Here is a 51,760-nt window from a genome sequence, read left to right on the forward strand (position 1 = left end):
CCGCCCCCCCCCCCCCCCCCCCCCCCGCCCCCCCCCCCCCCCCCCCCCCCCCCCCCCCCCCCCCCCCCGCGGTCGTAATGAGCAAGGTGGCCGGCATGACCGAAGATCAGATCCGTTTCGGACCTATTCAGATCGGACAGCGCGTCGGCTGCCTCAGGGGCAAGATCGGCCGGCTCCGTAGCGCCAAGCTGTGCGGCCAATGCCATGATCAGACGTTCCACAAGAAATTCGTAAGGCTCATCAGACACGCGGCGAGTGTACTGAGCGGACCGAGAACTGGCGTGGAGGGGAAACCTCACTGACTCCGATCATCACCTGCCGGCTCTCGGGGTGGCGTCTGCGCGGAGCACGTCCTCGACTTGTTCGAAGCCGTCCGGCCCGGGGACCCACGACCACGCCGGGCCATCGAGCACGTCCGCGCCTGGACCCGAGGTGAGGTCAAGATGATGCAGGCAACCGGAGACCGAGCGCGACGAGGCCGGGCGGCGTGAGTGCCGATGGCAGCGCGACCAGCTTCCCGAGCCGATCCGTGAACTGGCTTCTTGTTGGTGCGCCCGGTAGGAATCGAACCTACGACCAAGAGATTAGAAGGCTCCTGCTCTATCCGCTGAGCTACGGGCGCGCGACGTGCCGCGCCAGCAGATTACCGCCGCGACCCGTGGACCGGGCTGCTGCGGACATATCGCTGGCACGCACATCTTAGGTTTTTCCGCGTACGGCTGCGAGTGCCGTCCGCCGCTTGTCCAGCGGCCGGGCCACCCGACCGCGTACGGGCAGGTCAGGCCTGTCGGGGGAGCGGGACCTCCGCGCGGTCCGGGTCGGGGGCGGTCGGGGCGGGCAGGAAGGCGTCGATCCAGCGGCCAGCCTCGGTGAAGACCTGCTCGCGCACCTCCGGGCCGGAGAGCGTCAGGTCGTGCATGCCACCGTCGAAGCGGACCAGGGTGACGTGCCGGCCGAGCCGGGGTGCCCAGCGCACCATGTGCTCGACGTCGAGGATCGCGTCGCCCAGTGACGCGCCCTGCTCCCAGCGTTTGCCGCGGAACGTCCGGGTCGAGCAGGCCAGCAACACCGGCACGTCGATGTCCAGCCCCGCCCGCAGCCGGCCCTGCCCGCGCCGGATCGCCGCCAGCCAGCCGGCGCGTACCGGGAAACCGGCCAGCGGCTTCCACGTCAGGTCGTAGCGCCACTCGCCGCGGTGGTCGGCGTGCAGGCTCTGGCCGTACACGTCCGAAATCCCGAACGGGATGATCCGGTACGGCGAGCGGCGCCCCAGCCGCGACACCGCCCCGGCCAGCGGCCGGCGCACCACCCAGGGGGCGTTGAAGTCGAAGAAGGGGCTGTTGAGGAAGAGACCATCGACGAGTCCGGCGTCGCGCCGTTCGTGCGCCCAGAGCGCGGTGATCAGGCCGCCGGTGGAGTGCCCCATCACCAGGACGGTCCGGGCCCCGTCCTCGCCCCGGATGATCTCCATCGCGGCGTCGAGTTCGGGGTGGTAGTCGCTGACGTCGAGGCAGAAGTTCGGCGTCTGGTGTGCGAGCAGGCTGCGGCCGTACTTGCGCAGGTCCAGGGCGTAGAAGTCGAACCCCCGGCCGGTGAAGAAGTCGGCCAGGTGGGTCTGGAAGAAGTAGTCGACGAAGCCGTGCACGTAGAGCACCGCCCGGCCGCTGCGGTGCTCGGCGAACCGGCGGACCAGGGTGGCGACCACCGGGCCTTCGTCGTCACTTGCCAGGTCGATCGTCCGCCGTTCGTACGGCTGCCCGAGAACGTCCGGTTCCATGACAACGTCCGGTTCCATGACGCGGACGCTACGCGCTGGCGTCGGCGCGGGGAACCCCGCCGTTTCCGGCGCCGGCCGGTGCTCCCCGGCGGTGGGCGTAGCAGGCAACGGCTTGATCAGGTCTTTTTCCACAGGGGCGCGCGTTGTCCACAACGTCGGCGACAGCCGGTGCTCAGGAGGGGGGCGGTCGGCGCAGGCTCGGCGCTATGAACCGACGAATCCCCATGGAGGGACCATGTTCGATACCAATGTGACGATCGTGGGCAACGTGCTGACCGCCCCGCAGTGGCGGCGGACGGCCCAGAGCAACGCCCTGGTCGCCAACTTCAAGGTCGCCTCGACCGCCCGCCGGCTCGACCGCGAGACCGGCCGCTGGGTGGACGGCAACTCGCTGCGCGTGCGGGTCAACTGCTGGCGCAAGCTCGCCGAGGGCGTCGCCTCCTCGGTGATGGTCGGCGACCCGGTGGTGGTCGTCGGTCGCCTCTACACCCGCGACTGGACCGACGACGAGGGCAACCACCGCACCGTCTACGAGCTCGAGGCGGTCGCCGTCGGTCACGACCTTGCCCGCGGCCGGGCTCGCTTCATGCGCAACCGGCCCGCCCCGACGACCAGCACCGTCGAGGACGCCGAGACCGAGAACCGGGTGCACGGCGAGGCCACCGTCGCGGTGCCGGCGGCCCAGGCTCCGGCGGGGGAGGGGCACGCCTTCGACGCCGAGTTCGACTTCGCTGCCGAGAGCACGGCGGGCGCCGGCTCCCGCTACGACGCGGGTCCGCAGCCGATGCCGGGTGGCAGTGACGACGAGCTGAGCGAGTACCCGGAGCACGAGACCGAGCCCGGTGACGACGGCGACGACGACCGCACCGGCGATGTCGACGACGACGAGCAGACCGGCGCCGCGAGCTGCGGCGACGCGGACGGCTCGCCCTTCGGGGAGCACGTCGCCCCGGGGGACGGCTCGCCCTTCGGGGAGCACGTCGCCCCCGAGCCGGAGGCCGGGCCCGGGGCCGGGTCGCCGAAGACGGGTACGCGGGCACGGCGTGGCCGTCCCCGTACACCGGTGCCGGCCTGAGCTGCCTCGACCGCTGCGGCCGGCCGGCCGGCGGCCGACGGCGAGGCAGTGGCAGGACCGGCGTAGACCTGTCATTGCGGCCGGCGGGTGACAGGTTCACCGGCCGGCAAGGCGAAAGCGGTCACTAGGCTGTCGACGGGGGGTGGCGCGGATGCAGAGCACGGTGGCGACGGCGGCCGGAATGGCCGCCGGTTATGTCCTCGACGCCCTGTTCGGCGATCCGCGTCGCCGACGACTGCCGACCCGGATCCGGTTGCGCCCCGGCAAGGGCGGACCGGGCAGCGGCGAGCACGACACCCGGCCCCGCCAGGGGAAGAGCGGGCCGGGTGCCGGCGCACCCGAGGCCGAGGCGGGCGCGGTCCCGACCGCGCTGACCGTGGCCGCGCCGGTGCTGCTCGCCGCTGCCACCGCCGCCGTCACCGTCGCCACCCGCCGTCAACCGGCAGCCCGCGCCGCCGTCACCGCCCTGGGAGTCTGGGCCGCCGTACGGGCGCGTGAGGTCAGCCGGGACGTCGCGGGTCGCGGCCCCGGCGATTGCGCGCAGGGCGTGGTGCCGGCCGAGGCCGCGATCTCCGATCGCAGTCACCGGGCCCGGGCGTCGGTCGAGACGCTCGCGCTGCGCACCTGCGGCCAGGTCGTCGCCCCGCTCTTCTGGACGGGCGTGGCGGGGCTGCCCGGTCTGACCGCGCAACACCTGATCAGATCGGCGCACCGCCGGGCCCTGCGCAGCGGGGAGCCGGCCCTGGTGCGGGTCACCGGCGGCGCTGTCTCGCTCGTCGACGCCGTGCCGGCCCGGCTGACGGGACTGCTGACAGTCGCCGCCGCGTCGCTGGCCGGTGGCAGTACCGCCGAGGCGTGGCGCATCTGGCGGCGGGACCGACACGACCACCCGGTGGCGGGCGCAGGGCAGAGCCAGGCGGCGCTCGCCGGTGCGTTGCGCGTCCGCCTCGGCGGTCCGAGCGACAGCGACGCCGCCGAAGCGTCCCGGCCCTTCATCGGCGACGGGCCCCGGCCGCAGGAGCAGCACCTGCGGCGCGCCGCGCGGTTGGCCCGGGTGGTCGGACTCGGCGCGCTCGCCGTCTCCGCCGGGCTCTGCGTCGCCCGAGGCGTGCTGATCACCGGCATCGCGGCTCGCAGAACCGCACCGGCCGCGGCGGCGAGGGCCGCACACCTGCCACACCGCTTCGGCGGACCAGCCTCGTGACGCCGCAGATGCCTCCACACCCCGCAGCTTCCGCTGAGCAGACCCGGGTCGAGACGTACGAGCAGCTCGCGGGGGAGGTGCTGACGGTGCCCGCCCGGCTCGGGCGTACCCGGCTGGTCGCCGTCGACGGGCCCAGCGGGGCCGGCAAGAGCCTCTTCGCCGCGCACCTCGCCGACGCCCTCGCCGCCGCCACCGGGCAGCGGCCACCCCTGGTGCACACCGACGACCTGCTCGACGGCTGGGCCGACCAGCTCACCTTCTGGCCCCGGCTGGAGAACGACGTCCTCGCCCCGCTGCGCCACGGCAGACCCGGCGCCTACCGGCGCTACGACTGGCGCCGGGAAGCCTTCGACCCGCGACCCGTGCCGGTGCCGGTCGCCCCGGTGCTGATCCTCGAAGGAGTCACCGCCGCCCGCGCCGCCGTCCGGCCCGAACTCAGCCTCGCGGTCTTCGTCACCGCCCCGCCCGCGCTGCGGCTGGCCCGCGCACTGCGCCGCGACGGCGAGCAGATCCTGCCCGAACTGCGCCGCTGGCACGGCATCGAGCAGGAACACCACCGCACCGACGGCACCCGGGCCGCCGCCGACGTCGTCGTCGACGGAGCGGCGGTCGAACCGGACCCGGGCGGGGCGGGACCGGCCTTCGACCCTCGGCTGCATTTTCTGCGGTTGCCCTGAAATGGGGACGAAAGCCCGCAGGCGGTCGATCAAGGCCGGGAAGGTGATGGACGGCACACACCAGACTGCGGCACGATGCCAGGCAAGCGGCGCTATGGAGGAACACCTATGACTGCGGCGGAGGTCCCGGCTCGGCGCCGGGTGACGTTGACCGGCATCAGCTCCCGGGCCTGGGAACACCCGGCCGACCGCGGGGCCCTGGTCGCGCTCCGGGAGCTGCGCGGATTCGACGACGTCGTCCGCTCCTTCTTCGGCATGTGGAACGAACGCGCCTTCCGCCTCTCCGCGCTCTCCAGCGCCATCCGCGTCGACCACCGGCAGTACCCGCGAGTGCACAAGATCTACGCCGAAGCCGCCGCGACCCTCGACATGCCGACCCTGCCCGAGCTCTACGTCGCCCAGTCGCCGCACCTAAACGCCCAGGCGGTCGGGCTCGACAAGCCCTTCATCGTTGTCAACTCCGCCTGCGTGCAGCAACTCGACGACGCCGAACTGCGCTGCCTGCTCGGTCACGAACTCGGCCACGTCGGCAGCGGCCACGCCCTCTACAGGACCATCCTGATCATCGTCAGCGGCTGGGCGGCGAACCTGAGCTGGCTGCCCGTCGGCGCCCTCGCCCTGCGCGGCATCATCGCCGCGATGATGGAGTGGTGGCGCAAGGCCGAACTCTCGGCCGACCGGGCGGGCCTGCTCGCCGGGCAGGACCCCGCAGCCTCACTGCGGCTGCTGATGAAGCTCGCCGGCGGCGGCGACCTCAGCCAGATCGACACCGCCGCCTTCCTCGAACAGGCCGCCGAGTACGCCGGCGGTGGCGACCTGCGCGACAGCCTGCACAAGCTGCGGATGACCGCCGGCAGCAGCCACCCCGTGCCCGTGGCCCGCGCCGCCGACCTGCGCCGCTGGATCGACTCCGGCGGGTACGCCACGATCATCGCCGGCGAGTACCCGCGGCGCGACACCGACGCCGACGCCTCCGTCACCGAAGAGGTCAAAGCCGCGGCCCAGTCCTACCGGGAGGCGTTCAGCAACTCCACCGACCCGCTCGTCGGACTGCTGCGCCGCCTCGGTGACGGTGCCACCGACCTTGGCGCCTGGGCCGGAGAAGGGGCCGCGCGGGCGCGTACCTGGGTATCGGGGGCTACCGGTAAGGGCCGACGCCCCGGAGCCGGCAACTAGAGCGCATACGATCGCGGTCATGACCAAGACGATGACCGAAGCCCAGCTGCGTGCCGCCGTCGAGCGGGAAATGCCTGGCGTCCGCGCCGACCTGGAACGACTCGTCCGGATCCCCGGCGTCGCCTTCGACGGATTCGACCACTCCCACGTCGTACGCTCCGCCGAGGCCGTCGCCGAACTGCTGCGCGGCTGCGGGCTGGACACCAGGATCGTGAGCTCCGGCGGGCAGCCCGCGGTGATCGGCCGCAAGCCGGCCCCCGACGGGGCCCCCACCGTCCTCCTCTACGCCCACCACGATGTGCAGCCCGTCGGCGACCGCAGCCTCTGGGAGAGCGAGCCCTTCGAGCCCGTCGAGCGCGACGGACGGCTCTACGGCCGCGGCGCCGCCGACGACAAGGCCGGGGTCATGGCCCACATCGCCGCCCTGCGCGCCTTCGGCGACGACCTGCCCGTCGGCGTGGCGCTCTTCATCGAAGGCGAAGAGGAGTACGGCTCCGACTCGCTGGAACGTCTCCTCGCCGAGCACCGCGACGAGATCGCCGCCGACGTCATCGTCATCGCCGACTCGGTCAACTGGGACATCGGTGTCCCGGCGCTGACCACTTCGCTGCGCGGCATCATCAACTGCTTCGTCGCGGTCCGTACCCTCGAACACCCGGTGCACAGCGGCATGTACGGCGGAGTCGTGCCCGACGCGCTGACCACCCTCGCCAAGCTCCTCGCCACCCTGCACGACGACGCCGGAGACGTCGCCGTCGCCGGGCTCGCCGGCCGCACCGGCGCCGAAGTCGACTACCCGGCCGACCGGCTGCGCGCCGAAGCCGGCCTCGCCGAAGGCGTCTCCTTCATCGGCACCGGGCGGCTCACCGACCGGATCTGGACCAAGCCGGCCCTGGCGGTGCTCGGCATCGACGCCCCGACCACCGCCGAAGCGCCGAACGCCCTGGTGCCGGCCGCCAAGGCCAAGCTCAGCCTCCGCCTCGCTCCCGGCGACGACGCCACCACCGCGTACGCGGCGCTCGTGGCGCACCTGGAGAAGCACGCGCCCTGGGGCGCGCAGGTGGCCGTCACGCTCGAACACGACGGGCAGCCCTGCGTCATCGACACCACCGGCCCCATGTACGACGCGGCCCGCGCCGCGTTCCAGGCAGCCTGGGACGGCACCGCGCCCGTCGAGGTCGGCATCGGCGGCTCGATCCCGTTCATCGCCACCTTCCAGGAGATGTTCCCCGGCGCGGCGATCCTCGTCACCGGCGTCGAGGACCCCGACTCGCGGGCACACGGGCCCAACGAGAGCCTGCACCTGGGAGAGTTCGCCCGGGTCTGCCTCGCCGAGACCCTGCTGCTGGCCGAGGTCGCGCGCGCCGGCCGGACCGCAGGCTGAACCCGCCACGCCGAGAAGAAAATCGGGCGAAAGTGGGGGTAGACGCCCGTCGTTTCCGCTAGGCTTTCGAACATGAGTACGAACGAGGCAGTCGAGCGGCTCAACGCCGTGGTCAGTGCTCTGGGGGACGTCGACGTCTCCGCGTGGTCCGAGGCCACGCTCAAGGATCAGCTCGGTGAGCTCTCCACCGCCCTCTGCGCCCTCGACGCGTCACTGGCCCGCATCGCGGACGACGTTCGCGCCCGAGGCCTGCGAATCGAGGAACCGGCGGCCGCGTGAACCCGGTGCCGGCGTCGTGCCCCTACGGGCGCGGCGCCGGCGGCGCGCCCAGCCGCGATCAGCTCTGCGATAGGTGGGCGGGCTCCCGCCACTGGATCAGCTCTGCGGCAGGTGGCGGGCTCCCGCCGCCGGATCAGCTCTGCTGGTGGGCGGGGGTCGGTTCGGCGGCCCGGTCCAGCGGTTCCGGCTTCTTGCCGGTGATGCCGTGCGCCTCCCGTCGCGCCGCCCAGCCGTAGGCGAAGAGCGTCATCGCCGCGAAGAGCCACCACTGCACCACGTAGCCGAGGTTCTGCCAGTTGTTCTCGTGACGGATCTGCACCGCCTGGAAAACCGGATCGGCGGCCGGGATCTGCTCGTCCAGCAGAATGTAGGCCCCGTAGACCGGATACGGCAGCTCGGCGGCGAGCCGCGCCACGTCCACCCGGCGGGTCTCCAGCTTCCCGTTACGGCGGCTCACCTCGCCCGGCCGGCTCTCGGTCAGGTGCACCCGCCCGTTGGCGGTCACCTCACCGCCGGCGATCGGCGGCACCTGCGGCTGGGCCAGCGCATCACCGCCGGAGGCGGGCGGGATCCAACCCAGGTCGACCAGTACCGCGGTGCCGTCGTCGAGCAGCAGTGGGACGACCAGTTCGAAACCGACCGTGCCGTTGACCGTACGGCCGCGGACCAGGATCAGGTTCTCGGTGTCGTACCGGCCGGTGGCCGTGACCCGGCTCCAGGCCGCGTCCTCGGCGGGCCCCGTCCCGGCCGTGCCGGCCGCGCCGGTCGGCGCCGGCACCTGCCGGTCCAGCGGCACCGGTACGGCGCCCGTCGCCGCGTCGATGCGGTTGTTGATCGCCGACCGTTCCTCGTACCGGCTCAGCTGCCAGTTGCCGAGGAAGACCATGACCACCGCCGCGGTCACGGCGAGCGCGAGGAAGCCCAGCCAGCGGGCAGTGAACAGGAACCGGTACACGCCACGAGGCTACCGCCCGGCACTCACGGATCCGCGCCCGAGCCCTGCGCCCGTGGTGCCGGGCGGCGCCGTGGTCAGCCGGCGAGCCGGCCCGACGGGGCTTTGAAGTTCTTCACCGGTTGATCCTTGAGCGCGTCGCGCAGCGTCTCGGCGACCGAGTTCACCGGTTTCTGCGACTGGGCGTCACCGACGGCGTTGAACGGGTTGTCCGGGTCGGAGATGAAACTCGCCGCAGCCAGCTCCGGTGTGTAGCCGACGAACCAGGCCGAACGGGTGCTGTCGGTCGTACCGGTCTTGCCGGCCACCGGCCGTCCGGTGGTGCCGCGGACGCTGTCGGCGGTCGACCAGCCACCGCAGGAGCCCTTCGCCGGTTTGTCCCCGACCGGGCAGCGCGCCGCGTCGGTGGCGGCCCGTGCCGCCTCCTGGTTCAGGACCTGGCGGCAGCTCGGCTTGGCCACCTCATGGCTGATCCCACTGGTGGTGGTGAAGGTCGCCGGTTGTTCGTCCGGGCGGGTCACCGAGACGACCGGGGTGGCGTCGCAGTAGCGGCCGTCGGCGGCGATCGCCGCGTACGCGTTCGCCATCTCCAGCGGCGTGGCGTCGGACACGCCGAGGGTGAACGCCCCCCACTTGTTGGCCTTCTCCGGGGAGGCCTGGTCCCGGTCGACGTCGGTGCGCCAGCGCAGCCCCAGTTGCTCGGCGAGGCGGACCACCTTCTCCGCGCCGACCCGCTCCTCCAGTTGCACGAAGTAGGTGTTGACGGACTTGCCGAAACCGGACCACATGGTCTGCCGGCCGGTCATCGCACCGCTGGCGTTCGACGGCGCCCAGCCCGAATAGACCCGGGACTGGTAGCGATGCGGTGAGTCGATCGCGGTGTCCAGCGGCATGCCGGCCTGGAGGGCGGCGAGCATGGTGAACATCTTGAAGGTCGACCCTGCCTGATAGCCGGGCAGGTCACCGCCGCCGAGCAGCGGAGTCACCGTGTTCGGATAGTTGCCCTTCATGTCCTGGCGGCGCAGCGCCGGGTTGGAGTTCGGGGCATTGCCGGCCAGGTCCAGCGAGTAGACCCGGTTGACCGCCATCGCCTTCACCCGGCCGGTGCCCGGTTCCACCAGCACCAGACCGTGGGCGAATGGGCTGCGGTCGCCCTCCTTGGCGCGGACCCGGTTCTCCGCGACCTCCTGCATCTTCGGGTCGAGGCTGGTCACGATCCGGTATCCGCCACGGCGCAGGTTGTCCTCCCGTTGCAGGGAGTTGTCCCCGAACGCCGGCTGGCTCATCCACCAGTTCTTGAGGTAGTCGCAGAAGAAGCCCCAGTTGTTCTTGGACTTCGGCACCGAGACGCACTCGTTCGGGGGGTTGGTGAGCTTGAGCCGGATCGGCTCGCTCTGGGCCTGGGCGGTCTCCCCCGGGGCGAGGTAGCCCATCTCCGACATCCGCCCCAGCACCCAGTTGCGCCGGTCCCGGGCCTCCTTCTGGTCGGAGCTCGCCGGATCGTACTCGGAGGGGGACTTCACCAGCCCGGCGAGAGTGGCGGCCTCGACGACGGTCAGGTCCTTCGGCGCCTTCGAGAAGAAGATCTCCGCGGCGGCGTAGACGCCGTACGCCCGGTGGCCGAAGTACGCCGCGTTGAGGTACTTCTCCAGGATCTCCGGCTTGCTCATCACCTTTTCCAGGTTGAGCGCGGTCTGCATTTCGCGGACCTTGCGCGCGGTTGTCTGCTCGGTCGCCTGCTGTGCCTCCAGCGGGGTCTTGGCGCTGTCGCGCAGCGCCAGCCGGGTGTACTGCATGGTCAGCGTGGAGGCGCCCTGGGAGACACCGCCGGACTGGGAGTTGGCGACGAAGGCCCGCGCGATGCCCTTGGCGTCCACCCCGGGGTGCTGGAAGAAGCGGGTGTCCTCGGCAGCCACGATCGCCTGCTGCAGGTGCGGGGACATGTCGTCGAGTCTGGTGTAGCGGCGGTGCTCCTCGTAGAACATGGTCAGCAGCGTCTTGCCGTCGCTGGCGTAGACGTACGAGGTCTGGGCCGGCACGACGTTGCGCAGTTCTTCGCTGCGGTTCTCGAACTTGCCGGTGCCGCTCTTGATGCCGAGCCCGGCCACGGCGGCGAGCGGCAGGAGTAGGGCCGCGATGACGACACCGACGATGATGCCGGCGCGGAAGACCGCGACGAACCAGTTGGCTCCGGTGTCCAGGGGGCGTTGTCTCACCCCTTCGAAGCTAGGCGAAATCGCGGAAAATCATGACATGTATTCATCAGGTTCAGGGTGGTGACGCGGCCCACGTACGCGCCGCGTTGTCCGGCGTCCGCGCCGACCGGCAGGATCGCGGGCATGGCGTACCCGCAGACCCCGCACGACCCTCAGCCCTACCCGCTCGGACTGCGGCTGGCCGGCCGGCGGGTCCTCGTCGTCGGTGGCGGCACCGTCGCCGCCCGCCGGGTGCCGGCGCTGCTCGACGCCGGGGCCGCCGTGGCGCTGGTCGCGCCCGAGGTCACCCCGGCCCTGCACGGCCACATCGCCGCCGGCCGGCTCAGCTGGTCGCCGCGCGCCTTCCGCCCGGACGACCTCGACGACACCTGGCTGGTGCAGGTCGCCATCGACGACCCGGCCGCCGCCGCGCAGATCAGCGCCGCCGCCGAGGAGCGCCGCATCTTCTGCGTACGCGCCGACGACCGGCAGGCCGCCTCGGCCTGGACCCCCGCGGTCACCCGCAGCGGACCGGTCACCGTGGCCGTGCTCGGTGGAGGTGACCCGCGCCGGGCGATGGCCGTCCGCGACGCCGTCCGCGCGCTGCTCGCCGACGCCGGCAGCCGTCGGCAGCCCGCCGGCGCGCCGGTGCCCGCGGCGGGGGAGCCGGCCGAGGGTGGCAGCGTGGCGCTGGTCGGCTCCGGCCCCGGCGACCCCGAGCTAATCACCGTCAAGGGGCGGCGGCTGCTCGCCGAGGCGGACGTGGTGGTCGCCGACCGGCTCGTACCGGGCCTGCTCCTGGACGAGTTGCGCGCCGACGTCGAACTCGTCGACGCCTCCAAGATCCCGTACGGCCCGTCCCGGACCCAGGAGGAGATCAACCGCATCATCGTCGAGCGGGCCCTGGCCGGCGCGACCGTGGTGCGGCTCAAGGGCGGCGACCCGTACGTCTTCGGCCGCGGCGGCGAGGAGCTGCTCGCCTGCGCCGCGGCCGGGGTGCCGGTGAGCGTGGTGCCCGGCGTCACCAGCGCCGTCTCGGTGCCCGCCGCCGCCGGGGTGCCGGTGACCCACCGCCAGGTGGCGCACGAGTTCACGGTGGTCTCCGGGCACCTGCCGCCCGGCCACCCCGACTCGCTGGTGAACTGGCCGGCGCTGGCGGCGCTGCGCGGGACCCTGGTGCTGCTGATGGGGCTGAAGAACCTGCCCGCCATCACCGCCGCCCTGCTGGCCGGCGGTCGGGACGCCGGCGTGGCGGTGGCGGTCGTGCAGGAGGGGACCACCGGCGACCAGCGGACGCTGCGCGCCACGCTCGGCACCGTCGCCGACGCCGCGGCCGAGGCCGGGATCCGGCCTCCCGCCATCGTGGTTATCGGCGACGTGGTCACCGCCCTCGACGCGGCCTGAGCACCGGATCAACGCCGGGGCGGGAGCACCCGCGGACGGCGTCCCTGCGCCTGGATGCGCACGACGCCCGTATCCGCCGCGCCCTTGATAGCGCGGCGGATACGGGCGCCGGAGCCCGATGTCAGGCGGACGGGGTGAGCACTCCGCCGTCGCTGGGGGTGATCATGCCGTCGAGCATCAGGGCGCAGCGGATCAGACCCAGGTGGCTGTAGGCCTGCGGGTGGTTGCCCAGGCCCCGTTCGGCCATCGGGTCGTACTGCTCCGGCAGCAGCCCCGTCGGGCCGGCGGTGTCGATCATCTGCCGGAACAGCTCCTCGGCGTCGGCGCGCCGGCCGGTGCGCAGGTACGCCTCGATCAGCCACGCCGTGCAGATGTGGAAGCCGCCCTCGCGGCCGGGCAGGCCGTCGTCCCAGTGGTAGCGGTAGACGACCGGGCCGCTGCGCAGGTCCGCCTCGATCTGCAGCACCGTGGAGAGGAAGCGCGGATCGTCGTCCGGCAGCAGCCCCGACAGGCCGATCCAGAGCGACGATGCGTCCATCTCCGGATCGCCGTAGGCGACGCTGTACGCCTCGGCCTCCGGGTGCCAGCCGTACTCCAGGACGTTCTCGCCGATGCGGTCGCGCAGCTCCACCCACTCGGGCCGGTCCTCGCCACCGTGGCGGCGGACGACCTGCAGAGCCCGGTCGACGGTCATCCAGCACATCACCTTGGAGAAGACGTGGTGCCGGGGTGGCAGGCGCGCCTCCCACAGGCCGTGGTCCGGTTCGTGCCAGCGCCGCCGGACCGCCTCGACCATCGCCTCCAGGACGCGCCACTCGCTGTCGCGTACCGAGCCGCGCCGGTCGGCGACCGCCGCCAGCAGGTCGGCGATCGGGCCGAAGACGTCGAGCTGGAGCTGGTGGTTGGCGAGGTTGCCGACCCGCACCGGGCGGGAGCCGGCGTAGCCGGGGAGGGTGTCGATGACCGCCTCGGCGCCGAGTTCGTGCCCCTCGACGGTGTAGAGGGGGTGCAGCCGCTCCGGGTGCCCGCCGGTGCGTTCGACGATGCCGTCCACCCAGCGCAGGAACGCTTCGGCCTCGGCCAGTGAACCGAGGTCGACCAGGGCGCGGGCGGTCATCGCCGCGTCGCGCAGCCAGCAGTAGCGGTAGTCCCAGTTGCGCACCCCCCCGAGCTCTTCCGGCAGGGAGGTGGTGGCGGCGGCGAGGATGGAGCCGGTCGGCTGGTGGCAGAGTCCGCGCAGCGTCAGCGCGCTGCGCGCGACGAGGTCCCGGGCGCTGGTGGGCAGCTCGAGGTCGGCCACCCAGTCCCGCCAGGGCCGCTCGGCGCGGCTCTGCCGTTCCAGCACCGGCAGCCGCGGGTGGTCGAGGCTGTGCGAACCGAAGCGCAGCTCCAGGGTGAGCGAGCCGCCGAGCGCGGCGAGATCGACGGTGGCCCGGGCGGTCTGGAAGCCGCCGTCGCTGTCGACCTGCCACTGCACGCCGGGGGAGTAGAGCGAGACCGGTTCGCTGGAGCCGAGCACCAGCAGGCCGTCGCCGAGTGGCTGCAGCTGCACGGTGATCTGCCCGAACTCCGGGCGCGGCGCGAACTCCAACCGGACCGGGGCGTGCCCGGTGAGCATCCGGACCAGCACCGAGTCGCCGACGCCGGGGGAGTCCGTGTCGGCGGTGTCGATGGTCGGCAGGTCCAGCCAGTCGGTGACGGTCAGCCCGGACCAGCGGGTCTCCACGGTCATCGTGTTGCGCCGGTAGCGCTGCCCGAGGGGGATACCGCCGCGCAGCGGGGTGACGCTGAAGTGCCCGGCCGGGTTGCCGCCGACCAGGTCGGCGAAGATCGCCGCCGAGTCGGGCTTCGGGTGGCAGAGCCAGGTCACCCGGGCGTCGGGGGTCAGCAGCGCCACCGTACGCCCGTTGGCGAGCATCGAGTGCCGCTCGATCGGCACGGCGCGCTCGCCGAAGAGCCAGTTGCGGCGGGTCTCCAGCAGCAGGCCGAGGGCGCGGGCGGCCTCGATCGGCTCGGCGACCCGGTAGCCGGCGCGGGTCTCGCCCGGTCCGATCTTGATGCCGATGTCGGGGCCGTGCAGGTTGCCGAAGGCGTTCTCGTCGGTGACGTCGTCGCCGATGAAGAGCACCGCGCTGGCCGAGAGCTGGGTGCGCAGCTGATCCAGGGCGGTGCCCTTGTGGGTGGTGACCACCGACAGCTCGACGACGGCCTTGCCCCGGGTGACGGTGATGCCGTCCCAGGTCGCCGGCCCGGCCAGGATCGCCTCGATCACCTCGTCGGCGAGCTGCGGGTCGGCGCCGCGGGTGTGCACCGCCATGCTGGCGGGCTTGCGTTCCATCCGGATGCCCGGCTTGCCGGCGGTGAGCTCGCGCAGTTCGTTGCGCAGCCGGGTGCGCAGCGCGATCAGGTCCGGCGGCAGCCGTTCCACGAAGCCGATGTCGAACTCGGAGCCGTGGCTGCCCACCAGGTGGACCTCGCCGGGGAGGCGGGAGAGCGCCGCCAGGTCGCGCAGCGCCCGGCCGGAGACCACCGCGACGGTCGTCTGCGGCAGCGCGGCGAGCGCGCGGACGGCGGCGACCGACTCGCGCAGCGGCACCGCCCGGCTCGGGTCCTCGACGATCGGGGCGAGGGTGCCGTCGTAGTCGCAGGCGACCAGGAGCTGCGGCACCCGGGCGATGCGGCCGATGGCCGCCCGCAGCTCCGGGTCCAGGTCGTCGGCGGAAGCCGGCGACTCGTCGGTGGCGGTCTGGCTCACGCCGTCTCCTCGGTGTCCGGAACTCCCAGCTCGGTCAGGAACGACCGGGCCCAGTGGCCGACGTCGTGGCTGCGCAGATGCCGCTGCATCAGCCGCATCCGGCGCCGGGCCTCGGTGCGGTCCACGTGGACCGCGCGCAGCAGTGCGTCCTTGACCCCGTCCGGGTCGTGCGGGTTGCACAGGAATGCCTGCCGCAGCTCCGTCGCGGCCCCCGCGAACTCGCTGAGCACCAGCGCGCCGCCGTTGTTGGCGCGCGACGCCACGTATTCCTTCGCCACCAGGTTCATTCCGTCTCGCAGCGGGGTCACCATCATCACGTCGGCGGCACAATACAACGCCGCGAGTTCGGTGCGGCTGTAGGACTGGTGCAGGTAGTGCACGGCCGGCACGCCGACGCGGCCGTACTCGCCGTTGATGCGCCCGACCTCGCGTTCGACCTTCACCCGCAGCGTCTGGTAGTGCTCCACCCGCTCGCGGCTGGGGGTGGCGACCTGGATCATCACCGCCTCGGGAACTGTCAGCTTTCCGTCGGAGAGCAGCTCCCGGAACGCCTTGAGGCGCTGCTCGATGCCCTTGGTGTAGTCGAGCCGGTCGACGCCGAGGATGACAGTCTCCGGGTTGCCCAGCTCGGCGCGGATCTCCTTGGCCCGGGCCTGCACGGCGGGGTCGGCGGCCATCCGCTCCATCTCGGCCACGTCGATGGAGATCGGGAACGCGCCGGCCTTCACCTGCCGGCCGTCGACCTGGATCATCTGCCCCTCGTAGCGCAGACCGAGCAGGTGCCGGGCGAGGCGGACGAAGTTCTGCGCCGCGAGCCGCTGCTGGAAGCCGACCAGGTCGGCGCCGAGCAGGCCGCGCAGCACCTCGGCGCGCAGCGGCATCTGCATGAACAGCTCGATCGGCGGGAACGGGATGTGCAGGAAGAACCCGATCCGCAGGTCCGGCCGCAGCTCCCGCAGCATCGCCGGGACCAGCTGCAGCTGGTAGTCCTGCACCCAGACCGTGGCGCCCTCGCCGGCGACGTCCGCCGCGGCCTCGGCGAACCGGGCGTTGACCAGCCGGTACGCCTCCCGCCAGCGGCGCTTGTAGGCCGGGGTCTCCACCGCGTCGTGGTACAGCGGCCAGATGGTGGCGTTGGACTGCCCCTCGTAGTAGCGCTCGAGCTCCTCGGCGCTCAGCGGCACCGGGTGCAGCCGGATGCCCTCCAGCTCGAACGGTTCGGGGGCGGCGCCGGTGCCGCCGGCCCAGCCGACCCAGGTTCCCTGGTGCTCGGCGAGCACCGGATGCAGCGCGGTGACGAGTCCGCCGGGACTGCGGCGCCACTGCCGCCCCTGCGGCGTGTTCACCTCGTCCACGGGAAGACGGTTCGCCACGACGACAAATTGGCTTCGGACCGTCACAATCGCCACCTCCGGTGATTACGGGTTCGGCCGCTGGACATACCGACAGTAGCTGCGGGGCCGCGTACCCGTTTGTTGCTTGTTGCCCGGGCTTCCTTGAGGGTAAGGCTCCTGGTGATCATGCCAACAAAGTGCCCCGATTGCCGGGAATCTCGCGGCGCGCCTCGCCGCCGGCGGGCCGGACCAGGGGTGAAGTTGGCGGCACACCCGTCACCTGCCAGGATTGACGCGGCTCGGCGGCAGCAGTCCCACCGCCCAATGGAATTACTACGGAGGTAGGCGCACATCGTGGCCCAGTACATCTATGTCCTGGAAAAGGCTCGTAAGGCCCACGGCGACAAGGTCGTGCTGGACAACGTGACCTTGAGCTTCCTGCCGGGCGCGAAGATCGGCGTGGTCGGTCCGAACGGCGCCGGTAAGTCGAGCCTGCTCAAGATCATGGCGGGGATGGACCGCCCCAGCAACGGCGAGGCCAGGCTGATGCCCGGCTACACCGTCGGCATGCTGTCGCAGGAGCCGCCGCTGAACGAGGAGAAGACGGTCCTCGGCAACATCGAGGAGGCCGTCGCCGAGACCAAGGCCAAGCTCGACCGGTTCAACGCCATCGCCGAGGAGATGGCGACCAACTACACCGACGAGCTGATGGAGGAGATGGGGCGCCTGCAGGAGGAGCTGGACCACGCCGACGCGTGGGACATCGACTCCAAGCTGGAGCTGGCGATGGACGCGCTGCGCTGCCCGGCGCCGGACGCCGACGTCACCAAGCTCTCCGGTGGTGAGCGCCGCCGTGTGGCCCTCTGCAAGCTGCTGCTGGAGGCGCCGGACCTGCTCCTGCTCGACGAGCCCACCAACCACCTGGACGCCGAGAGCGTGCAGTGGCTGGAGCAGCACCTGGCCAAGTACGCCGGCACCGTCATCGCCATCACCCACGACCGGTACTTCCTCGACAACGTGGCCGGCTGGATCCTGGAACTCGACCGCGGCCGGGCCGTGGGCTACGAGGGCAACTACTCCACCTACCTGGAGAAGAAGGCCGCCCGCCTGGCGATCGAGGGGCGCAAGGACGCCAAGATGAAGAAGCGTCTCGCCGACGAGCTGGACTGGGTCCGCTCCAACGCCAAGGCGCGCCAGACCAAGTCCAAGGCCCGTCTCGACCGGTACGAGGAGATGGCAGCCGAGGCGGAGAAGACCCGCAAGCTGGACTTCGAGGAGATCCAGATTCCGCCGGGTCCGCGCCTGGGCAACACGGTGATCGAGGCGCACGAGCTGACCAAGGGCTTCGGCGACCGGGTGCTGATCGACAACCTGAGCTTCTCGCTGCCGCGCAACGGCATCGTCGGCATCATCGGCCCGAACGGTGTCGGCAAGACCACGCTCTTCAAGACCATCGTCGGGCTGGAGCAGCCGACGTCGGGTTCGGTGAAGATCGGTGAGACCGTCCAGCTGTCCTACGTCGACCAGAACCGTGAGGGTCTCGACGGGGACAAGACGGTCTGGGAGATCGTCTCCGACGGGCTCGACCACCTGATGGTCGGCAAGGTCGAGATGCCGTCGCGGGCGTACGTGGCGGCCTTCGGGTTCAAGGGCCCGGACCAGCAGAAGCCGACCAAGGTCCTCTCCGGCGGTGAGCGCAACCGGCTGAACCTGGCGCTGACGCTGAAGATCGGCGGCAACGTGATCCTGCTCGACGAGCCGACCAACGACCTCGACGTCGAGACCCTCTCCAGCCTGGAGAACGCGCTGCTGGACTTCCCCGGCTGCGCCGTGGTGATCTCCCACGACCGGATGTTCCTGGACCGGGTCGCCACCCACATCCTGGCCTGGGAGGGCGACGACCAGAACCCGGCGAAGTGGTTCTGGTTCGAGGGCAACTTCGACGCGTACGAGAAGAACAAGATCGACCGGATGGGGGCGGAGGCCGCTCGTCCGCACCGGATCACCTACCGGAAGCTGACCCGTGACTGAGCCCGTCGTCGAGCCGCGGCGCTTCGTCCACCAGGTCGCACTGCGCTGGTCGGACCTGGACGCCTACGGGCACCTGAACAACTCGCGCTTCCTCACCCTCTACGAGGAGGCGCGGGTGGCGCTGATCTGCATGGCCGGTCAGGAGGCGGGGGCCGATTCGTTCGCCGACGGCATGGTGATCCGCCGCAACGAGGTGGATTATCTGCGCCCGGTCGGCTACGACTTCGGCCAGTTCGCCACCGGCGCCCCGCCGTCGGTGCGCATCGAGCTCTGGATCGAGGAGCTGCGCCCGTCGCGGGTCACCCTCGCCTATGAGCTGTACAGCGGTGACGTGCTGGCGAGCCGGGCCCGTTCGGTGCTGGTCCCCTTCGACCTGCGCAGCCAGTCGCCCCGGCGGCTGACGGAGCGGGAGTGGCAGTTCATGACGCCGTACGCCCCGCCGCAGCTGATCTCCGGGGCCCAGGCGTGACGTGGCGCCGGTGCCGGCGATGAGTCCGGCGCCGGGGCACGGGCTGACCGGCATCGGGGACGCCGGGGCCTTCCTGGCCCGGCTGACCCGGCTGGAGCCGGCCGCCCCGGTGCGGCTGCGGTCGCTGCCCGACGGTGCGCGAACGACGCTGGCGGCCCGGCTGCCGTGGGGTGTGCTCGTCACCCGCACGGTCGCCGGGGCCGGTCCCGGCGACGTGACGGTGGCCGCGGCGCAGCTGCTCGCCGTGCTCGCCGCCGGTGGTGCCGAGCTGCCGGCGCGCCGCGACGAGCAGTGGCGCTGGCCGTTGCCGCCGGCGGCGGCGCAGGCGGTGGAGAGCATTCCGGTGGAGCAGGTACGCCGGCTTGCGGCCGCTGCAGCGGGGACGTTGCGGACGGCGGAGCGGGAGGGGGTCGCCGGCCGGGCGGTGGGTCAGCGGGCGCTGCGGGAGGCGCTGCTGGACCACGTCGCGCTGGTGGTGACCGGCGCCGACGGGCCGGAGCGGGTCGAGGTCTCCCAGCGGTTGGTGCAGGCGGTCGTCCGGATGAGGTTCACCGGTCCGGTGGAGGCGACCGGCGTGGCGCAGGTGCGAATCGCCGGGCGATGGACCGGCCTTTGCGCACCCTTCGGCGCGGCATGGTGGCAGAGCGTCAACAACCTGACCATTCGACCGATGGGCAGCTAGCCGTTCGGAGGATGCCTCCTCGGCTGTCCAGTTTGGTGCGGCCGTTGGGGGGCTGCTTTGAACCGGCTGTACGGGTACCGTCGTCCCGCGGATCCAATCAACGCATCGTAGGCAACCGGATCCGCTCGGGAGTGAGGTGCGCAGATGATGCCTTGGTGGTCTTGGCGCCCGGGTCATGGCGGCGGGGATTCGGATACCCGCAGCCGGACCGTGCAGGAGGCGGCCGTCCGCATCGGAGCCCCCGCCCAGCGGGAGTCCGAGGAGGGCTGCCTCGGCGCCGACCGGGCCGAGATGCGGAGCCTGCCGGCGGTGGTCGCGCCCGTGACGCTGCAGCGCATCGGCGCGGTGCTGGACCTGCTCGACGTGCGCTACCTCAGCGACGGCGCCGGTAACCTGATGGCGATGTGGGAGCGGCACGCGGTGCTGTTCGCCCTGGAGGGCCCTGACGACGAGATCCTGGTCATGCGGGCACGTCCACACGCGACCGTCCCGCCGGACTGGGCCGACCGCGCCTACCGGGTTGTCAACGAGTGGAACCACACCCGGCGCTTCTGCAAGGCGTACATGGGAGACCCCACCGAGCGCGGTCAGCTGCCCATCTACGCCGAGGTCCAGGTGCCCCTCGGCGCCGGGGTGCACGAGGCGCTCCTGATGGAGCTGCTCACCACCGGCGCCGCCGCTTCATCGGGCTTCGTCGACTGGCTCTACGACGAGGGCGGCCTGCTCTAACCGCCGGCTGCCGGCCGTGGCCGGCGCCCGGCGCTCAGCCCGCCTCGTCGGTGTTGACCAGGAAGTTGGCGGCCCGCTCCAGGTACTCCCAGAGCGCCTGCTCGTGCTCGGCGGGCAGCTCCAACTGGTCGACCGCGTGGCGCATGTGACGCAGCCACGCGTCCCGCTCGGCGAGCCCGACCCGGTAGTCGGCGTGCCGCATCCGCAGCCGGGGATGTCCCCGGCGCTGCGAGTAGGTGTGCGGCCCGCCCCAGTACTGCATCAGGAAGAGCGCGAGCCGGTCCGCCGCCGGGCCGAGGTCCTCCTCGGGGTACATCGGCCGCAGCAGCGGATCACCCGCCACCCCGATGTAGAACTCGCCGACCAGCCGACGGAAGGTCGGCTCGCCGCCGATCGCCTCGAACATCGTCTGCGGCTCGGCCGTCGATTCCCGGCTCTGCTCGCGCTCGCTTGAAGCAGTCACACCTCAATCCTGCCAGGTGCCGTCCGGGCGGGCCGCCGCGCGGCGGGTGTGGCGGCCCACACCGGCACCGCCGTCAGGTCGGGCCGGCGGTCTCGTTGCCGGCCGGGGTGGCGGGGCGCGGCAGCATCCGGCCCACCGCGAGCTGCTGGGTGATGCCGGAGTTCTCCAGGGCGTCGGCCAGCCGGCGGCGCAGCTCCCGGGCGACCGCGCCCTGCCCCTCCGAGGTGGTCTTGACGGTGGTCCGGATCGTGGCGCCGTCGACGGTCATCTGTTCGATGCCGAGCACGTCAGGGCCTTCGACGATGAGCGAGGAGAGCTCCGGATCCAGCGCCACCGAAGCGGCCGCGGTACGCAGCACGGCGTTCGCCTCCTCCACGCCGGCGAAGCCGATCGGCAGGTCGACCACGACCAGGGCCCAGCCCTGGCTCTTGTTCCCGACCCGGGTGATCTCGCCGTTGCGGATGTACCAGAGCACGCCCCGGCCGTCGCGCACCGTGGTGGTGCGCAACCCGACCGACTCCACCACACCGGTCGCCTCGCCGAGGTCGACGGTGTCGCCGACGCCGTACTGGTCCTCCAGGAGCATGAACAGGCCGGTTATCAGGTCCTTGACCAGGGTCTGCGCGCCGAAGCCGATCGCCACGCCGGCGATGCCGGCGCTGGCCAGCAGCGGCGCCAGGTTGAAGTTCAGCTCGGAGAGCACCAGCAGGACCGCCACCGAGAAGACGATCGCTGTCACCCCGCTGCGCAGCACCGACCCGATCGCGGCGGCGCGCTGGCGGCGTCGCTCGGGCACGAAGGTGGCCGGATCGCGGACCGCGGCGGTGGGGGTGCGCTCCCGCAGCGGCTTGAGCAGAGCCGGGACGGTGGTGTCGGAGGTGGTGCGGACCAGCCGGCTGATCGCCCGTTGCAGCAGGTAGCGCAGGAGCGCGGCGATGGCGATGATCATCAGGATGCGCAGTGGCTTGATCACGACCCAGTAGCTGCTCTCGGCCAGCCAGGCCACGCCGGTCAGGTCGTAGAGCCACTGGCAGGACGGGTCGTCGAGGCAGAGGGTGCTCGGTGACTCGGAGGGCACCGGAACGGCGCTGGGGGCGAGCGAAGGGCTCGGGGTCGGATCAGTCAAGGCGCTCACTGTGTCTTCGTACCGCATCTCGCCGGATGCCCGGCGCTCACCCCGGCACCGGGTGGGGCGTGTCCCGTCGCCCGACTGCCGTCGGACACAGAGAATTGGCGTGATTACCGCGTGCAATGCGCCCCTCGATCGGGGACGATTGACGCACCTGTGCGGGTGACCGCACCGGTGTCGGCCGGCGCCGGATCCCACATCAGCCGGTCGTCGACGAAGGGGATCCACGGGAAGCGGACAACGCGGCGTGAAGGGTGCGAGCGATGCCTGACATACGACCCGGACGGGGCTCTGCGGCGCTGGTCCTCAACGCCACCTACGAGCCGCTCTGTGTCGTGTCGGTACGCCGCGCCGCGATCCTCGTCCTCACCGCCAAAGCGGTCTGTGTCGCCGACGGCGACGGATACCTGCACAGCGCCCACGACGCGCTGCCCGTCCCCTCGGTGGTCCGCCTGACCCGCTTCGTCCGGGTTCCCTACCGCACCCACGTGGGGCTCTCCCGGCGGGCGATCTTCGCCCGCGACGGCTGGCGCTGCGCCTACTGCCAGGGGCCCGCCGAGACCATCGACCACGTCATGCCGCGCAGCCGCGGCGGCCCGCACAGCTGGGAGAACGTCGTCGCCGCCTGTGCCCGCTGCAACCACAGCAAGGGCGACCGGACCACCGCCGAGCTGGGCTGGCGCCTGGCGGTCCCGCCGGCCGCCCCCAAGGGTGCCGCCTGGCGGGTGCTCGGCCACCGCCCCGCGGACCCGCGCTGGTCGTACTGGCTGGACCCGCGCGAGCCGGAGCCGGTCTGAGCCGCCGCGCTCACCGCGACCGCACCAGGGTGGCGAAGACCACCACGTTGTCGCTGTAGCCGGTCTGCCCGCCGACCCACCGGCCGCCACAGGTGATCAGGCGCAGGTTGGGGCGGCTGAAGTCGCCGTAGACCTCGTCGGGTGGGATGCGTTCCTTGTCGTAGCGCTTCACCGCGTCCACGGCGAAGACCGCCGTCGAGCCGTCGGCCCGCGAGACGTCCACCTCGTCCCCGGCGCGCAGCTCCTTGAGCCCGTGGAAGACCGCCGGGCCGGACCGGTTGTCGACGTGCCCGACGATCACCGACGGGCCGTACTGGCCGGGGGTCGGGCTCTGTTCGTACCAGGCGGCCTCGTGCGCCTGGTCCTCGCCGGGCACGCCAATGCTGCCGTCGGCGGCCAGTCCGACCGGATGGATCTGCGCGTTCAGGTCGATGCGCTTCGCCGCGATCGACACCGGTGGGCTCGCCGGCAGCACCGGGAACTTCTTCGGCGGCGGCCGCAGGCCCGCGGTCAGCCCGCTGGGCAGCAGTGTCACCCCGGCCACCCGTTCGATGGCCAGCGCCGAGACGATCAGCACCATCACCGTGATGATCGCGACGACCGCCGCGCCCGGCCGGGGCCGGTGGATCAGCCGCCGGCTGCGCCCCCCGCCGCCGATCGGCCGCGGTGGTGGCGGTGCCGGCTGCACGACGCTGGCGGCCGAGGCCTGCCGGAGAATGCGCCCGCCGCGGGTCAGCGACCCGCGCAGCGCCGACCGGATCGGCCGCGCGCGGTGCCGCCCGCCGCGCGCCCGCTGCGGTCCCATCGGCCGCGCGATCAGCCGTCCGTACGACGGCGCTGCGCCCGGTACGCGCCGAAGGCGACAACCAGCGCGGTGGCGGTGATCCCCCCGGCGAGCAGGAGCGTGTTGCTGCCGTCGGCGGTGCCCCCGCCGCCGGTGGCGGGGCCCTTCGCGGGCTGGCTCATGGTCACCACGGTGAGGGTGGTGCTGGCGGTGTTGTTGTTCTGGCAGGTCAGGTTGACCGGGTAGTCACCGGCGGCCTTGCTGCCGGGAATGGTGACCGAACCGGTCAGGAAGCCGTTGTCCGGGCGCAACATCATCCGGCCGAAGGCCTCGGACTGCACGTCGGCCTGGCGGTTGTTGTTGTCGCCGCAACTGGCGCGCAGGTTCACCCGGCTGCCGGCCTGCGCGGTGCTCGGGTTCACCTCCACGAAGGTGTCGGCGGCGAGCGCGGGCCCGGCCGTGAGCACGCAGAGCGCCCCGGTCATGGTGGCCGCGGCGGCGGCACCGCCGAGGCGGCGCGGCAGAGCTGAACAGCGAGACATCACGATCTCCTCCCCGTACCCGGTGCGATCTCGGCACCGGGTGCGGGGACTGCTTTCCCGCTGGTCCGGTGGCAAACCGCGCCCGCGACCTGTCCACCGGCGCGGCGGCGGCGCGCCGCCCACCGGCGCGGCGGCCAGGGGCACCGCCCCACCCGCCGGGCTCACGATGTGGCCGGCCGGGGGCGGCAGGTTCAGCGGCGGCGGCCGGGGGCCGGCGGGTCGTGCGGCAGCGGGGTGATCGGACGCCAGCTCAGCGGCGTGGAGAGGACCATCGTGCTGGAGGGCTGCCCGTACGGCGCGAGCCGGTCGATGACCCGTTCGAATCCGGTGATCGACTCGGCGGCCACCTTGAGCATGCTGCAGGCGTCTCCGGTGATCCGGTGGATCTCCAGGATCTCGGGCCACTGCGGCACCTCGGTGTCGTGCAGGATGCAGCGCGGGCCGTAGCAGGACATCCGGATCAGCGCGATCACCGCCCGGTCGGCGCGGGTCAGGTCCACGTGGGCGTGGTAGCCGGAGATGACGCCCGACTCCTCCAGCCGCCGGACCCGTTCGGCGACGGCCGGCGGCGAGAGGTGCACCCGGCGGGAGAGTTCGCTGTACGACAGCCGCGCGTCGGCCTGGAGTTCGCGCAGCAGCGCCCAGTCCATCTCGTCCACGGGCTCACCTTTTCTTTGTTAAGTGATTTCCGCAAAGAGCTACATGTTCGGCATGCGGTCGGCCCGTCTGCCGTCGGTGCGGCATTCCGTCGGGCCCCGTCACCACGGGATCATGACGTTACCCGGATCGAGGACGGAGACGAACAGGTGGAGAGCATGGACCTGCAGACGCCCACCCAGGCCGTGGTGCGCCCGGTCAGCGCCCGCGAGCGTGCGGCCACGGCCGCGCGGACCGGGGGCAAGCCGGCCCTGGAGTTCACCGAGCGGGTGCCCTACGACACCTACGTGCGGGCCAGCACCCTGCACCAGCTCCAGCAGCCGCTGAGCGACGACCCCGGCGAGATGTCGTTCCTGGTGGTCAGCCAGATCATGGAGCTCTACTTCAACCTCACCTGCTTCGAGCTGCGCAACGCGCAGCGGCTGCTGCGCGCCGACGACGTCTGGGGCGCGCTCGCCCCGCTGCGCCGCGCCGGCCTGCACATGGAAGGGCTCAACGCCGCCTGGCGCGGGCTGCGCTGGATGACCCCGGCGGACTTCAACCGCTTCCGGGACCTGCTCGGTGAGGGCTCGGGCTTCCAGTCGGCGATGTACCGGCACATGGAGTTCCTCTTCGGACCCCGCGACGCCGCGCTGATCCGGCCGTTCCGCCGGCAGCCGGAGGTCCACGCCGAGCTGCGCGCCACCCTGGCCGCACCGAGCCTCTGGGACGACGTGCTCGCGCTGCTGGCCCGCCGGGGCTTCCGCATCCCGGACGAGATCCTGCATCGTGACTTCAGCGAGGAGCACACCCCGTCGGCCGAGGTGGAGCAGGCCTGGATCCGCATCTACGCAGATCCGGGCCCGGCCAACCAGCTCTGGCTGCTCGGGGAGTCGCTGACCGAGCTCTCCGAGCAGTTCGGTGACTGGCGTCACCACCATCTCAAGGCGGTGCAGCGCACGATGGGGGCCAAGGTCGGCAGTGGCGGCTCCGCCGGGCTGGCCTGGCTGCAACGCGCCATGGCCCGGGTGGTCTTCCCGGAGCTCTGGTCCGCCCGTACGAGCATGTGACGAAGAAGCGAGAGAACATGAACGCGCCCGAAGCCGAGGCCCGCCGGCTCGACGAAGCCGACCCCGGCCACCGCCGGCTCTTCCACGTCCCGCCCGCCGACGGCGGCCGTCACCCCGAGGCGGCCTACCTGGCCGGCAACTCCCTCGGCCTGGCGCCGCGGGCCACCCGCGACGAACTCCTCGCCGACCTCGACGCCTGGCACACCCGGGCCGTCGAGGGGCACGTCGAGGGGGAGCGCCCGTGGCTGCCGTACCACGAACTGCTCACCGCCCCGGCCGCCCGCCTGGTCGGCGCCGAGCCGGCCGAGACGGTGGTGATGAACTCCCTGACGGTCAACCTGCACCTGCTGATGGTGTCGTTCTACCGGCCGCACGGCGAGCGCACCCGGATCCTCATCGAGGACAGCGCCTTCCCGTCGGACAGTTACGCCGTCCGCAGCCAGGTCCGCTTCCACGGCCTGGACCCGGAGACCACCGTCGTCCGGATGCGGCCCCGCTCCGGCGAGGAGAACCTGCGCACCGCCGACGTGCTGGACTACCTCGCCCGCGAGGGCGACAAGGTGGCCCTGGTGCTCTTCGGCGGGGTCAACTACCTCACCGGCGAGCTGATGGACATTCCGACGATCACCGCCGCCGGCCGGGCCGCCGGCGCGGTCGTCGGCTGGGATCTGGCGCACGCGGCGGGGAACGTGCCGCTGCGGTTGCACGACTGGGACGTCGACTTCGCCGCCTGGTGCTCCTACAAGTACCTCAACTCCGGGCCGGGCGCGCTCGCCGGCGTCTTCGTCCACAGCCGCCACCTCGGCCGCGCCGACCTGCCCCGCTTCGAGGGATGGTGGAGCACCGAAGCGCAGACCCGCTTCGAGATGGCGCCGGTCTCCCGGCCGCCGGCCACCGCCGAGGCCTGGCAGATCTCCAACCCGCCGATCTTCGCGATGGGACCGGTCCGCACCTCACTGGAACTCTTCGACTCGGTCGGCATGGAGACGCTGCGGGCCCGCAGTCTGCGGCTGACCGCCTACCTGGAGCGGCTGCTCGACGAGGTCACCGAGTCCCGGCCGCTGACCGTGGTGACCCCGCGCGACCCGCAGCGGCGCGGCTGCCAGCTCTCGGTGCGCGTCGGCACCGGCAGCGCATCGACGCTGGCCAAGCGGCTGCGCCACGACTACGGGGTGATCGCCGACGCCCGGGAGCCGGACATCATCCGGCTGGCGCCGGTTCCGCTCTACTCGTCGTACCACGACTGCTGGCGGGCCGCCGAGGCGCTCGCCGCGACCATCAACGAGGAGCTCCGGTGAGTATCGAGCGGATCGAGCAGACCGACGGCGAGATCGCCGTTGTCGGCGCGGGCCTGGCGGGTTGCCTGCTCGCCTGTTTCCTGGCCCGGCGCGGTCACCGGGTGGCGCTCTACGAGCGTCGCCCCGACCCGCGTACGGCCACCGTGGAGCGCGGGCGTTCGATCAACCTGGCGCTCTCCGAGCGGGGGCTGGACGCGCTGCGCCGCATCGACCTGGAGAAGCGGGTGATGGCCGAGGCGCTGCCGATGCGGGGCCGGATGATCCACCCGGTCGACGGGGAGACCGAGTTCCAGGCGTACAGCGCCACCGCCGACCGGGCGATCAACTCGATCAGCCGGGGTGCGCTCAACAACGCCCTGCTCGACGCCGCCGCCGACGAGCCGCGGATCCGGATCGCCTTCTCCCACCGGTTGACCGGGCTGGACCCGTTCACCGGCCGGATGCGCTTCGAGACCCCCGACGGCGAGGTCGCCGCGGAGGCGGCCGTGGTGCTCGGCGCCGACGGCGCCGGGTCGGCGGTCCGCGCGCAGCTGCTGGCCCGGGGCGAGGTGAACGAGCACGTCGACCGCCTCGACTACGGCTACAAGGAGCTGACCGTTCCGGCGCGTGACGGCGAGTTCGCGCTGGACCCGCAGGCGCTGCACATCTGGCCCCGCGGCACCTCCATGATGATCGCCCTGCCGAACCCGGACCGCTCCTTCACCTGCACCCTCTTCTGGCCGCTGGCCGGCGCGGGCAGCTTCGATGCGCTGGACAACCCGCACGCCATAGCCGCGCACTTCGCCGCCGTCTACCCGGACCTGCCGCCGCTCGCCCCGGAGCTGGTCCGCGAGTACCAGGAGAACCCGGTCGGCGTGCTCGGCACCGTCCACTGCGACCCGTGGCAGGCGTACGGGCGGGTGGCGCTGCTCGGCGACGCGGCGCACGCGATCGTCCCCTTCTACGGCCAGGGCGCCAACTGCGCCTTCGAGGACGTCGTCGAACTCGACCGTTGCCTGGACGAGTGCGACGACGACTTCGCCGTGGCGCTGCCGCTGTACCAGCGGCGCCGGCAGGCCAACGCCGAGGCGATCGCCGAGATGGCGCTGGCGAACTTCGTCGAGATGCGTGACAAGGTCGCCTCGCCGCTCTTCCAGGCCGGCAAGAAGATCGAGCACGCCCTGGAGCGGGCGCTGCCCGGGCGCTACGTCTCCCGCTACGAGCTGGTCTCGTTCACCACCACCCCGTACGCGCAGGTCCGTCAGCGGGTGCGCCGTCAGCACCAGGTGCTCGCGGCGACGGCCGCCGGCGTCGCCACGCTCGCGGTGGCCGGGGTGGCGGCCCTGGTACGGCGGGCGCGGCGATGACCGCCTGGGACCCGGCACTGATGTCCGGGCACGCCCCGGGTGGCCCGCCGCTGCTGCGCAACTTCGTCGACGGGGAGTTCGTCGAGGGCGCCGGCCACTTCGTCAAGTCCAGCCCGGTCACCGGCGAGGCGGTCTTCACCGTCGCCGAGGCCGACCGCGCCACCGTCGACGCCGCCGTCGGCGCGGCCCGGGCGGCGCGGCGCGGACCGTGGGGGCGGATGTCCGAGCGGGACCGTGCCGACGTGCTGCTGCGGGTCGCCGCCGAACTGGAGCGCCGCTTCGACGACCTGGTCACCGCCGAGGTCGCCGACACCGGCAAGTCGATCTCGCAGGCCCGGAGCCTGGACATTCCGCGCGGGGCGGCGAACTTCCGCGCCTTCGCCGAGATCGTGGCCACCGCGCCGACGGAGTCCTTCACCACGGTGACCCCGGCCGGCGGGCGGGCGCTGAACTACGCGCTGCGCAAGCCGGTCGGCGTGGTGGCGATCGTGGTGCCGTGGAACCTGCCGCTGCTGCTGCTCACCTGGAAGGTCGCCCCGGCGCTGGCCTGCGGCAACACGGTGGTGGTCAAGCCGAGCGAGGAGACACCCGCCTCGGCGACCCTGCTGGCCGAGGTGATGGCCGCCGCCGGTGTGCCCGCCGGGGTCTTCAACCTGGTGCACGGCTTCGGCCCGGACTCCGCCGGGGAGTTCCTCACCCGGCACCCGGACGTCGACGCGATCACCTTCACCGGCGAGTCGGCGACCGGCAGCACCATCATGAAGGCCGCCGCGGACGGGGTGAAGGCGGTCAGCTTCGAACTCGGCGGCAAGAACGCCGGGCTGGTCTTCGCCGACGCTGACCTGGACGCCGCGGTGGCCGGCTCCGTGCGGTCGAGCTTCACCAACGGCGGTCAGGTCTGCCTCTGCACCGAGCGCCTCTACGTGCAGCGCCCGGTCTTCGACGAGTTCGCGGCGCGGCTGGCGAGCGCGGCCGGGGAGCTGGCGTACGGCTGGCCCTCGGACCCGGCGACGGCGAACATGCCGCTGATCTCCGCCGGGCACCGCGACAAGGTGCTCGGCTACTACGACCTGGCCCGCACCGAGGGGGCACAGGTGCTCGCCGGCGGCGGGGTGCCGTCCTTCGGTGACGCCCGCGACGGCGGCGCGTACGTCCAGCCGACGGTCCTGGCCGGCCTCGGGCCCGACGCCCGGACCAACCGGGAGGAGATCTTCGGCCCGGTGGTCCACCTCGCCCCCTTCGACGACGAGGAGGAGGCGTTCGCGCTCGCCAACGACAGCGACTACGGGCTGGCGGCGACAGTCTGGACCCGCGACGTGGGGCGGGCGCACCGGGCCGGCGCGCGGCTGGACACCGGCATCGTCTGGGTCAACACCTGGTTCCTGCGGGACCTGCGCACCCCCTTCGGCGGCGTGAAGGCCTCCGGCATCGGCCGCGAGGGCGGGCTGCACTCGCTGCACTTCTACTCCGAACTCACCAACGTCTGTGTGGATCTGACATGACCGACATCGAACGCGCGGCCAAGACGCTGCGCACCGCGTACGACAGCGGCAAGCCGGTGCCGCCGCTCGCCGGTGATCTGCTGCCGGTCGGGGACACCGACGCCGCGTACGAGGTGCAGCGCACCCAGGTGCGGTGGTGGGTCAAGCAGGGACGGCGCCGGGTGGGCGCGAAGATCGGGCTGACCTCGCGGGCGGTGCAGGAGAGCTTCGGCGTCTTCCAGCCGGACTTCGGGGTGCTCTTCGCCGACATGGCCGTCGCCGACGGCGCCGAGGTCGACCTCGAGCTGCTCAGCCAGCCCCGGGTGGAGGCCGAGGTGGCCTTCGTCCTCGGCGCGGACCTGCCGCAGGAGCAGGTGACAACCGTCGACGTGATCCGGGCGACCGATCACCTGCTGCCGGCGATCGAGATCGTCGACTCGCGGATCGCCGATTGGCAGATCTCGATCGTCGACACCATCGCCGACAACGCCTCCAGCGGTCTCTATGTGCTGGGCAACAGCCCGCGCCGGCTGGCCGACGTGGACCTGCGGCTCTGCGGCATGGTGCTGGAGTCCGGCGGCGAGCCGGTGTCGGTGGGTGCGGGAGCGGCCTGTCTGGGCAACCCGCTGCACGCGGTGGCCTGGCTGGCGCAGACCATGGCCCGTGCCGGCGACCCGCTGCGCGCCGGGGACGTGGTGCTCTCCGGGGCGCTCGGACCGATGGTCCCGGTCACTCCGGGCGCGGCGTACGAGGCGCGGATCGCCGGGCTCGGCTCGGTCCGCACCGCCTTCTCGAACCCGGGGGTACGCGCATGAGCGGCACACGGACCGGTGTGGCGGTGATCGGCTCCGGCAACATCGGCACCGACCTCATGATCAAGGTGCTGCGCCTGTCGGAGCGGCTGGAGATGGTGGCGATGGCCGGCATCGACCCCGACTCCGACGGCCTGGCGCGGGCTGCCCGCCTCGGCGTGGCGACCACCTCCGACGGGGTCGAGGGGCTGGTGGCGATGCCGGAGTTCGGCCGGGTCGAGGTGGTCTTCGACGCCACGTCCGCCGGGGCGCACCGGCACAACGACGCGGTCCTGCGCGCCCGCGGCCGTACGGTGATCGACCTGACTCCGGCGGCGGTCGGGCCGTACGTCGTCCCGCCGGTCAACCTCGACGCGCACCTGCACGAGCGCAACGTCAACATGGTCACCTGCGGTGGGCAGGCGACCGTGCCGATCGTCGCCGCGGTCGGCGCGGTCACCCCGGTGGCGTACGGCGAGATCGTCGCCTCGATCGCGTCGCGGTCGGCCGGTCCGGGCACCCGCGCCAACATCGACGAGTTCACCGAGACCACGGCCCGCGCGATCGAGCAGGTCGGCGGGGCCGGGCACGGCAAGGCGATCATCGTGCTGAATCCGGCCGAGCCGCCGCTGCTGATGCGCGACACCGTCTACTGCCTCTGCCCCGATCCCGACGCCGACACCGTCGCGATCGCCGCCTCGGTGGCGGCGATGGTGGCGCGGGTGCAGGAGTACGTCCCCGGCTACCGGCTCAAGCAGGACGTGCAGTTCACCCGGGTACGGGCGTACGTGCCGGCGCTCGGCGGCGACTTCGACGGCCTGCAGGTCTCGGTTTTCCTGGAGGTCGCCGGCGCCGGGCACTACCTGCCCGCGTACGCCGGCAATCTCGACATCATGACCTCGGCGGCGCTGCGGACCGCCGAGCGGCTGGTGGCCCGCCGGGGCGCCGCGCTGCCCGCGCAGCCCGGCGCCCCCGAGGACGCGGAGGTGTCGGCATGACCCGGCTCTATGTCCAGGACGTCACTCTGCGCGACGGCATGCACGCCATCGCCCACCGGTACACCGTGGACCAGGTGCGGCGCATCGCCGCGGCGCTGGACGCCGCCGGGGTGGCCGCCATCGAGGTGGCGCACGGCGATGGGCTCGCCGGTTCCAGCGTCAACTACGGCCACGGCGCGGCGAGCGACGCGGAGTGGATCGCCGCCGCCGCGGAGGTCGTCACCACCGCCCGGCTGACCACGCTGCTGCTGCCGGGCATCGGCACCATCGCCGACCTGAAGGCCGCCCGGGACCTCGGGGTGACCAGCGTGCGCATCGCCACGCACTGCACCGAGGCCGACATCTCCGCCCAGCACATCGCCTGGGCGCGGGAGCAGGGCATGGACGTCTCCGGCTTCCTGATGATGTCGCACATGGCCGATCCGGCCCGGCTGGCCAAGCAGGCGAAGCTGATGGAGTCCTACGGCGCGCACTGCGTCTACGTCACCGACTCGGGCGGCCGGCTGCTGATGGCCGACGTCGCCGAGCGGGTCGACGCCTACCGGCAGGTGCTGGAGCCGACCACCGAGATCGGCATCCACGCCCACCACAACCTCTCCCTCGGTGTTGCCAACAGCGTCGTCGCCGTCGAACACGGGCGGCTGGCCGGTCCGGGGCCCCGTGACGCGGACGTGCCGCACGAGCGGGTGGTCCGGGTGGACGCCTCGCTGGCCGGGCAGGGCGCCGGGGCCGGCAACGCCCCACTGGAGGTCTTCGCCGCGGTCGCCGAGCTGCAGGGCTGGGCGCACGGCTGCGACGTCTTCGCGTTGATGGACGCCGCCGATGACCTGGTCCGGCCGTTGCAGGACCGGCCGGTACGCGTCGACCGGGAGACGCTCGCGCTCGGTTTCGCCGGGGTCTACTCCAGCTTCCTGCGCCACGCCGAGCGGGCGGCCGAGCGGTACGGCGTGGACGTGCGCTCGATCCTGGTGGAGCTGGGGGAGCGCCGGATGGTCGGCGGCCAGGAGGACATGATCGTTGACGTCGCGCTGGATCTGGCGCGGCGGCGTGAGGAGGCGGCCCGATGACGGCGGTGGAGGCGTCGGCGCTGGCCGACCGGTTGGACACGGCGGTGCGGCAGCGCCGGGCGATCCCGCAGCTCGCCGCCGAGGCGGGGCTGGACGCCGAGGCCGCGTACGGCGTGCAGGCCGAGGTGCTGCGGCGGCGGCTGGACCGCGGTGAGCGGCTGGTCGGGCTCAAGATGGGGCTGACCAGCCGGGCCAAGATGGCGCAGATGGGCGTCGACGAGGTGATCTGGGGTCGGCTCACCGACGCGATGTGGATCGCCGACGGTGCCACGGTCGACGCCGGCGCCTACATCCATCCCCGGGTCGAGCCGGAGGTGGCGTTCCTGGTGGACCGGGTTCCGGAGCCGGGGGCGACGGTCGCCGACTTCGCCGCTTCGGTGCGGGCGGTCGCCCCGGCGATCGAGCTGATCGACTCCCGGTACGCGGACTTCAGCTTCTCGCTGCCCGATGTGATCGCCGACAACACCTCGGCCGCCGGTTTCGTCGTGGGCGCCTGGTCGCCGGTGCCGGCGGGGCTGGCGAACCTCGGGGTGCTGCTGGAGATCGACGGCCGGGTGGCCCAGGTCGGTTCGACGGCGGCGATCCTCGGTGACCCGCGGCGGGCGTTCACCGAGGGGGTCCGGCTCGCCGGACGGCACGGGGTGCGTCTCGCCGAGGGCTGGGTCTTCCTGGCCGGCGCGGCAACCGCGGCCGTCCCGCTGGCCCCCGGCGCGCACGTGCGCGCCACCGTCCAGGGGCTCGGATCGGCGTCGCTGAAGGCGGCGGCGTGAGCGCCCCGGCCGGCGCGGCCACCGGTGTTCCGGCGACTGGCGGGCACGCGGCTGGCGGGTCCGCGGGCGGCGGGTTCGCGGGGGGCGGCGCGCAGGTGGTGGCGGGCAAGGCCACGCCGCGCGGGCGCTTTCCGCACGTGAAGGTCGCCGGCGGGATGGTCTTCGTCTCCGGGACCTCCAGTCGCCGGCCGGACAACAGCATCGCCGGCGCCGAGGCCGACGAGTTCGGCACCACCAGCCTCGACATCCGGGTGCAGACCCGGACGGTGATCGAGAACATCCGCGACCTGCTGCGCGCGGCCGGCGCGGACCTGGCCGACCTGGTGCAGGTCACCGCCTACCTGGTCAACATGAACGACTTCGGCGGCTACAACGAGGTCTACGCCGAGTTCTTCGACACCGACGGACCGACCCGCACCACGGTCGCCGTGCACCAGCTGCCTCACCCGCACCTGTTGATCGAGATCCAGGCCGTGGCCGTACTTCCCGAAGGAGGAGCCCAGTGAGCGAGATCAGTGAGCCGTTCAGCTTCACCGGCTGGATCGAGGAGAACCGGCACCTGCTCAAGCCGCCGGTGGGAAACCGGGAGATGTTCCCCGGCGGCAAGGACTTCATCGTGATGGTGGTGGGCGGGCCGAACCAGCGCACCGACTTCCACATCGACCCGTACGAGGAGTTCTTCTACCAGGTCAAGGGGAACATGCACATCAACCTGATGACCCCGGACGGGCCGCGTACGGTGCACGTGCGCGAGGGGGAGATGTGGATGCTGCCCCGCGACACCCCGCACTCCCCGCAGCGCCCGGAGGCCGGCTCGATCGGACTGGTGGTCGAGCGCATCCGTGAGGAGGGGACGCTGGAGAAGTTCCAGTGGTACTGCGCCGACTGCGGCAACCTGGTCCACGAGGTGGAGTTGCAGGTCCGCGACATCGCCGCCGACCTGCCGCCGGTCTTCCAGAGCTTCTACGACGACGAGGCGGCCCGCACCTGTGACCGGTGCGGCACGCTGCACCCCGGGAAGGGCTGATGGCCGCTGCCGTGGGCGTGCCGTCCGGCGGCGCGCCCGTCGTCGACGTGCACACCCACCTGGTGCCCCGTGGCTGGCCGGAGCTCGGCGCCGCCTGCGGTGGCTCCGACTGGCCCTGGCTGCGCCTGGACTCCGAGCGCGACGCCATGATCATGGTGGGGTCCGCGGAGTTCCGGCCGATCGGGGCGCAGTGCTGGGAGCCGGGGCTGCGCCTGGCCGACATGGACACCGACGGCGTGGACGTGCAGGTGGTCTCCCCGACGCCGCTCTTCTTCTCCTACGACCGCCCCGCCGACCAGGCGGTCAAGGTGGCCCGGATCTTCAACGACCTGACCCTGGAGATGACAGCCGGAGGCGCCGGGCGGCTGATCCCGTTCTGTCAGGTGCCGCTGCAGGACCCGGACGCCGCCTGCGCCGAACTCGACCGCTGCCTGGCGGCGGGCCACGCCGGGGTGGAGATCGGCAACCACGTCGGCGACCGGGACCTCGACGACGCCGGCGTGGTCACCTTTCTGCAGCACTGCGCGCAGGTCGGGGCGCCGGTCTTCGTGCACCCCTGGGACATGCCCGGCGGGCCGCGGGTGGAGCGCTGGATGGCGCGCTGGCTGACCGGGATGCCGGCCGAGACGCACCTGTCGGTGCTGGCGCTGATCCTCGGCGGGGTCTTCGACCGGGTGCCGGAGACGCTGCGGATCTGCTTCGCCCACGGCGGGGGCAGCTTCCCGTTCTGGCTGGGGCGCGCCGACAACGCCTGGCGCCGGCGCGGGGACCTGGTCCGCGGCGCCTCCACCGCCCCGCCGAGCTCCTACGTCGACCGCTTCTACGTCGACTCCGTCGTCTTCACCCCACCCGCGCTGCGGCTGCTGGTGGAGACGATCGGCGAGGACCGGGTGCTGCTCGGCAGCGACTACCCGTACCCGCTGGGGGAGCGGCCGGTGGGGCAGGTGATCCGGGAGTCCGATTTCCTGACCGAGGGGCAGCGGACAAAGCTGCGTTCGGCCAACGCACTGCGTTTTCTCGGTCGTTGAACAGGTAAACCGCCGGCAATGGGCAGTGGCGGCGCGCGATATCCGATACGGGAGATCGGCGACCCGCCGCTTCGGCGGGCGGTGGGCTCCAGTAACGTGAAAGGAAGCTGGGCCGGGTGGTGGGGTGCTCATACGCCTCCGCCCGACCGGCGACTCGAGATCTCTTTTTCCGCCTGGGGGCGTTGAGGTTGTCTGTTACCGATACGTTGCTGATCTTTGTCGCCGTGCCTCTCGCCGTGGTTGTCGTCATCGCCGCGCTGGGGTACGTCGGCAACCGTGGCGGCAGCGGCGACAAGCGCTACCGGCCGGGCCGGCACTTCGACTTCGCGCCGGTGTGGTTCGTCAACCACCCGGAGCAGCTCGTCGAGTCCGGCCGCGCCGAAATCACCGAGGGTGAGCGCAAGCCGGCCGTGACCACGGGCAATCTGGAAGTGGCGGGTGCCGTGGCGCCCGCCGGTGAAACCGGAGGCGCAAGTGACCGTTGGTGAGATGCAGGCCGAGCAGTCCCGCCCCGACCTGCGGGACGGCCCCTTCACCACCCGTCAGCTGCTCCGCCTCGACGAGGTGCTGAGACTGGCGAACCGGGGTACCGACCTGAACTTCTCGGTCTACGTCGGCCCGCTGGAGGAGCCGGTGCGCGAGCACGCGCTGCGGCTGCACAGCCAGCTCGCCGACCCGGCCGACTCGGTGCTGATCGCCCTCTCGCCGAACCAGCGTCAGCTGGAGGTGGTGACCGGCTCGGTGGCGCGCCGGCGCATCCCCGACCGTGACGCCCGCCTGGCGGCGCTGTCGATGGTGGCGGCCTTCGGCGGCGGTGACCTCGCCGGCGGCATCATCGCCGGCCTGAACCAGCTCGCCAGCCGCGCCGGCAAGTCCTGACCGCCGCACCACCGCGACATCCCGCCGGCCCGTAACCGGCGACCGGCACCACGCCGGTGACAGACACGCAAACGGCCCGGGTACGACTCACGTCGTACCCGGGCCGTTGTCCTGCTCAGGCGCTGCGGTTGTCCCGCTCGCGGGCGGTGATCGCCCGCACCACGCCGTCGCGCCCCTCGGCCACCAGGCGGCGCAGCGGCCCCGGCCGGCCCGGCGCGGCGAGCCACTCGTCGGTCAGCCGCACCGTCTCGGTCTCCACCTGGTACGCCGGGTAGGCGAGCTGGGTGAACTCCTGCGCCGGCTCACTGTCGCGGCTGGCCCAGATCTTGTCGACCACGGCGAAGTAGCGCTCCCGGTAGGGCGCGGTCAGCTCGACCTGCGCCGGGTGGTGGAAGCCCTGCAGCAGCGCCCGGTGCCGCCAGTTCGGCAGCGACTGCTCGCCGGTCAGCTCGGCCCAGACCGCAGCCTTGCCCTCGGCGGTCGGGATCAGCGCCCGCGCGTACGCGGCCTCCCGCTCACCGCTGACCGTCCGGTCCTTGGCGAGCTCCGCCTCGATCTCCGCGGCCCCGGCGACCCCGTTGGCCACCAGCGCGGCGAGCACCTGCCAGCGCAGCTCGGTGTCGATGGTCAGCCCGGCCGTCACCTCGGTGCCGTTGTACCAGCCGCGCAGCGCCACCAGGTCCTCCGGCGCGCGCGCCGCACCGGCGAACGCCCGCGCCCACGCGAGCTGGAACCCGCTGCCGGGCTCGGCGTCGCGCAGCGTCGTGGAGGCGGTACGCGCCAGCTCGGCCCAGCCCGTCGGTGCCCACTGCGGGTCGGCGTAGAAGGTCAGCACCGTGGTGACCTGGCGCAGCGTCTGGGTGACCAGGTTGATGTCGGTCTCGGCCGGCAGGCCGGTCAGCACCAGCGCCACGTAGTCGCGGGCGGCCAGTTCGCCGTCGCGGACCATGTCCCACGCCGCCGCCCAGCAGAGCGCGCGCGCCAGCGACGAGTCGAACGCGCCGATGTGCTGCACCACCGTCGCCAGGGAACGCTCGTCGAGGCGCAGTTTGGCGTAGGTGAGGTCCTCGTCGTTGAGCAGCAGCACGTCCGCGGCCGGTACCCCGGCGAGCGCGGTCAGCTCGGTGCGCTCACCGGCGATCTCCACCTCGAGCAGCTCCCGGCGGACCAGCCGCCCCTCGACCAGGTCGTAGAGGCCGACCCCGATGCGGTGGGTGCGCAGCGTCGGGTACTGCGCCGGCGCCTCCTGCCGGACCGTCACCGACTCGTACGTGCCGTCGGCGGCGATGGCGACCTCGGGTCGCAGCGTGTTGACCTGTGCGGTCTCCAGCCACTGCGCGGCGAACTTGCGCAGCTCCCGGCCGGAGGCGGCCTCCAGCTCGGTGAGCAGGTCGTCGAAGGTGGCGTTGCCCCAGGCGTACTTGCCGAAGTAGGCCCGCAGGCCGGCCAGGAACGGCTCCAGCCCGACGTACGCGACGAGCTGCTTGATGACGCTGGCGCCCTTGGCGTACGTGATGCCGTCGAAGTTGACCTCGACTGCCTCCAGGTCCGGCATCTCGCAGTAGACCGGGTGGGTGGAGGAGAGCTGGTCCTGCCGGTAACCCCAGTTCTTGCGGATCGACAGGAAGGTCGTCCAGGCGTCGGTGAACCGGGTGGCGTGGGTGTTGCACCAGTGGCTGGCCCATTCGGCGAACGACTCGTTGAGCCACAGGTCGTTCCACCAGCGCATGGTGACCAGGTCGCCGAACCACATGTGGGCCAGCTCGTGCAGGATCGTGTTGGCGCGCTGCTCGTACTCGAAGTCGGTGACCTGGGAGCGGAAGATGTAGTGCGACTCGGCGTGGGTGACGCAGCCGAAGTTCTCCATCGCCCCGGCGTTGAAGTCCGGCACCCAGAGCTGGTCGTACTTCGGCAGCGGGTAGCGGACGCCGAACTGCTCCTGGAAGAAGTCGAAACCCTGCGCGGTGATGGTGTGCAGGTCGTCGACGTCGAGGTACTGCGCCATGCTGGCCCGGCAGAAGTAGCCCATGTCCACACCGTCGTGGCTGCGCCGCTGCTCGTGGTACGGCCCGGCGCAGAGCGCGGTGATGTAGGTGCTCATCCGCGGCGAGGTCGCGAAGTGCAGCGTCTTGTGGTCGTCGTCGGCCGCCGCCTCGGTCTCCACCGGCATGTTGGACACCACGCGCCAGTGGTTGGCGACGGTGGCGTGCCAGGTGAAGACGCTCTTGAGGTCGGGCTGGTCGAAGCAGGCGAAGACCTTCTGCGCGTCGGCCGTCTCGAACTGGCTGTACAGGTAGGTCTCACCGTCGACCGGGTCGACGGTGCGGTGCAGCCCCTGCCCGCTGTTGGAGTAGGCGAAGTCGGCGTCCACGACGAGCGTGTTCTCCGCGGCCAGCCCCGGCAGGATCAGGCCCTTCTCCGCCGACCACTGCGAGGTGTCAAGTTCGGTGCCGTTGAGGGTGGCCGAACGGATCGCCTCGGCGGCCACCTCGATGAAGGTGGTGGCTCCCGGCTCGGTGCAGCGGAAGGTCACCTCGGTGGTCGAGCGGAACGTGGGGCCGCCGGCGGCCATGGCGGCGGTGGACAGGTCGAGCCTGATGTCGTACCCGGTGACATCGAGCAGGCGGGCCCGCTCGGTAGCCTCGACCTGTGTCAGGTTACGAACTCCCGGCACTGTGTTTCTCCATCCGATTCTCGCCACCCGCGGGCGGCGTTGCCAGTGCACAGGCCACTCGTGGCGGCCCTGTTCTCCAGCCGAGTCTTCCATGCAGTGGGACCGTTCGGTGGCCGAGGTGGCTGTCGGCTCCTGGGTCTAGCGTGGAAGATCGGCATGCGCCGCACCCGCGGCAGTCAAGTGTGAAGGGACCCTGTCGTGTCCGAACGCAGCACCGTTGAGATGTTCTTCGATCCGCTCTGCCCCTGGGCCTGGATCACCTCCCGCTGGCTGCTGGAGGTGCAGCAGGTCCGCGACATCGACGTCCGGTTCGAGGTGATGAGCCTGTCGGTGCTCAACGAGGGCCGGGACGTGCCCGAGCAGTACAAGGCGATGCTCGACGCCGGCTGGGGGCCGGTGCGGCTCTGCATCGCCGTGGGCGAGCAGTTCGGCCAGGAGAAGGTCAGTGCGCTCTACACCGCGCTCGGCAACCGGCTGCACCTGGCCAAGGAGGAGCTGGGGCCGCAGCTGCTGGCCGCGGCGCTGACCGATGTCGGCCTGGACCCGGCCCTCGCCCGGGCCGCCGAGAGCACCGAGTACGACGAGGCGCTGCGGGCCAGCCACGAGCGCGGCATGCGTCCGGTCGGTACCGAGGTCGGCACGCCGGTGATCCATGTGCCGGGCCCGGACGGCGAGACCATCGCCTTCTTCGGCCCGGTGGTCACCCCGGCGCCGAAGGGCGAGGCCGCGGGCCGGCTCTGGGACGGGACGCTGCTGGTCGCCGGCACGCCCGGTTTCTTCGAGCTGAAGCGTTCGCGGGACGTGCCGCCGACCTTCGAGTGAGCACGGGCGGGCGCGCCGGGTGTTCCCCACGTCCACGGGGAAGGCACGGCGCGTCCGGTCCGCCGCTGCACCAGCGTGGCGCCGGGTGGCCCGCCGACGTGTCATTGCCCGACTCGCCGTACGGGCGTGACAGTCTGTGGTGGTCGTCGTTGCACCCGGTGTTCGCGCAGCGACCCGCGCGGGCCGCGTTTTCCGTAGCCGGAGGCCATCGCCATGCCCAAGCACCGTCGTGTCCCCGCCGAGCAGCCGTCCTCCCGGGAACGGATCGCCGCCAACCTCGGCCGGGCCTACTGGTCGGTCGAGGACGACCAGTGGGGCACGGTCCACCCGGGCATGCCGGCCGAGGTGGCGGAGCTGGTGGCGTCGCCCATCGTGGTGGGCGCGGTGCCGGTGACCGGCACCCGCTTCGTGGCGACCGCCCCGGTGGCCGCCGCCTCCCGGCTCACGGTGCCGGTGGTGGCGGCGGAGCCGGCGAGGGCGCCGCGCCGCAGCGGCCGGCACCGGCGCAACAGCGGACCGCGCTGAGGCCTGCGCCGGGCCCGGTGGCCAGGGTGTGGACAGCGCCGGGGTCGGCGCGGCACCGCGGTGACCCGCGGGTAGCGTCTGCGCACATGACGGTCGTGCATCCGATCACCCGGGCCTGGATCACCACTGGCGGCACCGGCGCGCAGAACTACGACGAGTTCGCCGACGACGCGGAAATCACCGCGATCATCGAGGCGAACCCGCGCAGTGCTCTCGGCGTCGAGATGCCCCATCGCGCGCCGGAGAGCCTCGGCCGCTCGTTCCTCGACTCGCTCCCCGACGCCGTACGCCGCTTCGAGGCGGCGCGGGCCGACGGCAGCTACGCCCCCGCCGAGCAGGTTGTCGTCCTCTACCGGATCAGTGGCGCCGGCGCCCCACCGGCGTACGGCATCTTCGCCCTGGTCGACACCGACCAGATCTCCACCAGCGCCGACGAACCCGGCCTGGTGATCCGCAACGAGGACGTATTCATCTCCAAGGTGCGGGAGCGGGTCGCCCTCGCCGACGCCCTGGGTCATCTCCTCTCGCCGGTGCTGCTGCTGCAGACCGGCCAGGGTGAACAGTTGCACGCCGCGCTGGAGCAGGCCGTCGCGGCCGCCGGCGCGCCGGCCGCCACCGACGCCGACCAGGCCGGGCGCGCCCACGACATCTGGCTGCTCGGGCCCTCCGCCGAGCAGGAGCAGATTCTCGCGCTGGCCGGCGGCGGCGAACTGGTTGTCGCCGACGGTAACCACCGCAGCCTGGCCGCCCAGACCGGCGGCCTGCGCCGCTTCCTCGCCGTGGTCACCACGCCCGACTCGGTGGCGATCCAGCCCTACAACCGGCTGGTCGGCGAGCTGACCACCAGCGCCGACGAGCTGCTGCAGCGGCTGCGGGCCGCCGGGGCCGAGGTGACGCCGCTCGCCGCGCCGGTGCAGGTGCCGGCCGCCGGTGGGGTGGTCAACCTCTACCTCGCCGGGCAGGGCTACGCCGTGCGGTTCGCCGCCGACGGTGGCGACGTGCTCGCCAACCTCGACCACGCCCTGGTCGAGCGGGTGCTGCTGCGCGACGCGCTCGGGCTCGACCCGGGAGACAAGCGGATCAACTATGTCGGCGGCGACTACCCGGCGAGCTGGCTGACCGGTGAGGTGGACGCGGGCCGGGCGGAGCTGGCGGTCCTGATCGCGCCGGTGACCGTGGAGGACTTCGTCGCGGTGAACCTGGCCCGGCAGAAGATGCCCCGCAAGAGCACCTGGTTCACCCCGAAGGCCCGCGGCGGCCTGGTAGTGGCCGAACTGGAGCGCTGACCTGCCGAAAACGGCGTCCGGTGGGAAACCTCCCGGACGCCGTTTTCGTGGCACGCCCCGGACGGCTGTGACGAAACCTTCGTTGCGGCCGGGTACCGGACGCGGGCCGGCGGCGGGGCTGACAGACTGCGAGGCATGCGCGTCTACCTGGGTTCCGACCACGCCGGCTACGAGTTGAAAACGCACCTCGCCAACCACCTCGCCAACCAGGGATACGAGGTGGTCGACGTGGGTCCGCACGCCTTCGACCCCGACGACGACTACCCGGCGTTCTGCCTGCACACCGGCGCCCGGGTGGTCGCGGATCCGGGCAGCCTCGGGGTGGTGATCGGCGGCTCCGGCAACGGTGAGCAGATCGCCGCCAACAAGATCGCCGGGGTGCGGGCCGCGCTCGCCTGGAACCTGGAGACCGCGCAGCTGGCGCGCGAGCACAACGACGCCAACATCGTCGCCGTCGGTGCCCGGCAGCACACGCTCGACGGGGCCACGGCGATCGTCGAGGCGTTCCTCGCCACCGCCTACTCCGGCAACGAGCGCCACGGGCGCCGGATCGCCCAGATGGCCGAGTACGAGCGGACCCGGCAGCTGCCCGACCTGCCCTGACCCGGCGCCGCGCCGGCGCGGCGCTGTGCCGCGACGGGGCGGGCGTGCGGCGGGTCAGGGTCGCGGCGGCGCCCAGTTGCGCCGTACGACCACGAGCCGGCGCTCGGCAGCGGCCAGTTCCGCCTCGTCGGGGCGGGCGGCGTCGCGGATCCGCAGGGCGGCACTGAGCCCCACCTGCGACGAACCGGCGCCGACCAGTCCGCGCAGGTCGCGCTCCGCCTCCCGGTCCTCCGGTACGGCGCCTCGCCGCCGGCGCTGCGTCTCCGCCATGCCGTGACGGTACCGCCACCCGGGGGGCTCGCACAGGTGGCAGCTCGTCGCGTTGCGGGGCAGCGATGACGATTCGCCCCGACTGGTTACCCTCGATGCAAGTTCGGCGGATCGATGCGGAGACGCCGGGAACGGAAAGGGCGAGATGGCAGACGAGACGAAAGTCTGGGCCGAGCAGACCGTCGAGGTTCCGCCGCGGCACGGGTTCCTGCGCGGGGTCGCCTCGGTCGCCCCGCGGGCGCGCCGGCGTACCGAGCAGTTCCCGGTCGTCTCCCCGGAGTCCGGGCGGCCCGACTGGGAGGCCACGCAGGAGCGGCCCCACTGGGAGGCCACGCAGGAGCGGCCCCGGATGCCGCTGAGCTACCACGTCGCGCGGCTGCGTCAGGGGGGCGAGTGGAGCGCCGTCGGCGCCCTCTTCGCCTTCGTCTGCTGGGGCATCTGGGTGATCTCCCTGCGGGGAAGCCTGACCACGCCCTTCTTCACCTTCGTGCTGACCCTGCTGGTCGCGGTCGGCCTCTTCGCGCTCGCCCGGCTGCTCGGCCGGCTGGTCCTGGAGCGCCACTTCGGCCGGGAACGCCGTACCGCCCGCGGCGCGCACCTGGCGGCCGGGTTCTTCCTGGTCGCGGTCGGGGTCGCCTACCTGCAGCAGACCCAGTGGGTGGTCAACGTCTGGAACTGGTTCGCCGGGCTGTTCTGAGCGACCTGACCCCCGGCGCCACCGGCGCCGGCCAGGTCGGCGCCATCCCGCAGCGGCCGCCAGGTCGTCCAGCGCCGCGAGCATCCGCGTCAGGTCGGCGTCACCTGTGCGGTCGCGGCGCCCACGGGGCGGTAGCGCAGGCCGAGGCTCTTGTAGAGGCGCAGCGCCGGATCGTTGTCGTCGTCGACCATCAGCGCCGCCCGGCCGTACCCGCGCACCGCTTCGGCGAGCAGAAAACCGACGAGTCGCCGGCCGGTGCCCCGGCCGCGGGCGGCCGGCCGGACCGCGATGCCGCCGACCAGCCCGACGGTCGGCGCCGACCAGGCGTCCGCGCCGACGGCGACCAGCGCGCCCGTGTCGTCCCGGATGCCCGCCCAGCGCCGCACCCCGGGGATGCCCGGCTTGGCGTACGAGCCGGGGTAGTGCCGCTGCAGCAGTGCCGCCACCTCCGGTTCGGCCGTGCGGGGCAGCCACGCCGCGGTGCTCGCCGGTGCGGGGCCGATGTCGGCGGCGGTCCCGTCCATCCAGCCGAAACTGCCGACGTACGTCAGCGCCGGCACCTGCTGGGCGACCTGTTCGACGAGAGCCCGGTCGCCCAACGGCCGGAAGGCGGGGCCGATCTCGCTCAGGACGGCTTCGACGAGCCGCGCTGCCGAGTCGGGATCGCCGTGCAGCACCAGCCGGTCACGGGCGGAGAGGGCCGGTGCGGCGACGGCGACCGCCCGCCGGTCGGCGCCGGTCCAGGCCCGGCTGGTGCCGGTGAAGCCCTGCGCCGCCCAGACGCAGATCGGGTCGCCGTCGCAGAGGGCCGCCAGTTCGGCGTCGTCCCAGATCTCGTGCACCACGCCATTTTCGCGCCGTGGCCGCGGCGGGCGAAAACGGGCCGGCCGGGTCAGGCGGGCAGCCCCATCGCCTCGGCGGTCAGCTCGACCGAGCGCAGGCGCTCCTGCACGGTGGCCGTCTGGTGGGCCAGGATGAGCTCGTCGGCGTCGACGAGTGCGGCGAAGCCGTCGAGGTACTCCTTGACCACCGGCGGCGTACCGACCGCCGTGTACTTCAGGTTGTGCGCGATCAGCTGTCCCTGCGGGGAGGCGAGCAACTCGTCGGCCTGCTCGTCGGTGCAGGGCTGGTCGCGGCCGAGCAGCATCCGCACCCACTGCCGCTTCAGTCGCAGATGCTGCTCCTGCGCGGACGCCTCGGTCTCCGCCGCGATCACGTTGGCCGCCGCGATCACGTACGGGCGGTCGAGCTGCGCGGAGGGGCGGAACTCGCGCCGGTAGACCCGTACGGCGTCCTCCAGCGCGTTCGGGGCGAAGTGCGAGGCGAAGGCGTACGGCAGGCCGAGCGCTGCCGCGAGCCGGGCACCGAAGAGCGAGGAACCGAGAATGTAGAGCGGCACCCGGGTGCCCTTGCCGGGGATCGCCTCCACCCCGGGGACCAGGCTGGTGTCCGACAGATAACCCTGGAGCTCCTGTACGTCCTGCGGGAACGTCTCCGCGGCGTGCACGTCACGACGCAGGGCGTGGGTGGTCCGCTGGTCGGTGCCCGGCGCTCGGCCGAGGCCCAGGTCGATGCGGTCGGGGTGCAGCGTGGCGAGGGTGCCGAACTGCTCGGCGATGGTGAGCGGGGCGTGGTTGGGCAGCATCACGCCGCCGGCGCCGAGACGGATGCTGCTGGTGTGGGCGGCGACGTGGCCGATGAGGACGCTGGTCGCCGAGGAGGCGATCCGGGCGCTGTTGTGGTGCTCGGCGTACCAGACCCGGCGGTAGCCGAGGGCCTCCGCGCGCTGGGCGAGCGCCACGCTCCCGTCGAGGCTCTGGCGTACGGTCTCGCCGCGGCCGATCATCGCCAGGTCGAGGATGGAAAGTGGAGTGGTCACGGTGTGTCGCCCCTTCGGCTCCGGCGGGCAGGATCAACGGAGAAAGCCCAGGTCGGAGAGTTCCTGACCTGGGCTTTCTTCGCTTGGAGCGGGCGACGGGAATCGAACCCGCGTAATCAGTTTGGAAGACTGAGGCTCTACCATTGAGCTACGCCCGCGTGCGTCTTCGGCGACCTGACGTCGCCTTCAGTGCCTTCGGCGACCTGACGTCGCCTCCAGTGCCTCCGGCGGACATGACGTCGCCTTCGGCGCTGTGGCGACCTGACGTCGCTTCGTGCGCCGGTCAGCTTACCTGGTCGGTGGCGGTCGCGCTCACCGCGGTCCCGTCGTGGGTCCCGGCGGGAGCGCGCGGGCCGGGACGATCCGGGAAAAGGACGCGCCGCCGGGCGACCCGACACCCCGGGGTGGCGCGCAGCGGCATACACTTCTGTGCGCCACGGGGTGTGGCGCAGCTTGGTAGCGCACTCGCTTTGGGAGCGAGGGGCCGTGGGTTCAAATCCCGCCACCCCGACTGTAGTCCCAGGGCTACCAGGTAGCGGGTGCTGCCAAATGGTGGCGTCGGCTCGCCTACGATGGGCGCAATCACGCCCGAACACGACTGAGATCTGTCAAGGAGTACGCCTGTGAAGAGCACCGTCGAGACTCTGAGCCCGACGCGCGTGCGGCTCGCCATCGAGGTGCCGTTCGCCGAGCTCGAGCCGAGCCTCAAGAAGGCGTACCGGGAGATCGCGCAGCAGATCAACGTCCCGGGTTTCCGCCGGGGCAAGATTCCCGCGCAGGTGATCGACCAGCGGGTCGGCCGCGGCACCGTCCTCAACGAGGCGGTCCAGGAGGCGATCCCGGAGAACATCCTCGCGGCGGTGCGTGAGCACGACGTGAAGACCCTCGGCCGGCCTGAGGTGGACATCGCCGAGTTCAAGGACGGCGAGACGCTGAAGTTCACCGCCGAACTCGACGTACGGCCCGAGATCATCGTCCCGGACCCCGCGACCGTCGAGGTGACCGTCGACGCGCTGCAGATCGACGAGAGCGAGATCGACGAGCAGATCAAGCTGCTGCGTGACCGCTTCGCGACTCTCAAGACCGTCGAGCGCGCGGCCCAGGAGGGCGACTTCGTCCAGCTCGACCTGGCCGCGACCGTCAACGGCGAGGAGGTGCCGGGCGGCACCGCGAGCAACATCTCGCACGAGGTCGGCAGCAAGCAGCTCCTGCCGGGGCTGGACGAGGTCCTGGTGGGCCTGGCCGCCGACGAGAGCACGACCTTCGTCACGCAGCTCGTCGCCGGTGACTTCGCCGGTCAGGACGCCGACGTGGCGGTGACGGTCAAGACCGTCAAGGAGAAGCAGCTGCCGGAGCTGGACGACGAGTTCGCCCAGATGGCCAGCGAGTTCGACACGATCGCCGAGCTCCGCGCCGACCTGCGCGAGCGGATCACCAAGAACAAGCAGATCGAGCAGGTCTACGCCGCCCGCGACAAGGCGCTCGAGGAGCTCGTCGCCGCCGCCGACGTGCCGGCCCCCGAGGGTGTCGTCAAGGAGGAGGTCGAGCACCGCAAGCAGGCGATGGTCGACCAGCTCGAGCGCATCGGCGCCTCGCTGGAGGAGTACCTCGCCGCCGAGGAGAAGACCGAGGAGCAGATCGACGCCGAGCTGGCCGAGGCGGCCAACCAGGGTGTGAAGATCCAGCTCCTGCTCGACACCATCGCCGACGCCGACGAGGTGCAGGTCAGCGACGACGAGTTCGGTCACGAGATCGTCCACCGGGCGCAGCGTGCCGGTGTGGCGCCGCAGCAGTACTACGACCAGCTGGTGCGCTCCGGTGCCGCGGGCGCCGTCTTCGGCGACGTGCGCCGCGGAAAGGCGCTGGCCGCCCTGATGGAGAAGATCACCATCAAGGACACCGAGGGCAACGAGATCAGCCTGGACGCGCTGCGCGCCGACGGCGCGGGAGAGCACGACCACAACCACGAGCACTGAGCGTGTCGTTTCGGCCGCCGTGGCGCCAACCGGCGTACGGCGGCCGAAATGGTTTTCCGGGCACCAGCGGCACCAACTGCGCTGTTAGCGAACACTGGTCGGAGCGGGACTCGACTGCTCCGCCAACCGGTTAGTGTCGGGCGTAAGACGGTACGGAGAGCGAAGGGCTGCCATGACCGAAATGCACATCCCAGCGACGCCTCTACGGGCGACTGAGGCCCGTGGTGGCGACTCCATCGGCAACCTCGACGACTCGGTCTACAACCGGTTGCTCAAGGAACGCATCATCTTCCTGGGCAGCGAGGTGACCGACCAGGTCGCCAACCGCATCTGCGCGCAGCTGCTGCTGCTCGCGGCGGAGGACCCGGAGCGCGACATCAACCTCTGGATCAACTCGCCGGGCGGATCCGTCTACTCGGGCATGGCGATCTACGACACCATGCAGTTCATCGACAACGACGTCTCGACCGTGGCCATGGGCATGGCGGCGTCGATGGGGCAGCTGCTGCTCTGCGCCGGCACCAAGGGCAAGCGTTACGCCCTGCCGCACGCGCGGATCATGATGCACCAGCCCTCCGGTGGCATGGGCGGTACCGCCTCGGACATCGCGATCCAGGCCGAGCAGATGCTCTACACCAAGCGGATGTTCCAGGAGCGGGTCGCCTTCCACACCGGTCAGACGCAGGCCCAGATCGAGGCCGACTCCGACCGTGACCGCTGGTTCACGGCGCAGGAGGGGCTCGATTACGGGTTCATCGACAAGGTCATCACCGGGGCCGCTCAGGTTCCCGACGGTGCCGGAACCCTGAGCTGAGGAGCTGACGATGACTGACCTGAGCCTGCCCCCTCAGTTCGGGGCCGTGCACAACCGCTACATCCTGCCGTCGTTCGTCGAGCGCACCTCGTACGGGGTCAAGGAGTCCAACCCGTACAACAAGCTCTTCGAGGACCGGATCATCTTCCTCGGCGTGCAGGTCGATGACGCGTCGGCCAACGACGTGATGGCACAGTTGCTGACCCTGGAGGGGACCGACCCCGACCGGGACATCATCATGTACATCAACTCGCCGGGTGGATCGTTCACCGCCATGACGGCGATCTACGACACCATGCAGTACGTCCGCCCGGACATCATGACCGTCTGCCTGGGCCAGGCCGCCAGCGCGGCGGCGGTGCTCCTCTCGGCCGGCACGCCCGGCAAGCGGATGGCGCTGCCGAACTCCCGGATCATCATCCACCAGCCGGCGACCGAGGGCGGCTACGGCCAGGGCTCGGACATCGAGATCCAGGCGCGCGAGATCCTGCGGATGCGCACGCAGCTGGAGGAGATGCTCTCCCGGCACTGCAACCGGCCGATCGAGAAGGTCCGCAAGGACATCGACCGCGACAAGATCATGACGGCCGACGAGGCCAAGGAGTACGGGCTGGTCGACACCATCCTGACCAGCCGCAAGAAGGGTCTGCTCGCGGCCAACGCGGCGAGCTGAGCACGGCGGGGTCGGAGGCCGACCGGAGATCGTGTCCCGGTCGGCCTCTGACACACCCGCGCCAGGGGTCGGAGAATGCTCCGGTACCGGGTAACGTCAGGTCTGTACCACTTCGCTGGTCTCGACCGGCGGGGGATCGACAGGGCGTAGCGTCCTCAGGCGAAGGCCGGCATCCCGGCCGATGAACGCAGGGAGAACGTAGGTGGCACGGATCGGTGACGGCGGCGACCTACTCAAATGCTCCTTCTGTGGCAAGTCGCAGAAGCAGGTCAAGAAGCTCATCGCTGGCCCTGGGGTCTACATCTGCGACGAGTGCATCGATCTCTGTAACGAGATCATCGAAGAGGAGCTGGCCGAGTCCAGCGAGGTGAAGTGGGAAGAGCTTCCCAAGCCGATGGAGATCTGCCAGTTCCTCGACAACTACGTCGTGGGGCAGGAGCAGGCCAAGAAGGCGCTGGCTGTAGCGGTCTACAACCACTACAAGCGCATCCAGGCGGAGACCGCCGGCGGCCCCGGCTCGGGTAACGACGCCGTCGAGGTGGCGAAGTCCAACATCCTGCTGATCGGCCCGACCGGCTGCGGCAAGACCCACCTGGCGCAGACCCTGGCCCGGATGCTGAACGTCCCCTTCGCCATCGCCGATGCCACCGCGCTGACCGAGGCGGGCTATGTCGGCGAGGATGTCGAGAACATCCTGCTCAAGCTCATCCAGGCCGCGGACTACGACGTCAAGCGGGCCGAGACCGGCATCATCTACATCGACGAGGTCGACAAGATCGCGCGCAAGTCGGAGAACCCGTCGATAACGCGTGACGTCTCCGGCGAGGGTGTGCAGCAGGCGCTGCTGAAGATCCTCGAGGGCACGGTGGCGAATGTTCCGCCGCAGGGCGGTCGCAAGCACCCGCACCAGGAGTTCATCCAGATCGACACCACCAATGTCCTCTTCATCCTCGGTGGCGCCTTCGCCGGCCTCGACCAGATCATCGAGTCCCGGACCGGGCAGGGCGGCACGGGCTTCGGCGCCCGGCTGCGGGCTGTCTCGGAGCGGTCGACCGATGACATCCTCGGCCAGGTAATGCCGGAGGACATGCTCAAGTTCGGTCTGATCCCCGAGTTCATCGGGCGGCTGCCGGTGATCACCAACGTCCGCAGCCTCGACCGGGACGCGCTGGTTCGGATCCTGACCGAACCTCGCAACGCCCTGGTACGGCAGTACCAGCGGCTCTTCGAGATCGACGGGGTCGAGCTGGAGTTCGAACCCGACGCCCTCGAGGCGATCGCCGACCAGGCGATGCTGCGCGGCACCGGCGCCCGTGGTCTGCGCGCCATCATGGAGGAGGTTCTCCTCTCCGTGATGTACGAGGTCCCGAGCAACCCGGACGCGGCCCGCGTGCTGATCACCCGGGGCGTGGTCCTGGAGAACGTCAACCCGACGATCGTCCCCAGGGAGTTCAACGGCCGGCGGGCCCGCCGCGACCGCGAGGAGAAGTCGGCCTGACCGGTTCCGGTCGGAGCCTCCCGGCCGTACCCTGATGTCCATGCGTGTTGCGGTCTGTCAGCTCAACTCCCGCGCGGACCGCGCACGCAACCTGGCCGCGGCGGCCGAGTTGCTGACCCGGGCCGCCGACGCCGGCGCGGACCTGGCTGTCCTGCCCGAGTACGTCGACTTTCTCGGCCGGGGCGCCGATCAGCCTCCGGCGGAGCCGGTAGACGGCGAGTTCGGACAGTTCTTCGCCGAGCAGGCCCGTCGCGCGGGCATGTGGGTGGTTGCGGGCTCTTTCCATGAGCAGGGCCCGGATCCGCAGCACACCTTCAACACCTCGCTGGTCTTTGACCGGGGCGGCGAACTGGCCGCGGCCTACCGCAAGATCCACCTGTACGACGTGGAGATCCCGGGCCGGGTCTCCTACCGCGAGTCCGCAGGCGTGGCGGCGGGTGAGAAGCCGGTCGTGGTGCCGATCGACGGGGTGCCGGTGGGGCTCTCGATCTGTTACGACCTGCGCTTCCCCGAGTTCTACCGCCGGCTCGTCGACGACGGCGCCCAGCTGCTGCTCGTGCCGGCAGCCTTCATGATGCACACAGGTCGTGATCACTGGGAGGTGCTGCTGCGGGCCCGCGCGATCGAGAACCAGTGCTTCGTCGCCGCGGCCGGGCAGATTGGTGATCACGAGCCGGGCCGTACCTGTTTCGGTCGCAGCATGATCGTCGACCCCTGGGGGACGGTGCTGGGGCAGGCGCCCGACAGGAGCGGCATCGTCGTCTGTGATCTCGACTTCGACCAGCTGCAGCAGGTCAGGACTGAGCTGCCGAGTCTCGCCAACCGCCGGCTGCGCTGAGCCCACGGCTAGGTCTTCTCCTCGGCGTTCTCGGCCGCTCCTTCGTCGTCCGGTGCCGCGGCGTCCTTCCCGTTGCCCGCCGAAGCTCGTGGTGCCCGGACCGGGTGCCCTACGCCCCCTGCAGGAGCACCCCGGTCAGCGCGAGAGCGACGATGGCGCCGGCGGTGAACAGGAGAGCGCGGTTCATCCGGGACAGGCCCCGCTGGGCGAGTTTGCGGACCGAGGCGATGACCGCCAGCAGTACGAAGGCGCCGATCACGATCTGCCAGAACGGCAAGAGCAGTCCGAGCAGCGCTTCAGCCGCCAGCGACGTCGAACTGGGGGGTGTTGGGCCCATGGGGTAACTCTGGCACGTTCCAGGCCCTGGTGGCCGTGATGCGGCGTCACCGGGTGGGGATGGCGCGGCGTCATCCGCTGGGGATGGCGCGATGCGGTGTCACCGGGTGGGGAATGGGTTGAGCATGGGGAGTGTTCGACAGGGTGGCGGGCGGCGGATCCACAGTCAGGGTCATTGATTTGTGTTCTGCCGACCGAACGCGTAACTTTCTCTCTGCAAGCGGGAAGCCCCCAAAGGGGCCGAAAGCGAGCAACCAGATCCTGATGGGCGACCAACAGGAGCTGGGCCGGGCGGTGCGACTCTCCGGGAAGCCGGAGTTGCGAACGCGAAACCGACCGGGTAGAGTTACCCAGCCGGCAGGAGCCGGGCAGGATGACTGCGGAAGCAGTCGCCGGCCGGTCTGCAGGAACTCCCGACAGTAGCGACCACCGGATCCCGGTGTGCGTCATCGGGAGCCGCCGGACTCGATCTTGAAAGCCTGAAACTGGGGCTTGACAGTGACGAGAGCGGCGAGTAAGGTTAAGGAGTTGCCCCGAGGAAGTCCCCGCAGGGGGGCGGACACGGTGTGTGGTTGTTCTTTGAGAACTCAACAGGGTGCTAGATAAGCCAGTGCCAATTATGATTTATACCCGGGCCTGG

At 71.8% G+C, this 51,760-nt stretch carries 50 protein-coding genes, 3 tRNA genes and 1 pseudogene; 37 read left to right on the forward strand and 17 right to left on the reverse strand.

Going from position 1 to position 51,760, the window contains the following annotated elements:
* Positions 1–359: 359 nt before the first annotated feature.
* Positions 360–491, forward strand: coding sequence for a putative immunity protein (locus ACK8GG_RS15935; protein ID WP_440356683.1), 132 nt, complete (start codon positions 360–362; stop codon positions 489–491).
* A 55-nt stretch (positions 492–546) separates the two neighbouring features.
* Here the strand turns inward: ACK8GG_RS15935 and ACK8GG_RS15940 are convergent.
* Positions 547–622, reverse strand: a tRNA-Arg gene (locus tag ACK8GG_RS15940).
* Positions 623–778: 156 nt separating this feature from the next.
* Positions 779–1,777: an alpha/beta hydrolase gene (locus tag ACK8GG_RS15945; RefSeq protein WP_440356707.1), complete on the reverse strand. Its 999-nt coding sequence runs from the start codon at positions 1,775–1,777 to the stop codon at positions 779–781.
* A 235-nt stretch (positions 1,778–2,012) separates the two neighbouring features.
* On the opposite strand from ACK8GG_RS15945, the gene ACK8GG_RS15950 reads away from it, so the two are divergent.
* From ACK8GG_RS15950 to ACK8GG_RS15975, 6 genes are all read left to right on the forward strand, one after another.
* Positions 2,013–2,852 carry a single-stranded DNA-binding protein gene (locus ACK8GG_RS15950; protein ID WP_440356684.1) on the forward strand — a complete coding sequence of 280 codons (840 nt, stop codon included), beginning with the start codon at positions 2,013–2,015 and terminating at the stop codon, positions 2,850–2,852.
* 151 nt (positions 2,853–3,003) lie between these two features.
* A complete protein-coding gene (locus ACK8GG_RS15955) occupies positions 3,004–4,056 on the forward strand; it encodes a cobalamin biosynthesis protein (RefSeq protein WP_440356685.1) in 1,053 nt (350 codons plus the stop codon).
* Between the two features lie 8 nt (positions 4,057–4,064).
* Positions 4,065–4,733, forward strand: a complete 669-nt coding sequence (locus tag ACK8GG_RS15960) for a hypothetical protein (RefSeq protein ID WP_440356686.1) — start codon at positions 4,065–4,067, stop codon at positions 4,731–4,733.
* Positions 4,734–4,841: 108 nt separating this feature from the next.
* Entirely contained in the window at positions 4,842–5,909 is a 1,068-nt protein-coding gene (locus ACK8GG_RS15965; protein ID WP_440356687.1) for a M48 family metallopeptidase, read from the forward strand.
* 31 nt (positions 5,910–5,940) lie between these two features.
* Positions 5,941–7,293 carry a dipeptidase gene (locus tag ACK8GG_RS15970; RefSeq protein WP_440356708.1) on the forward strand — a complete coding sequence of 451 codons (1,353 nt, stop codon included), beginning with the start codon at positions 5,941–5,943 and terminating at the stop codon, positions 7,291–7,293.
* 72 nt (positions 7,294–7,365) lie between these two features.
* Positions 7,366–7,572: a hypothetical protein gene (locus ACK8GG_RS15975; protein ID WP_440356688.1), complete on the forward strand. Its 207-nt coding sequence runs from the start codon at positions 7,366–7,368 to the stop codon at positions 7,570–7,572.
* A 133-nt stretch (positions 7,573–7,705) separates the two neighbouring features.
* Here ACK8GG_RS15975 and ACK8GG_RS15980 read toward each other — a convergent pair whose 3' ends face one another.
* Entirely contained in the window at positions 7,706–8,527 is an 822-nt protein-coding gene (locus ACK8GG_RS15980) for an SURF1 family cytochrome oxidase biogenesis protein (RefSeq protein WP_440356689.1), read from the reverse strand.
* Positions 8,528–8,601: 74 nt separating this feature from the next.
* Positions 8,602–10,740 (reverse strand): transglycosylase domain-containing protein, encoded by a 2,139-nt coding sequence (locus ACK8GG_RS15985; protein WP_440356690.1) that lies wholly within the window; start codon positions 10,738–10,740, stop codon positions 8,602–8,604.
* Between the two features lie 123 nt (positions 10,741–10,863).
* On the opposite strand from ACK8GG_RS15985, the gene cobA reads away from it, so the two are divergent.
* Positions 10,864–12,123, forward strand: a complete 1,260-nt coding sequence (cobA, locus tag ACK8GG_RS15990) for a uroporphyrinogen-III C-methyltransferase (RefSeq protein ID WP_440356691.1) — start codon at positions 10,864–10,866, stop codon at positions 12,121–12,123.
* 121 nt (positions 12,124–12,244) lie between these two features.
* On the opposite strand, the gene otsB is transcribed toward cobA, so the two are convergent.
* On the reverse strand, positions 12,245–14,878 hold the full coding sequence (gene otsB / locus ACK8GG_RS15995; RefSeq protein ID WP_440356692.1) for a trehalose-phosphatase: 2,634 nt from the start codon (positions 14,876–14,878) through the stop codon (positions 12,245–12,247).
* On the reverse strand, positions 14,875–16,278 hold the full coding sequence (locus tag ACK8GG_RS16000; protein WP_440351534.1) for an alpha,alpha-trehalose-phosphate synthase (UDP-forming): 1,404 nt from the start codon (positions 16,276–16,278) through the stop codon (positions 14,875–14,877). The genes otsB and ACK8GG_RS16000 overlap by 4 nt, the downstream gene beginning before the upstream one ends.
* A 288-nt stretch (positions 16,279–16,566) precedes the next feature.
* On the opposite strand from ACK8GG_RS16000, the gene ettA reads away from it, so the two are divergent.
* The 4 genes from ettA to ACK8GG_RS16020 all read left to right on the forward strand — a co-directional run bounded on the left by ettA (position 16,567) and on the right by ACK8GG_RS16020 (position 20,123).
* Entirely contained in the window at positions 16,567–18,243 is a 1,677-nt protein-coding gene (ettA, locus tag ACK8GG_RS16005; protein ID WP_440351533.1) for an energy-dependent translational throttle protein EttA, read from the forward strand.
* A complete protein-coding gene (locus ACK8GG_RS16010; RefSeq protein WP_440351532.1) occupies positions 18,236–18,712 on the forward strand; it encodes an acyl-CoA thioesterase in 477 nt (158 codons plus the stop codon). Before ettA ends, ACK8GG_RS16010 begins: the two co-directional genes overlap by 8 nt.
* A gap of 19 nt (positions 18,713–18,731) precedes the next feature.
* Complete coding sequence (locus tag ACK8GG_RS16015) at positions 18,732–19,394, forward strand: DUF8185 domain-containing protein (RefSeq protein ID WP_440356693.1); 663 nt, start codon at positions 18,732–18,734, stop codon at positions 19,392–19,394.
* Positions 19,395–19,541: 147 nt separating this feature from the next.
* Positions 19,542–20,123: a type III secretion system chaperone family protein gene (locus ACK8GG_RS16020; RefSeq protein WP_440351744.1), complete on the forward strand. Its 582-nt coding sequence runs from the start codon at positions 19,542–19,544 to the stop codon at positions 20,121–20,123.
* 34 nt (positions 20,124–20,157) lie between these two features.
* Here ACK8GG_RS16020 and ACK8GG_RS16025 read toward each other — a convergent pair whose 3' ends face one another.
* On the reverse strand, positions 20,158–20,529 hold the full coding sequence (locus ACK8GG_RS16025; RefSeq protein WP_440355211.1) for a globin: 372 nt from the start codon (positions 20,527–20,529) through the stop codon (positions 20,158–20,160).
* A 130-nt stretch (positions 20,530–20,659) separates the two neighbouring features.
* A complete protein-coding gene (locus tag ACK8GG_RS16030; RefSeq protein ID WP_440351530.1) occupies positions 20,660–21,739 on the reverse strand; it encodes a mechanosensitive ion channel family protein in 1,080 nt (359 codons plus the stop codon).
* A 239-nt stretch (positions 21,740–21,978) separates the two neighbouring features.
* Between ACK8GG_RS16030 and ACK8GG_RS16035 the strand changes: the two genes are divergently transcribed.
* Positions 21,979–22,512, forward strand: a complete 534-nt coding sequence (locus tag ACK8GG_RS16035) for an HNH endonuclease (protein WP_440351529.1) — start codon at positions 21,979–21,981, stop codon at positions 22,510–22,512.
* Between the two features lie 10 nt (positions 22,513–22,522).
* Here ACK8GG_RS16035 and ACK8GG_RS16040 read toward each other — a convergent pair whose 3' ends face one another.
* The 3 genes from ACK8GG_RS16040 to ACK8GG_RS16050 all read right to left on the reverse strand — a co-directional run bounded on the left by ACK8GG_RS16040 (position 22,523) and on the right by ACK8GG_RS16050 (position 24,497).
* Complete coding sequence (locus ACK8GG_RS16040; protein WP_440351528.1) at positions 22,523–23,317, reverse strand: class F sortase; 795 nt, start codon at positions 23,315–23,317, stop codon at positions 22,523–22,525.
* 11 nt (positions 23,318–23,328) lie between these two features.
* On the reverse strand, positions 23,329–23,781 hold the full coding sequence (locus ACK8GG_RS16045; protein WP_440351742.1) for a hypothetical protein: 453 nt from the start codon (positions 23,779–23,781) through the stop codon (positions 23,329–23,331).
* Positions 23,782–24,029: 248 nt separating this feature from the next.
* Positions 24,030–24,497 carry an Lrp/AsnC family transcriptional regulator gene (locus tag ACK8GG_RS16050; RefSeq protein ID WP_440355187.1) on the reverse strand — a complete coding sequence of 156 codons (468 nt, stop codon included), beginning with the start codon at positions 24,495–24,497 and terminating at the stop codon, positions 24,030–24,032.
* A 156-nt stretch (positions 24,498–24,653) separates the two neighbouring features.
* Here ACK8GG_RS16050 and ACK8GG_RS16055 point away from each other — a divergent pair, with 156 nt between their 5' ends.
* The 13 genes from ACK8GG_RS16055 (at position 24,654) to ACK8GG_RS16115 (ending at position 36,229) form a co-directional block, all read left to right on the forward strand.
* Complete coding sequence (locus ACK8GG_RS16055; RefSeq protein WP_440355188.1) at positions 24,654–25,544, forward strand: tryptophan 2,3-dioxygenase; 891 nt, start codon at positions 24,654–24,656, stop codon at positions 25,542–25,544.
* Positions 25,545–25,561: 17 nt separating this feature from the next.
* A complete protein-coding gene (kynU, locus tag ACK8GG_RS16060; protein WP_440356694.1) occupies positions 25,562–26,842 on the forward strand; it encodes a kynureninase in 1,281 nt (426 codons plus the stop codon).
* 11 nt (positions 26,843–26,853) lie between these two features.
* The gene (locus ACK8GG_RS16065) at positions 26,854–28,188 is read left to right on the forward strand and encodes an FAD-dependent oxidoreductase (protein WP_440356709.1); all 1,335 of its coding nucleotides are present in this window, start codon (positions 26,854–26,856) and stop codon (positions 28,186–28,188) included.
* Positions 28,189–28,208: 20 nt separating this feature from the next.
* The gene (locus ACK8GG_RS16070) at positions 28,209–29,690 is read left to right on the forward strand and encodes a 2-hydroxymuconic semialdehyde dehydrogenase (RefSeq protein WP_440355214.1); all 1,482 of its coding nucleotides are present in this window, start codon (positions 28,209–28,211) and stop codon (positions 29,688–29,690) included.
* Positions 29,687–30,484 (forward strand): 2-keto-4-pentenoate hydratase, encoded by a 798-nt coding sequence (locus tag ACK8GG_RS16075; RefSeq protein ID WP_440355190.1) that lies wholly within the window; start codon positions 29,687–29,689, stop codon positions 30,482–30,484. Before ACK8GG_RS16070 ends, ACK8GG_RS16075 begins: the two co-directional genes overlap by 4 nt.
* Entirely contained in the window at positions 30,481–31,458 is a 978-nt protein-coding gene (locus ACK8GG_RS16080) for an acetaldehyde dehydrogenase (acetylating) (protein WP_440356695.1), read from the forward strand. Before ACK8GG_RS16075 ends, ACK8GG_RS16080 begins: the two co-directional genes overlap by 4 nt.
* Entirely contained in the window at positions 31,455–32,525 is a 1,071-nt protein-coding gene (gene dmpG / locus ACK8GG_RS16085; protein ID WP_440356696.1) for a 4-hydroxy-2-oxovalerate aldolase, read from the forward strand. Before ACK8GG_RS16080 ends, dmpG begins: the two co-directional genes overlap by 4 nt.
* Positions 32,522–33,295 carry a 2-keto-4-pentenoate hydratase gene (locus ACK8GG_RS16090; protein ID WP_440356697.1) on the forward strand — a complete coding sequence of 258 codons (774 nt, stop codon included), beginning with the start codon at positions 32,522–32,524 and terminating at the stop codon, positions 33,293–33,295. Before dmpG ends, ACK8GG_RS16090 begins: the two co-directional genes overlap by 4 nt.
* 95 nt (positions 33,296–33,390) lie before the next feature.
* Positions 33,391–33,801, forward strand: a complete 411-nt coding sequence (locus ACK8GG_RS16095) for a RidA family protein (RefSeq protein ID WP_440356710.1) — start codon at positions 33,391–33,393, stop codon at positions 33,799–33,801.
* Positions 33,798–34,322 carry a 3-hydroxyanthranilate 3,4-dioxygenase gene (locus ACK8GG_RS16100; RefSeq protein ID WP_440351520.1) on the forward strand — a complete coding sequence of 175 codons (525 nt, stop codon included), beginning with the start codon at positions 33,798–33,800 and terminating at the stop codon, positions 34,320–34,322. Before ACK8GG_RS16095 ends, ACK8GG_RS16100 begins: the two co-directional genes overlap by 4 nt.
* The gene (locus ACK8GG_RS16105; RefSeq protein WP_440356698.1) at positions 34,322–35,350 is read left to right on the forward strand and encodes an amidohydrolase family protein; all 1,029 of its coding nucleotides are present in this window, start codon (positions 34,322–34,324) and stop codon (positions 35,348–35,350) included. Before ACK8GG_RS16100 ends, ACK8GG_RS16105 begins: the two co-directional genes overlap by 1 nt.
* A gap of 188 nt (positions 35,351–35,538) precedes the next feature.
* Positions 35,539–35,838 (forward strand): aa3-type cytochrome oxidase subunit CtaJ, encoded by a 300-nt coding sequence (ctaJ, locus tag ACK8GG_RS16110; protein ID WP_440355195.1) that lies wholly within the window; start codon positions 35,539–35,541, stop codon positions 35,836–35,838.
* Positions 35,825–36,229 (forward strand): DUF5130 family protein, encoded by a 405-nt coding sequence (locus ACK8GG_RS16115; RefSeq protein WP_440351517.1) that lies wholly within the window; start codon positions 35,825–35,827, stop codon positions 36,227–36,229. Before ctaJ ends, ACK8GG_RS16115 begins: the two co-directional genes overlap by 14 nt.
* A gap of 115 nt (positions 36,230–36,344) precedes the next feature.
* Here ACK8GG_RS16115 and pepN read toward each other — a convergent pair whose 3' ends face one another.
* A complete protein-coding gene (pepN, locus tag ACK8GG_RS16120; protein ID WP_440356699.1) occupies positions 36,345–38,903 on the reverse strand; it encodes an aminopeptidase N in 2,559 nt (852 codons plus the stop codon).
* 198 nt (positions 38,904–39,101) lie between these two features.
* Here pepN and ACK8GG_RS16125 point away from each other — a divergent pair, with 198 nt between their 5' ends.
* The 4 genes from ACK8GG_RS16125 (at position 39,102) to ACK8GG_RS16140 (ending at position 42,139) form a co-directional block, all read left to right on the forward strand.
* Complete coding sequence (locus ACK8GG_RS16125; RefSeq protein WP_440351515.1) at positions 39,102–39,725, forward strand: DsbA family oxidoreductase; 624 nt, start codon at positions 39,102–39,104, stop codon at positions 39,723–39,725.
* Positions 39,726–39,938: 213 nt separating this feature from the next.
* On the forward strand, positions 39,939–40,250 hold the full coding sequence (locus ACK8GG_RS16130; protein WP_440355197.1) for a hypothetical protein: 312 nt from the start codon (positions 39,939–39,941) through the stop codon (positions 40,248–40,250).
* 86 nt (positions 40,251–40,336) lie between these two features.
* The gene (locus ACK8GG_RS16135) at positions 40,337–41,536 is read left to right on the forward strand and encodes a DUF1015 family protein (protein ID WP_440351513.1); all 1,200 of its coding nucleotides are present in this window, start codon (positions 40,337–40,339) and stop codon (positions 41,534–41,536) included.
* A gap of 135 nt (positions 41,537–41,671) precedes the next feature.
* Positions 41,672–42,139: a ribose-5-phosphate isomerase gene (locus tag ACK8GG_RS16140; protein WP_440351512.1), complete on the forward strand. Its 468-nt coding sequence runs from the start codon at positions 41,672–41,674 to the stop codon at positions 42,137–42,139.
* Positions 42,140–42,193: 54 nt separating this feature from the next.
* Here ACK8GG_RS16140 and ACK8GG_RS16145 read toward each other — a convergent pair.
* Positions 42,194–42,394, reverse strand: a pseudogene (locus tag ACK8GG_RS16145) (hypothetical protein); the annotation flags it as partial.
* Positions 42,395–42,554: 160 nt separating this feature from the next.
* Here ACK8GG_RS16145 and ACK8GG_RS16150 point away from each other — a divergent pair.
* Positions 42,555–43,106: a hypothetical protein gene (locus ACK8GG_RS16150; RefSeq protein WP_440356700.1), complete on the forward strand. Its 552-nt coding sequence runs from the start codon at positions 42,555–42,557 to the stop codon at positions 43,104–43,106.
* 89 nt (positions 43,107–43,195) lie between these two features.
* Here the strand turns inward: ACK8GG_RS16150 and ACK8GG_RS16155 are convergent, their stop codons facing one another.
* From ACK8GG_RS16155 to ACK8GG_RS16165, 3 genes are all read right to left on the reverse strand, one after another.
* On the reverse strand, positions 43,196–43,948 hold the full coding sequence (locus ACK8GG_RS16155; RefSeq protein ID WP_440356701.1) for a GNAT family N-acetyltransferase: 753 nt from the start codon (positions 43,946–43,948) through the stop codon (positions 43,196–43,198).
* 50 nt (positions 43,949–43,998) lie between these two features.
* A complete protein-coding gene (locus ACK8GG_RS16160) occupies positions 43,999–44,985 on the reverse strand; it encodes an LLM class flavin-dependent oxidoreductase (RefSeq protein WP_440356702.1) in 987 nt (328 codons plus the stop codon).
* Positions 44,986–45,069: 84 nt separating this feature from the next.
* Positions 45,070–45,143: transfer RNA gene (locus ACK8GG_RS16165), tRNA-Gly, on the reverse strand.
* Positions 45,144–45,422: 279 nt separating this feature from the next.
* On the opposite strand from ACK8GG_RS16165, the gene ACK8GG_RS16170 reads away from it, so the two are divergent.
* The 6 genes from ACK8GG_RS16170 to ACK8GG_RS16195 all read left to right on the forward strand — a co-directional run bounded on the left by ACK8GG_RS16170 (position 45,423) and on the right by ACK8GG_RS16195 (position 50,784).
* Positions 45,423–45,496 (forward strand) — tRNA-Pro (locus tag ACK8GG_RS16170).
* 112 nt (positions 45,497–45,608) lie between these two features.
* A complete protein-coding gene (gene tig, locus ACK8GG_RS16175) occupies positions 45,609–46,961 on the forward strand; it encodes a trigger factor (protein WP_440351508.1) in 1,353 nt (450 codons plus the stop codon).
* A gap of 172 nt (positions 46,962–47,133) precedes the next feature.
* The gene (locus ACK8GG_RS16180) at positions 47,134–47,775 is read left to right on the forward strand and encodes an ATP-dependent Clp protease proteolytic subunit (protein ID WP_440351507.1); all 642 of its coding nucleotides are present in this window, start codon (positions 47,134–47,136) and stop codon (positions 47,773–47,775) included.
* A 10-nt stretch (positions 47,776–47,785) separates the two neighbouring features.
* Positions 47,786–48,448 (forward strand): ATP-dependent Clp protease proteolytic subunit, encoded by a 663-nt coding sequence (locus tag ACK8GG_RS16185; RefSeq protein WP_440351506.1) that lies wholly within the window; start codon positions 47,786–47,788, stop codon positions 48,446–48,448.
* Between the two features lie 202 nt (positions 48,449–48,650).
* The gene (clpX, locus tag ACK8GG_RS16190; protein ID WP_440351505.1) at positions 48,651–49,946 is read left to right on the forward strand and encodes an ATP-dependent Clp protease ATP-binding subunit ClpX; all 1,296 of its coding nucleotides are present in this window, start codon (positions 48,651–48,653) and stop codon (positions 49,944–49,946) included.
* A gap of 40 nt (positions 49,947–49,986) precedes the next feature.
* Entirely contained in the window at positions 49,987–50,784 is a 798-nt protein-coding gene (locus ACK8GG_RS16195; RefSeq protein ID WP_440356703.1) for a carbon-nitrogen hydrolase family protein, read from the forward strand.
* A gap of 109 nt (positions 50,785–50,893) precedes the next feature.
* On the opposite strand, the gene ACK8GG_RS16200 is transcribed toward ACK8GG_RS16195, so the two are convergent.
* On the reverse strand, positions 50,894–51,121 hold the full coding sequence (locus tag ACK8GG_RS16200; RefSeq protein WP_440351503.1) for a hypothetical protein: 228 nt from the start codon (positions 51,119–51,121) through the stop codon (positions 50,894–50,896).
* Positions 51,122–51,760: the final 639 nt, after the last annotated feature.

The organism is Melissospora conviva (genome assembly GCF_049523535.1).
GTDB lineage: Bacteria > Actinomycetota > Actinomycetes > Mycobacteriales > Micromonosporaceae > Melissospora > Melissospora conviva.

Bases quoted from the DNA above. Each gene is read 5' to 3' on its own strand.
- ACK8GG_RS15945 (WP_440356707.1), bottom strand. From the start codon at position 1,777: ATGGAACCGGACGTTCTCGGGCAGCCGTACGAACGGCGGACGATCGAC.
- ACK8GG_RS15950 (WP_440356684.1), top strand. From the start codon at position 2,013: ATGTTCGATACCAATGTGACGATCGTGGGCAACGTGCTGACCGCCCCG.
- ACK8GG_RS15955 (WP_440356685.1), top strand. From the start codon at position 3,004: ATGCAGAGCACGGTGGCGACGGCGGCCGGAATGGCCGCCGGTTATGTC.
- ACK8GG_RS15960 (WP_440356686.1), top strand. From the start codon at position 4,065: ATGCCTCCACACCCCGCAGCTTCCGCTGAGCAGACCCGGGTCGAGACG.
- ACK8GG_RS15965 (WP_440356687.1), top strand. From the start codon at position 4,842: ATGACTGCGGCGGAGGTCCCGGCTCGGCGCCGGGTGACGTTGACCGGC.
- ACK8GG_RS15970 (WP_440356708.1), top strand. From the start codon at position 5,941: ATGACCGAAGCCCAGCTGCGTGCCGCCGTCGAGCGGGAAATGCCTGGC.
- ACK8GG_RS15975 (WP_440356688.1), top strand. From the start codon at position 7,366: ATGAGTACGAACGAGGCAGTCGAGCGGCTCAACGCCGTGGTCAGTGCT.
- cobA (WP_440356691.1), top strand. From the start codon at position 10,864: ATGGCGTACCCGCAGACCCCGCACGACCCTCAGCCCTACCCGCTCGGA.
- ACK8GG_RS16015 (WP_440356693.1), top strand. From the start codon at position 18,732: ATGAGTCCGGCGCCGGGGCACGGGCTGACCGGCATCGGGGACGCCGGG.
- ACK8GG_RS16020 (WP_440351744.1), top strand. From the start codon at position 19,542: ATGCCTTGGTGGTCTTGGCGCCCGGGTCATGGCGGCGGGGATTCGGAT.
- ACK8GG_RS16025 (WP_440355211.1), bottom strand. From the start codon at position 20,529: ATGTTCGAGGCGATCGGCGGCGAGCCGACCTTCCGTCGGCTGGTCGGC.
- ACK8GG_RS16030 (WP_440351530.1), bottom strand. From the start codon at position 21,739: ATGCGGTACGAAGACACAGTGAGCGCCTTGACTGATCCGACCCCGAGC.
- ACK8GG_RS16035 (WP_440351529.1), top strand. From the start codon at position 21,979: ATGCCTGACATACGACCCGGACGGGGCTCTGCGGCGCTGGTCCTCAAC.
- ACK8GG_RS16040 (WP_440351528.1), bottom strand. From the start codon at position 23,317: ATGGGACCGCAGCGGGCGCGCGGCGGGCGGCACCGCGCGCGGCCGATC.
- ACK8GG_RS16045 (WP_440351742.1), bottom strand. From the start codon at position 23,781: ATGACCGGGGCGCTCTGCGTGCTCACGGCCGGGCCCGCGCTCGCCGCC.
- ACK8GG_RS16055 (WP_440355188.1), top strand. From the start codon at position 24,654: ATGGACCTGCAGACGCCCACCCAGGCCGTGGTGCGCCCGGTCAGCGCC.
- kynU (WP_440356694.1), top strand. From the start codon at position 25,562: ATGAACGCGCCCGAAGCCGAGGCCCGCCGGCTCGACGAAGCCGACCCC.
- ACK8GG_RS16070 (WP_440355214.1), top strand. From the start codon at position 28,209: ATGTCCGGGCACGCCCCGGGTGGCCCGCCGCTGCTGCGCAACTTCGTC.
- ACK8GG_RS16075 (WP_440355190.1), top strand. From the start codon at position 29,687: ATGACCGACATCGAACGCGCGGCCAAGACGCTGCGCACCGCGTACGAC.
- ACK8GG_RS16080 (WP_440356695.1), top strand. From the start codon at position 30,481: ATGAGCGGCACACGGACCGGTGTGGCGGTGATCGGCTCCGGCAACATC.
- dmpG (WP_440356696.1), top strand. From the start codon at position 31,455: ATGACCCGGCTCTATGTCCAGGACGTCACTCTGCGCGACGGCATGCAC.
- ACK8GG_RS16090 (WP_440356697.1), top strand. From the start codon at position 32,522: ATGACGGCGGTGGAGGCGTCGGCGCTGGCCGACCGGTTGGACACGGCG.
- ACK8GG_RS16105 (WP_440356698.1), top strand. From the start codon at position 34,322: ATGGCCGCTGCCGTGGGCGTGCCGTCCGGCGGCGCGCCCGTCGTCGAC.
- ACK8GG_RS16130 (WP_440355197.1), top strand. From the start codon at position 39,939: ATGCCCAAGCACCGTCGTGTCCCCGCCGAGCAGCCGTCCTCCCGGGAA.
- ACK8GG_RS16135 (WP_440351513.1), top strand. From the start codon at position 40,337: ATGACGGTCGTGCATCCGATCACCCGGGCCTGGATCACCACTGGCGGC.
- ACK8GG_RS16140 (WP_440351512.1), top strand. From the start codon at position 41,672: ATGCGCGTCTACCTGGGTTCCGACCACGCCGGCTACGAGTTGAAAACG.
- ACK8GG_RS16150 (WP_440356700.1), top strand. From the start codon at position 42,555: ATGGCAGACGAGACGAAAGTCTGGGCCGAGCAGACCGTCGAGGTTCCG.
- ACK8GG_RS16180 (WP_440351507.1), top strand. From the start codon at position 47,134: ATGACCGAAATGCACATCCCAGCGACGCCTCTACGGGCGACTGAGGCC.
- ACK8GG_RS16185 (WP_440351506.1), top strand. From the start codon at position 47,786: ATGACTGACCTGAGCCTGCCCCCTCAGTTCGGGGCCGTGCACAACCGC.
- ACK8GG_RS16195 (WP_440356703.1), top strand. From the start codon at position 49,987: ATGCGTGTTGCGGTCTGTCAGCTCAACTCCCGCGCGGACCGCGCACGC.
- ACK8GG_RS16200 (WP_440351503.1), bottom strand. From the start codon at position 51,121: ATGGGCCCAACACCCCCCAGTTCGACGTCGCTGGCGGCTGAAGCGCTG.